Genomic DNA, 57,671 nt, shown 5'->3' with positions numbered 1-57,671 from the left:
AAAAATATTAATCTCGCAAGCCACAAGGCTAGGAATTGGACAATATCCAAACGATGATATTAACACCATTGATTTCTTGGTGAGACTCGTAAAACACGTTGGAAGTTATAGAACCAATTCTGCTGTTGTAACAACTCTAGATGTATTGAAAGATCTGCGTATTAAAACTGATTTTGGAAAACTTCAGCAAAAGTTTGAAATCGACCAGAGTAAAAACGTTAAGTCCGATTGTAGATATAGTTCATTCTATAACTTTGCTGTAAACAGCAAGAAAGTAATATTATCGGGTGAGCCAGGAGCTGGTAAGTCATGGTTTCTAACCAATCTAATAGATTACTTAGAACGTGAGGAAATAAGTGTTCTTCGTCATTATTGTTTCACAAGTACTGAAGACGAATTTATTGAGAGAAGAGTCAGCTCTAATACATTTTTTGGGAATCTAATAAGCGGGATAGAAAAAGTATATCCGGAGTTAACTAACGTAAAAAATCAGACTTTTGCGGCTAACCTTGATGAACTAAACCTGCTTTTGCAAAAAATAGAAGAGCCGCTAGTAATAATAGTAGATGGCTTAGACCATATTAATAGAGTTCTAGATTCGTCCATTAGCTTATCTAAAGAACAAACTCAAATTCTAGAAAATATATCTCAGGTTAGCATTCCCGATAACGTAATAATAATATTAGGTTCCCAGCCTGTTGAAGAGTTAAATTTTCTTAAAAAGGACTTCAGTTATATAGAGCACCAGTTGCCTGCTTGGGATATTCAGGATACTAAAGAGTTAGCAAAAAAACATAGAATTGCAAAATTAGATTGCAATAATGAAGATATCGTCGCATTAATTCATGAAAAAAGTGAGGGTAATCCACTTTATTTAACTTATATATTGTTAACACTAGAAAATAGCGAAGTAATAAGTGATGAGATCATACATTCTCTCCCCCCTTATGATTTCAACCTGAAAAAATACTACGAATACTTAACAAATAAAATTGAAAATAACACAACAGCGGAGATCTTATCTTGCCTAGATTTTTCTGTAACCAGAAAAGAGCTGCAAGAGATAATACCGGTGAAGCACCATTTCAATTCTAGTATGAAAGTATTGTCCCCCGTCATTTCTGAGAATACAGCTAGGGGGGGACTAAAGCTTTACCATGATAGTTTCAGACGATTTAACATGGAAAAGTTAGCTGATATCGAAGAAGCTTTAGATGCAAACTATGAATTCATCATAGACTGGCTAAATTGTGAATGCTTTTTTGAAAGCGACAAATCTTACCGTTATTTATTTAGCTACCTAATGCGAGCAAAGAAGTATGAGGATATTAGTAGATATGCATCTGACAACTTTCTACCAAATAGCTTATATTATGCTCACTCAGAATCATTAATTAGAAGAAACTACGAAAGCTTTCTAAGTGTCGCCAAAAAAACACAAAATTGGTCCCTATTTGTTTATGCTAGTGAACTGAATAGAGCGATAAATACAACTAGCTCGGAAGAACATTACAGTCAGTTTTTACAAAACTTCGAACTATACTTTGAAGCTATTTGCTTGATCTATGGAGTAGAAAAAGCAAATGCGCTTTTATATTTTAATGGTGAAAAAAACCATAGTAATGCAGTTACTGCGCAAGCATTTAGAATTTTAGAAAAGCACGGTTACTTTCCCAAGTGGGAGGATGTGAATGAGCTGTTTTCTAAAAATATAACTCAAGAAAATTTCAAATACTATATTAGCTTTTTGAACCAAAGAAATGGTGATTTTTTAGCGCTTCTAAACAAAGCAATACAGCATGATGATAAAACCTATCTTCGAATATTGTTAGAAGAGGTGCTCAGGCTGAAAGGCTGTAATTACTTAGTTGATCTAAATAACAAGCTCATGGTAACTGACAAAGAGTCAATAAGGGTGATCACCAATAACCTTTTTGAAAGAGAGAATTGTTCAACTCGGATACCAATAAAGGTAGAGTGTAACGTCACTCTAGAGCCCCTATCGCTACCACTCATCAACGAAAATATCGACAAAAATGAGCTGGCTGTGTTTTGTAATCAATTAGAAATGTATTCTGATAATGATCTCGAATGTCTACAAAGCTTCAAAAAAACTATTTCTTCTAATCACATCGTTCACTGCTGGATTAAGTTTTATATACGGAATCTAATTATAAACAAGACCTGCCATGAATTATCAATAGAAGAAAGTATAACTCATAGTTTCGAAGCATTAGCTGAAGATATGAGCTACTTTCCTGGCGCTAAGTATTCTCATTTTCTTATTGATAGCCGAGGCTTGATAGATAGAAGCTTTGAACAAGCATTTCAGCATATTAAATCACAAGTAGCATGGAAGAAGATATTTGATATCAGAAAGGAAATTGTATTTCCTATTCTCCCAACGATAGAGAAGCGATTTCTTAGTAAGAATAATATCAACTTGTTGATAGAGACTTATGATTGCTTTGATGAAGAAAACAGTGATTATTTTGAGCATGCAGATAATTCATTCAAAAAAGCAATTTATCGTGCAAAAGTAGAGGATATTGAAAATGCTAAGATAGAGCTGAAAAAGGCTATTCACTTAATAACTAGCTATACATCTCGAAAAGATAGAAATTTAGCAGAGTTCATCGACCCGATCCCCTCTCTGAATAACTTAAATCCTAGTTTTGCTAAAGAATATACTAAAAGACTCAAATACCTCACTGATGCTGTTATGAAGCATACCGAAGATGGTAAAGATACGAGATGGTTAACTATAGAATGGTTTGAAATGTTTATAAAAGTAGATTTTGAACTAGCTACTAAATATTTAATCAATGAAATGCTTACCAATGGATATTTTTGGAAATTAGACTTCATGTATGTTGATTTATTGCAACATAGCGACAACGTCAAACCCAGTATTTTAAATTTTCTTTATAGATTAACTCCAACAAACATTAAAGATGCATACCTCAATAGTTTTTTGGAGGTAATTGAACGTTTAGAAAAGAAGGATGATAAGTTAGCCAAAGCATCTATGATTAATCTATCAACAAGAGACTGGAATGACTCTTATGATACATTGAGCCAAAAAACCGTTCGCAAATATAACAATATTGCTAAAAAATTAAGGTTGAATTTACATTTAAATGAGGTTAAAGAGCAAAACACTGGAACTCCCCGCACATTTGGTAACGACAAGTTATCTATAAATCTAACTACCCAGCTTTGTAAAGAAGAAAGCTTAAGTAGCAAATCTACTCAGGATCTAGTTGATTATTTAGTTTCTCAAGAGATCTTAGGGATCGACAATCTCAATTACTTACATTTCTTCTTTAAAGAGGGAAATAATAGCGAATTGGCAAATGAAATACTTGTGCCACTTATCCGAAAAAGGTTCCCTAGAGGACAAGAGTACTATACGAACCTGCGGTGGTTAATTCAAGGAATTACCATCTCAGATAGAGATAAAGCTCTGTTATTGGTTAATAACTTTGTGTACTCAAAAGACGGGTGGTTTTCTAGTTTTGTCGACAAGGATTCATTACTCCAAGCTGTTATGATCGATAGAAGTACTGCGCAAAACTGTTTAGCATCGGCTTTATATGTGTTTTTTCAAAATAAAGACTATTCATCCAAGACAACGGCTAACTTAATTATTGCCTTCGAATATGTAGGGGTTGATGAACAGAGTATTTTATCAATGTATGAAAGAGGCTTTGATTTCATCAGCAGTAGGTTGCCAGACGAAAGTGATTTTGAATGGGAAAATTTAGATTATATTGAAATATCTGAGATGAATGATAATGAGAGGGCAATTACATTGCTCCTTAGTAAAGCAAACAACTTGGATTCATCAGTTCAACGAGAGATTATTTTTGCGTTAAATTACTTAATTAAAAATTACACTAACTTTTTAATTAAACCCCTTAATTGGTTTTTCAATAACTTTCATCTATTCCATCACTCAACAATTGCCGCAATCCTTGAGCTTATATCGATTGAAATTAAGCAGCATAAGCCGTTGTTGCTAAAGATAAAGCCATCTATTGAAAAACTCATAGGGGTGCAAAATTTGTACATACAAAATGAAGTTGAGAGTATTTTTTACGAGTTAAGTAATGAATAGAAATATCACAAGCTTAATCAGAAACTCAAAATTTATCAGTTACTTAGATTCTTTAGGGATTGATTCGAGCGAAGTAAATGACGCAATAATACAGGGTTTTAATGAAGATGAATTTGAGCACTTTGTTAATAGCTCCAATGGGATGCTTTCTCCGAACACTTATATCTATGATTTAGTTTTTAAGCATGTAAATGAATTTTTATATCAACAATATAGAGAACTAGTCATTTTTGAAGGTGAAGGAACAATAGATGTTAGAACAATGATTGCAACATCTAACTCTCTTGTTAGTAGACCCGACTTATTAAAGCCGTTTGATAAATCACCTGGGTTTAGTGCTCCTGATGAATTAAACGATTTTGTTGTCATTGCTAGATTTGAGCGTCAGTTTGAAGCTAGAGATTATGGCAGCAACACCAAAGGCAATCGCGCGGTGATATGTGAAGGTTGCCTGCCAATGAAAATTAACATAAACCCACTGAAAAGCTTTCCTTGTACTCAAGACATTTGGAAAGACGAATACTGTTATGGAACTCCTGCCATCCAAGGGTTTTGTATCAATGAAAATAGTTTAGAGGCAGCACACGTTATTTGGATGAATGGTGGGCTGCTGAGTTTATTAGGCCTAATTCTAGATCGTTATGACAATGGACTTAGGGCTCTAAATGACAATGGTGAAGCTGTTTTGATATACCGCTGTTGGAGAGAAAAGTTAATCGGGAAAGGACCTTCCTTTGTTGGCTTAGATTCCAATATTTCACGGTTAGAAGGTTGTGATTTGATACTAAGAAAAGACTTTTATGAAAAATTAAAGACCATCATTCCAGATATCGTTTTTTATACAGAAATTATTTAGTTGTAATCCTCCCTCGTATTAGAGGCGGATCATTCCAGAGTTTTGGGCTGATTGGGAGTGGAGGTCATGCTTACTTTTCCTAATTTAAAGGGATGCTCTAGAGCAAAAGCGCTAAACATTTTTTGTCCAAAAGTGAGTCACAACCAGTTTGAAACTTTATTACTACCCTACCGATCATCTAAAAGCTTTAATCGCACCATCTAGCCCCTCTTTTGATTCTTATGCCACTTTTAAACGGTCTCTTTAAACATTGATGTTTGCAGAACCTGAGTGATTTTAGTCAAACAAATCAGCCTCTATTCGATATAGATAAAAAAATGCCGCAGACTCTCATCTGCGGCATTCATTTTCAGTTTGAACTTTTAATTCGAGGGTTGTTGTTACTACCCTTTCACCCCACCAGCCGTTAAACCACCCACCAAGAACTTCTGAGCCAGCAAGAACACTATGGTAATTGGCAATGCTGACAGCACGGCGGCGGCGGCAAAATCGCCCCATAAGTAGTTTTGTGGGTATAAGTATTGCTGCATACCCACCGCCAGGGTGTAAGAATCGACATCACGAAGCAATAATGATGCGACGGGTACTTCGGTCACTGCGGCAATAAATGACAAGATAAACACCACCGCAAGAATTGGTACAGATAAAGGCAACAAGACTAAGCGGAATGCTTGCCAAGGGGTGGCGCCATCAAGGGCTGCCGCTTCTTCTAGTGAGTTATCAATTGATTCAAAATAGCCTTTAATCGTCCACACGTGCAGTGCAATACCGCCCATGTAAGCAAACACCACACCGCCGTGAGTGTTGAGACCTAAGAATGGAACGTAAGTCCCTAGGCGATCAAACAATGCGTACAATGCGACAAGAGCAAGAACCGCTGGGAACATTTGGAAAATCAGCATAGAGCGCAAGATAACGGTTTTGCCTTTAAACTTCATACGAGCAAACGCATAAGCACAGGTAGTCGAAAGCACCACAATACCAATTGCGGTTAAGCCCGCTACTTTTACTGAGTTCCAAAGCCATAGCAAGACTGGGAAAGGCGGTTTAGTGACTGTGCCATCAGCGTGTACCACATCAAAGCCTAGTGCCAGTTTCCAGTGTTCTAGTGAAGGATTACGCGGGATCAAATCCCCCGCTGCGTAGTTACCTTCACGGAAGGAAATCGCAATCACCATTAATAGTGGGAACATCATCAATGCTAAGAAAACCCACATTCCAATATGCGTTGCCCAAACACGGTACTTCAAAGATTTAGGTTGAACCATAGCCATGTTAAATCTCCTTATTCTGTTTCTAACTTAGTGAACTTCATATTCAGTAGCGATAAACCGCCCACTAATAAGAAGATTAAGGTTGCAATCGCACCTGCTAGGCCGAAGTCTTGACCTCCCGCACCTTCAAACGCAATACGGTAGGTGTAGCTCACTAATAAATCGGTATGACCGGCTGGAACACTCGTACCTATCATATCCGGTGCACCGTTGGTTAATAGTTGAATCAGTACAAAGTTGTTGAAGTTAAAGGCAAAGCTAGCAATTAATAACGGCACCATAGGTTTAACTAATAACGGCAGGGTAATTTTCATAAAGTTATCAATCGGGCCTGCGCCATCCATTGCGGATGCTTCATACAAATCATCAGGAATCGCTTTTAACATCCCCATCGCTAAGATCATCATGTATGGGTAACCTAACCAAGTATTGACAATAATGATCATGGTTTTAGCAAGGAACGGGTCGGTAAACCAAGCGGGGCTTAAGCCAAACAAGCCTTGCAATAGTTGGTTGATCTCACCGAAACTTTGGTTAAATAAACCTTTGAATATTAAGATAGAAATAAACGCTGGCACCGCATAAGGCAAAATCAATAGCACACGGTAAACGCCACGGCCTTTCAACGCTTCCCAAGAAACAATTTGCGCTAAAATTACGCCCATTGCCAATGTCAGAACCACGGTTGCTGCTGCAAATACCACAGTCCAAACAAAGATTTTAAAGAATGGCCCTTGAATACCTGGGTCACTGAAAATACGAGTGAAATTGTCAAAACCAATATTAACGATGAAGCCTGGAGTGATGTAGTCACCTATAAACTGACCATCTGCATCGACTGGCTGGTAATAACCAATTTCATAGTTTGGTTTTAACACCTGTGCAGTTTGGTTATTCACTAACGTTTCGCCGTCAGCATCTAAGCTATAGAGCGGTTTTACTTGAGCAAATTTACGCAAGCCCGACATCACTAACGCTTCACCATCAGGCGTTTGTACTTCAAGTTGGTTTAATACGTTACGGTTTTGGATCACCGCTTTTAATGGTGCTTTTTTGCCAGGAAGTTCTGTCGCAGGGGTTAATTTAAGATGCCCTTCTAGTTTTTCAACTGAACCATCAGACAACGAAAGCGGTTGAGACACGAGCCAGTGATCATCTTGTTTTAAAGCAATCGAATATACGTCATCATGTTGACGTAGCTCGAAGGTATAACTGTCACCACTTTGAAAGCTCTGCTCAAGTAATACGCCTTGAGTTCGTTGAAAGCTAAGCTGATTGGCGCCACTGTAGTTAGTGAATGCCAGGCCTATGGTATAAATCAATGGGAAAATAATGAACAAGATCATACCCGCGACACCAGGGTAGATATAACGATGAGCATAAGTACGCTTACGAGCAAATACGTATACACCCATTGAAGCAAGCACTAGGGTAAGTAAGGCAAAAGCAAACTCACCACGAGCGTACATCAGTACAATCGCATAGCCATTCAAAAGAGTAATCGCTGAAAGTACGAGCGTTTTCAGCCAAGGAAAAGGACGAGGCGCAGAATGTGGCGCTAGACTAGATGACATAATATTCGCTGACATATTAAATTCCGTTTCTGTATCGAATTGACTTTGCGCACTATGCCACAGAGTAAAATTCGAAAGCTTTTGAAACTGCATAAGTGAAACGCTTTAACGCACACTATTCATGGGCTGGAAATATAAAAACCCAAATTAAAGCAGACGGATAACTTACAAAATAAAGGGAGGAGAGACTCCCCCCCCCTCAATCCTCAAGTGAGGACCATTTGACCTTATTTGGTCATGCGCTCCGCAACGGTATTTAGCGCTTCTTCTACTGATTGACGACCATTAACTACATTGCCAATCGCCGCTTTCTCTGCGTACCAGAAGGCTGACATTTGAGAAATATTTGGCATGATTTCTCCTGTTTCTGCGTTCGCCATGGTTGCCGCAATGCGTGGATCTTTGGCTAACTCTTCTTGATAAGAGGTTAAAGCAACAGCGCCTAGTGGCGTATCATCATTCACTGCTTTCAAGCCATCACGAGTTAGCATGTAGTTTTCAATAAACTCTACTGCTAAATCTTTGTTTGGTGATGCAGAGCTAATGCCCGCCGTTAATACACCTACAAATGGTTTTGAAGGATTACCATTAAACATTGGCAGTTTCGCTACACCGTAGTTGATACCGGCTTTATCAATGTTTGCCCAAGACCAAGGACCATTGATAGTCATTGCCACTTCACCTTTGTTAAAACCAGATTCCGCAATCGTGTAATCGACATCCGGTGAAATCACTTTTTGATCCACTAGGCCTTTCACAAAGCTCATCGCATTTTGCGCACCTTTGTTATTTACACCGACATCTTTCGGGTTGTAAGCGCCATTTTCAAACTTAAACGCATAACCACCATCGGAAGCTAATACTGGCCAAGTAAAGAAAGGTTCAGACAAGTTCCACATGATCGCTTTTTTGCCATCTTTTTGTAACTGCTTGTCTAGTGCTGCAATATCTTCCCAATTTTTTGGCGGAGTCTTAATAAGGTCTTTGTTATAAATAAGAGATAGCGACTCTACCGCGACAGGATAACCGATGTACTTACCTTCATAAGACACCGCATCCCATGTGAAATCTGCAAATTTCGATTTAAAATCAGCCGATGGTTTTACTTCTGCAAGTAAGCCCGCTTGAGCATAGCCGCCAAAACGGTCGTGCGCCCAAAGAACAATATCAGGACCATCGCCAGTAGAAGCTAATTGAGGAAATTTCTCTTCTAGTTTATCTGGGTGGGATACTGTTACTTTAATACCAGTATCTTCTTCAAACTTTTTACCTACTTCAGCAAGGCCGTTATATCCTTTATCACCATTGATCCAAATGGTGAGTTGACCTTCTTCAATAGCAGCATGCGCGCTAACACCACTTAAGGCTAGACTACATAAAATGGCAGTATTGAGGACTTTTCTCATTTCCATGATCCTTTCTATTGTTCTTATTTAAGTGTTACGCCTAAACGCAACAATTGTAGGGCTCGTTACACAAGCAATACCCTTATTAGGTATGGAAAAATAATGCGATAATTCCTATCCCCCCACATCCTCCTAACTTCTACGCCCCCCAGCAACAAAATGACTTTTGTGACTTAGATTCACAATCTTTTTTATCTCAAGCGAAAAATGGACAATAAACGTGAGCGGGCGCACATCATACTCCTGTCTACACCGCCAATTTGAATCTCAATAAAAAAGTGTGATCTATGCACTCATCCCCCTGAGTCCACCAAAAATTAACGAGTCAGGGATGAGGTTTATTGATTATTTTTCGGTAAGATAAATGCCATAGTCGCCTTTTACATTCATTTAAAGCATGTAAATAACGTATTAATAAACAGGCATTTAAGTAGCAACCCTTTCATAACATTGACTATTTAAATGATAAAAATATTAGAACAGTAACCAGAAGGAAGGCCAGATGACGAGTGTGACTCTACGAAAAGTTTGTAAAGCGTATGGAGACAACCTCATTTCTAAAGATGTAGATTTGGAGATCCAAGATGGCGAGTTTGTGGTCTTTGTCGGTCCATCCGGTTGTGGTAAATCCACTCTACTACGTTGTATTGCCGGTTTAGAAGATATTACTTCTGGTGAGCTTTTCATCGGCGATACCAAAATGAATGATGTCCCCCCTTCTGAGCGTGGTGTCGGCATGGTATTCCAATCTTATGCTTTGTATCCGCATTTAAACTTATTCGACAATATGTCGTTTGGCTTGAAGCTAGCGAAAGAAGATAAAGCAAAAATAAAATCTCGCGTTGATCATGCCGCGGATATTCTACAACTTGGTCATCTGTTAGAGCGTAAGCCAAAAGCGTTATCTGGTGGTCAACGTCAGCGTGTCGCGATTGGTCGTACTTTAGTCGCGCAACCGGAAGTGTTCTTATTAGATGAACCGCTTTCCAACCTAGATGCCGCGCTGCGTGTACAAATGCGTATTGAACTGGCCAAGCTGCATAAGAAACTTGGCTGTACCATGATCTACGTAACGCACGATCAGGTAGAAGCGATGACGATGGCAGATAAGATCGTCGTACTCGACGGTGGTAGTGTTTCTCAAGTTGGTAAACCATTAGAGCTTTATCACTACCCTGAAAACCGTTTTGTAGCTGGTTTTATTGGCTCACCAAAAATGAACTTCATCAATGTTCAAGTCAAAGAAGTGGAAGCAGAACGCGTAAAAGTAGAACTGGCTAGCCAAGCCTCATTCTGGATCCAAGTGGATAGTTCAAGTGTACAAGCTGGCGCACGAATGTCATTAGGTGTTCGTCCAGAGCATTTATTGCCAAGTGGCGAAGGTGATGTGGTGATTCAAGGTAAAGTACAAGTGGTCGAAAAACTCGGTAATGAAACTCAAGTTTACTTAAGCCTTGATAATGTCGATGCTGATTTCATCTACCGTGAAAATGACACTTTGGATGTCGATTCTGGCGATACTTTCCAAATCGGTATTCCAGCCCACCGCTGCCACCTATTCCACAGCGACGGTCGCGCGTGTAAACGCTTATTTAAAGAACGTGGCGTATAAGCAACATTCAATAATTCCCTTTAATGTCATATACCCAAGTAACTTCAAGGTGCGAGTTTCAGCAAGATTAAAACAAGTTTTAGGCAAGGCAAATTGAATATGATCATAGTCATTCTATCTCTGTTCAATTTAACGCAGCATAAAGCTTGTTTTAACTTGCCCTTTGGGAGCTTCATCCAAGCCTTTACTCTGCGTCAGATTCGTTTGAAAGGTGCTTACATTCCTACGCGAATCTTCCTTGTTTAAAGACTTGGATGATAGCTCTGAATTCTGCACCTTGAAGTCACTTGGGTATAGAAGTGCCTTTTGCCCCAAGCTAATGTTTGTTTGGGGCTTTTTTCTACTGATGAAACTGTGCTACTGCGTAAACGATTCTATCAGATAAACCATATTACTGAATAAACCATGACACAAAAATAAACGCGCCGAAAAGAAAGGTCGTTATCAATGCCGCATTGCCACCTTTTACTGTATAAACATGCCCGGATTGAGGCAACATATAGCTTGGTTTTCTTACTTGAATGACCATTGCAAGTGGTCCCCAAATTGCTAAGAACACTAAAATCATGCCCGCATAATCCAGCATGCTCACAAATTGATCCGAGAATAAACTGGCTAATAATAGCGGTAGCATAAAGGTCAACGCATAGCTTAATCCTTTGTGCTTAGAAATTGCGTCGCGGTTTTGATCATATAGCGCCATCGACACGCCAAGGAAAGATGTGATCAATGCCAATGCAGAAAATACGGCAATCACCCCTTTTAAGATCGAAGAGTGACCACTAAAGGCTTCAATCAGCTCAGAGATATGGTTGAATTGGCTGATTTTATCTGTACCTAAGTTTCCAACAATCGCAAACAGCCACACTAAATAGCACATCAATGGGATAACTGAGCCCAGTAGAACCATATTACGAAGTTGCTTTGGTGTTGCTTCACGGTTGTATTCCACCAACGACGGGATCACGACCATAGAGGCAAAACTGGTAAAGATCACTGTGCTGTATTTAACGACATCAAATAGCGTAAAATTGGCAGATTGCGTCAAGTAATCTATGTTGATTTTAGTAAATAACGAAGCGATAACCACGCACAGCATCACCACCATTAAGATAAATAATACTCGATTGAGTTTATCAATATAGCTTTTCCCTGAGACTACAATTGCCCCCATGAACAAACTAAAAATAGAGTAACAAATAGGGTTAGATACATTAAAACCAAGCCCTAAAAAGAGCTTATGTAACAAATCACCAATGCCTAAGCTGTAAGCCACCATCATGCAAAGTAGCAGCAAATAGAAGAACAAGTTCATGGCATGCTTGCCTTTCACACCAAGACTTGCCAGAGCAACGCTACTTAAACCAGAAGCCCCTTCTGTTTTTGTGCACGCCTCTGTCAACAATAGTGCTGCGTAAGTCGTGCCAAGAAAGATCACCAACATAAGCACAAGGCTCAATACAAAACCAAATTGAGCTAATACCATCGGAATCGCTAACATTCCCGCGCCTAAAGCGGTTCCCGATAGAATCAAAGCACTACCAAATAATTTCATATTCACAATACTGACCTTTCAATGTTCTTTATCGTTATTTTTTTAAGGCGCAGATTCTAACAGAATATTCTGAAGGTAATTTAAAAAACCGCTAAAACTAGGAAGGTAGTAGCATTAAATCTGAAATACTCACAAATAGCAGTGATAAGCTCTAATCACGACATGAACTGAAAAAGGATATGGAGAATAAAAATCAATATGCGGGAGATAATAAAATACAAACACGGCCGATCATTCACCAGGGTAATAATGGCCGCGTGAGTTATTACATGAAGCGCTCGTGATTAAAAATCACTTAACACCACAACCTTTCAAAATCATGCTTGTGAGAAACTCAGACGCTTGTGCATAATCTTGCCGAGTGAGGTTTTTCTTTTGCATCACACGGCAAATTTGCCAACCAAAGTCGGCATAAGTTTGTGTTGCGGCCCAAATAGTAAACATTAAATGATGAGGAGAAACCGGATCCATTAAGCCTTTTTCAATCCAAGATTCAAACTTCGCAAGTATCATCTCCGATTGTTGTTGCAATTCATTTTCAATGTCTTTTGGCAGCGATTGCCCACCAGACATTACTTCATTGGCAAATACTTTAGAAGCATCCGCATGATCGCGAGAGATGATGAGTTTGGTTTTGATATATTCAGTCAAGGCTTCGGTAGGATCGTCAAGCTCTTGGATTGGTTTTGAAGATTGTAATAAAGGAACGGTGACACTTTCTAATACCGCACGGTACAGATTGTCTTTCGAATTATAGTAATAATAAATATTCGGCTTAGGAATATTGGCTTCCTTGGCAATATCTGCAACTTTAGTGGCGGCATAACCATATTTAGCAAAATGTTGGCTGGCAGCTTCAATGATGGCGTGTTGATTGCGTTCTCTCACTTTGGCCACGTTATATTCTCCTTACTGTTCGATAATGACGCACTGTAAGTGTTTTAACATAGCCAACAATAAATTCATCTACTTTTTGTATAATCTGTTGCTTAATAGGCAAAAATTGCCGTGTCACCCTCAAACATTGGACTCGCTATACCGCAACGTCATCACAGCTACAGCAAATCAAACCAATAGCTCACCACAACTATACAATCAACAATTAGTACAACGGTTATCGCAATTCTCATTTCCTTTACCATCTACCGCAAACATTCATAAAAATTGGAATATGGGCGAAATAAAGTGCCCTACAGTTCTAAACCAGTACTAAGATCGAAGGCTCAGATATAAAAAACCATTCCAATAAAACAGTCATTCCCAAATGAAAATTAGACCTATAATAAAGCGATTAAAAATAAAATAATACTGACGTGAATACAATATAAGATTGAATAATTTATAATAAATAATACGGCTATTTTATTATTTTATATTGATTGAAATAGAATAATTAAACTTCACAGTAAAACTTAGCACTCACTCGCCACTGACAATCGGCTCACATTACCATGACATGGCTTAGTAAAACAATAAGTTAAATCAAAAACAGAAATGTAAAACTAGAAACTGCTAGATAAGGTAAATAGGACAGGTAGGACTTGATAACCATTCTCGTAAGAAATGTTGAAATTAATGGCTGAGGTATCTAATAACGTTCATTTATAACAGTCAAGTAGTAAAAAATCCCAAGTGACTTAAATAAATAGTTAACCCGTTGCACACAAAACTAAGGTTAAAATTCAAATCACTTGGGGCGCACTTAAAGGAGACAAAAAAGTGCGTTAAAAACCAAGTATTCACAATCGCTTCTATTTATTCCCAAATATGAATAAAAGCGATAAATCTAGGCAAAGACTTGGTTACATCCAAAATATATTATTCACCACGAATATTGTGATTCGCGAGTTTCTCTATCGCTTTGATCAAAGCTGAGTGATCCCAATTTGAACCATCCATGTCCGCACAATCACCAAACAAACTTTGAGTGCTGGCAGTATTTGGTAAGGTGATTCCAAGTTGCTCTGCGCCACTCAATGCTAGGTTTAAATCTTTTTGATGAAGTGAAATTCTAAAGCCCGGATCAAACGTGCCTTTCACCATTCTTTCACCATGTACTTCCAATACTTTAGAGTTAGCAAAACCACCCATCAGAGCTTCACGAACTCGCGCTGGATCGGCGCCCGCTTTCGATGCAAACACTAAGGCTTCTGCAACAGCTTCTATATTAAGGGCAACAATGATTTGGTTTGCCACTTTACAGATTTGACCTGCGCCGTTATCACCCACTAACGTGATGTTTTTTCCCATCACTTCAAAAAGTGGTTTAGCTTGTTCAAACGCCGCTTCATCGCCACCGACCATAATGGTTAGCGTGGCATTGATTGCGCCAACTTCACCGCCAGAAACCGGTGCATCTAGATACTGTGCGCCAGACTCTTTAATTTGTTTCGCGAACTCTTGCGTTTCAATCGGCGCAATCGAGCTCATGTCGATCACAAGTTTCCCAGCCGATAATCCTTGAGCAATACCATTGTCACCAAATAGTGCATCGGCAACATCTGGTGTGTTTGGTACCATAGTAATAATGATGTCTGCCACTTGAGCCGCTTCTTTGCCGCTATGCACCACGGTTGCGCCGCCATCGACAAGCTCTTGCGGTGGTGCCACAAAGTGATCAGACACCACAATGTGATACCCAGCTTTTTGTAAATTGACTGCCATTGGTTTGCCCATGATGCCAGTACCAATAAATGCTATTTTTTGAGTCGTCATAATATCGTCCTTAAATTTTTATCTTTATTCTGTAGATTCTAACTCTCGTGTTCATTTGAATATTCAATCTCATTCAATATTCAAAGCCACTCAATATTCTTGATTAACTGCCTAGGTTAGTTAGCCAGCCTAAACCTTCTTTGGTCGTGGTCTTCGGCTTATATTCACAACCAACCCAACCGTCATAGCCAATCGCATCTAAATGCTTGAACAAAAATGGATAGTTAATTTCACCGGTACCCGGCTCATGGCGGCCTGGGTTATCAGCTAACTGCACATGCTGAATTTGACCAATGTGTTCGCTCAACGTGGGCGCTAAATCCCCTTCCATGATTTGCATGTGATAGATGTCATATTGAAAATTCAGGTTATCGCTGCCCACTTTTTCAATGATGTCTAACGCTTGCTTGGTGTTGGTTAAAAAGAACCCCGGAATATCACGCGTGTTGATCGCTTCTGCAATCAAACTGATGCCATTTTCTTGCAAAGCTTGCGCGGCAAAACGTAAGTTAGACACAAATGTATCTTCCGCTTGTTGCTGGCTGACACCATTTGGCACAATGCCGGCTAGGCAGTTCACTTGGCTGCAATTGAGCACTTTTGCATAATGAATCGCTTTGGTTACACCTTGCTGAAACTCTTCTACTCGCGCAGGATCAACCGCGATACCGCGATCACCCGCTAGCCAATCACCGGCAGGTAAGTTAAATAACACCTGTTGAAGCTGGTTTGAGTCGAGCACGCTTTTAATCGTCTCTGCTTCAAAATCATAAGGAAATAAATACTCTACCCCTTGAAATCCAGCACTTGCGGCTTGTTCAAATCGCTGTAGAAAATCCACTTCGGTAAATAACATGGATAGATTGGCGGCAAATTTAGGCATAATGCTCTCCTTTCTTATGCATCAGTATTTATTGATTGAACGTAATGGCGGTTGGCGCATCGCCAGCATCATTCGCTAAGCTTTCAAATTCATTCACGCCATCGATCTCAACACCCATTGCCACGTTAGTGACACGCTCTAAAATGAACTCCACTACCACGGGTACTTGGTGTTTTGCCATTAGCTCTTTCGCTTGGGCAAAGGCCGCTGCTGCATCTTCAGGTTTGCGTACGCGAATCGCTTTACAGCCTAGCCCTTCTACAACCGCCACATGATCCACACCATAACCTTCCATTTCTGGGGCGTTTTGGTTATCAAATGCAAGCTGAACACAGTAATCAATATCGAACTGACGCTGAGCTTGGCGGATCAAGCCTAAGTACGAGTTATTCACCACGACATGAATGTAAGGCAGTTTAAATTGCGCCCCTACCGCTAATTCTTCGATCATAAATTGGAAATCGTAATCACCCGAAATCGCCACAATAGGACGTACCGGATCGGCAGCACGAACACCCAACGCAGCAGAAATCGTCCAACCTAATGGGCCAGCTTGACCACAGTTAATCCAATGGCGAGGTTTATACACATGCAAGAACTGCGCAGCCGCAATTTGTGATAAACCAATGGTGCTGACGTAACAGGTGTCTTCACCAAATGCTTTGTTCATTTCTTCATAAACACGCATTGGTTTCATTGGGACTTCTTCAAAGTGAGTTTTACGCAACATGCTGGCTTTACGCTCAATACATTCACTCACCCAAGTACCGGTGTTTTTCAACTTGCCTGCGGCTTTCATTTCTTTAGCCACTTCAAGGAATAACGTCAATGCGGATTTCGCATCAGAAACAATGCCAAGGTCTGGGCAGAACACACGACCAATTTGCGTTGGTTCAATGTCCACATGCACAAACTTACGGCCTTGCGTATAAACATCAACTGAACCGGTATGGCGGTTTGCCCAGCGGTTACCAATGCCTAATACAAAATCAGACGCTAGCATGGTGGCATTACCATAACGATGAGATGTTTGTAGCCCAACCATTCCAGCCATTAGCTCGTGATCATCTGGAATCGTGCCCCAACCCATTAGCGTTGGAATAACAGGCACATTCAAAAGCTCCGCCAATTCTTGAAGCTCAGCACTTGCCCCTGCATTGATCACACCACCACCAGAAACAATCAGCGGTTTTTCAGACTCAGTTAGCATGGTTAAGGCTTTTTCAACTTGAGCGCGGGTCGCACTTGGTTGGTATGGCTCTAATGGTTCATAAGTATCAATATCGAACTCAATTTCCGCCAATTGCACATCGATCGGTAAATCAATCAGCACAGGCCCAGGGCGACCAGAGCGCATAATATGGAAGGCTTGCTGGAATACGCGTGGCACAAGTGCCGGCTCTAATACTGTGGTTGCCCACTTAGTGACCGGTTTTGCAATAGACTCAATATCCACCGCTTGGAAATCTTCTTTATGCAAACGAGCGCGTGGTGCTTGCCCCGTAATACATAAAATTGGAATCGAATCAGCAGAAGCAGAATACAAACCGGTGATCATGTCCGTACCCGCAGGGCCAGACGTACCAATACACACACCGATGTTTTTATCATTAGTGCGGGTATAACCTTCCGCCATATGTGACGCACCTTCAACGTGACGCGCTAACACATGATCGATCCCACCAATTTTTTTCATTGCCGCATAAAACGGGTTGATTGCAGCACCCGGTACACCAAAGGCGATATCCACACCTTCTTTTTTTAACACTTCCACTGCTGCTTCAATTGCTTTCATTTTCGCCATAATCCAATTCCTTTTAATATTGTATACAATGAAAAATACATAATTCATTCTAGACACTGAAATCGAAATTGTGCAAATAAAAAACAACATTTATTTTTATTTACTGATGAAAAGAGAGATAAAGCGCTATAAACAAGGAAGTTATAGCTCATCGGATCTGTTAGGTCATATATTGAACAACCACACAAAACGTTAAATAAACTTTGATTTTTTGTGAAAACGAGGATATACCTAATGGAAAGTTAAAACATTAATGTACACAATTTTGTATAAAAATAAGAAATACCCATAATGGCATCAAGTAAAGAACCCCAAAGTTCTCTATTTAAGAATGACATTTAATGCTCGTACATGTTCATAAAGGAGACGATTATGCACAGCACTGAGGACCGTGAAACAGGCATGAAAACCCATGCTATTACAGTGGTCGGCGAACTAAAAACCGAACAACAAAAACAGATTCTTTCTCCAACGGCATTGGATTATCTCGATGCACTTGTGACGAAATTCAGCGCCCCATTAAAAGAGGCGTTAGATTTGCGCCGCCAACGTCAAGCACAGTTTGATACTGGTGAGCTACCTGATTTTCGCGCAGATACGCAACACATACGTGATGACAAAACTTGGAAAGTGGCACCGATCCCGAAAGTACTGCAAGACCGCCGTGTTGAAATTACCGGCCCTGTAGAACGTAAGATGGTGATCAACGCATTAAATTCAGGTGCCAAAGTCTTCATGTGTTGTTTTGAAGATGCCTCGTCACCAACATGGGAAAACATGTTAGATGGGCAGATAAACCTGAAAGATGCCAACGCTGGCACGATCAGTTACTTTGACGAGAAAAAAGGCAAGCAATACGATTTAGTCGCAAGCCCGGCTCAACTATTAGCTCGTCCTCGTGGCTTACATTTGCCAGAGAAACACATTCAATTTCAAGGGCAACCTATTGCTGGTTGCTTAATGGATTTTGCATTGTATTTCTTCCATAACTACCAAGCTCGCGCTGAAAAAGGCGAAGGTGTGTATTACTACATTCCAAAGCTAGAAAGTATGGAAGAAGCACAATGGTGGGATGATGTATTCCGCTTTACTGAAGAATACTTCAACGTAGAAATCGGAACCATTCGCGCCACAATTTTAGTTGAGACGCTTCCTGCGGTATTCCAAATGGAAGAGATCCTTTATGTGATGCGCGATCATATTGTTGCGATGAACTGTGGCCGTTGGGATTACATTTTCAGCTACATCAAAACGCTGAAAAACCATAAAGATCGTATTTTACCTGATCGCCATAGTGTTGGTATGGATAAGCCATTCCTAAACGCTTATAGCCAATTATTGGTAAAAACTTGTCATGCACGCGGTGCACTCGCCATGGGTGGAATGTCGGCCTTTATTCCGAATTCTGATCCTGCGGTAATGGAACAAGTGCTAACCAAAGTGGAAGAAGATAAAAATCGTGAGTCGTCTAACGGACACGATGGAACTTGGGTCGCACACCCGAAACTGGTTGACGTAGCAATGGGTATTTTCGATGAAAAGCTCGGTGGCAAAGTCAACCAAGTTGAATTTGATAGCAGCTATGTTGGTGAAATCACCGCAGAACAATTATTAGCGCCATGCCAAGGCCCACGTAATGAAGAAGGCCTACGTAAAAATATACGTATCGCACTTTATTACATTGAGTCTTGGATCAGTGGCGTAGGTTGTGTGCCGATTTATGGTCTGATGGAAGATGCTGCAACCGCCGAGATATCTCGCGCAAGCATCTGGCAATGGATCAAACACGGCGTACAACTGGATGATGGCCAAGTAGTAACAGAGGAGTATTTCCGAGCTCTGTTGGCTGAAGAACTGAATACCATTAAACAAGAAGTTGGCGAGCAACGTTATGCTCAAGGACGATTTGAAGAAACGGCCAAGATGTTCGATACCTTATCGACCCAAGACGATTTTGCAGAGTTCTTGACTCTACCAAGCTATCCGCTTCTTTGTTAATAGCCAATAGTTTGCAACTGCTCTTTGTTTCAATCGAGCCAAAGTATTGGAACAAAGAGTTTTTGTAAGCTTTATTAATGAGGATCTTGACCATGAGTTTGACACTACAACAAGCATTAAACATTACAGACGGTGCATTTAATTCCGCACTCAGTTTAAAAAGTGCTCCACTCACTGTGGCGGTATTAGACAGTGGTGGCAAACTGATTTCCCTGCAGCGGCAAGACGGTTCCAGCATGATGCGGCCCGACATTGCCATTGCCAAAGCATGGGGAGCATTAGCGTTAGGATGCTCATCAAGAAAATTGGCACAAGATGCCGATGCAAGGCCGGCCTTCATTTCCGCCATTAGTGTATTAGCCCATGGCAACATGGTACCTGTACCCGGTGGCGTGCTTATCCAAAATGAAACAAGACAAGTTCTTGGTGCAGTTGGGATCAGCGGCGATTTGTCTGATTTAGATGAAAAGTGTGCACTAGAAGGCATTTTGCATGCAAAGTTGTATTCATCTGATACTTAGATAAACTAAGGTCTATAATGTACAATATAAGGGCGTGTTTAATCATTAATTTAATTAATATTAATTAACAAATGAGCATCAACACGCCCTCTCAATTATTTAGTAGATTAGACTATGACCAAATTAAATAAGTTGTCCAATACAAAGATTCAAGCGAAAGCCAATAATCAAACACAAGATGATGTGGTGTACTGCCACATTTTTGATGCCATTTTGGAGCAGCGCTTACCACCAAGCACCAAGCTAAACGAAGAGTCATTGAGTGAAATTTTTGGTGTGAGCCGCACCATTATTCGTCGTTCATTACTACGTTTATCGCTGGAACAAGTAGTTGATATAAAACCTAACCGTGGTGCAACCGTTTCTGCCCCTACCATTGAAGAAGCCACGCAAATCTTAAAGGCTCGTGAAATCGCAGAGCTTGCCGTTACCGAACTGGCTACAGACAACTGTAATCCACAACAAATGCAAGTATTGCGCAATCTGGTTACCAGTGAAAATGAAGCCATTGCCAATGGCGATGTAGGTAAAGGGATTCGCTTATCTGGTGAGTTTCACATTGAGCTCGCGAAAATGGCAAAAAATGCCCCACTTCTCCATTTTTTACGCAGTTTAGTATCGCAAACATCTTTATTGATCGCTCAATATGAGGGCAGTAATAACAGTAATTGCTCTCAAGACGAGCATACAAATTTACTTAATGCGATTGAGTCTGGCGACAAAGTAAAAGCGCTAGACTTAATGGGCCATCACTTAATGCACATTCGCGCTAACTTAAATTTAAACGACGATGCAACATCGAGCGATCTGCATGTTGTGTTTTCTAATGTTATTCGCTCACGCGCTTAAATATTAACCATCCGCCCAAAACAATAATGCCCTGATTCCAAAAGAACCAGGGCATTATTTTATAAGTTATCGTTACTGAAGCACTTCTAAACTATCCACTTCAATGGAAGTATTGTTCCAATCTTTTTCAACTTCACCGCGTAGAACAATGTGGTTTTCTGGTGTAATCGTTCTGCCATACCAAATATCATTATCAATCTCGACGGTGATTTCTCCTGTCGAATCTTGGAAAACATAATCTTCATCACCGAGTGACATGATCAATCTACCCGTTAAATTCACTTTAGTATTATCACTGGCATTTAATGCGCTGATCACATCTTTAATAATATGTTTTGAACGAGACGGACCTTTAAAACCGCCTTGAGCCTGCACTACAACGGTTTGACTGTCAGCAGAAATTAAATGCTCATTGGCTAAACTAGGCATTGAAAATACCCCTAACAAACACACTAATAAAATCTTTTTCACAACAATCTTCCCCATATTAAGCTCAGATTCAATGTATTAAATTCTTTCTGTAGGGAGCATATTGCCCTACGCCGTGTGAAGAGAATGTGAAATTTTTACTCTTTAACTCACATAATCAAACAAATCAGAAAATCCTGATTTTTTTGCATTAAAAAAGCCCGCATTAATTTGCAGGCTTCTACCAAAAAAATTCAAATATCACCTCAATGACATAGGCAATAATTCAATCGATTATTTAACCTCAATGCTATCCACATCAATCGTTAATACATCTCGATCTTTATCCACTTCACCACGAAGAATCAAACTGTCTGACGTGGTAACTGTACGTCCGTACCATTGGTCATTATCAATTTCGACTGTGATCTCACCAGTCGTATCCGTAAATAAATACTTTTCATGCCCTAATGCACTTTTCAGTTTCCCGGTAAGCACTACTTTGGTGTCATCATTCGCATTCTTCGCTTCAGCAACCGTTTTAATAAACATATTGGCATCACTTGGCCCTTGGAAACCGCCTTGAGATTGAGCCCCTGCCGCACTAGGTGAAATCACTTCCGCCATAACAAAAGTTGGTAAAGAGAGTAAAGCCCCAAGCGCTAAAATTTTCATTGATTTCTTCATTTGTTCACCCATTTTATTATGTTTAGATTCATTCAAGAAACAGTGTTCTTGTTAAGTTAAAGCCATCTTAAACAATCAAGTGTGAAAGGTTCGTGAAAAATAAAAAGTTAAGTCACTTTGATGATTCGCTTTCAAAATCAACTTGAGCATAAAAATACTGACCATCATTTTCTGTCGTAAATTGCCAATCCATTCGTTCACAAATTCTCTCAATAATCACTAAGCCGCAACCATACCCTGCGTTATGAAGTTCATTGCCATCGTGCTGATTTTTTACTTTCAATGTGGTGTTCGTTAATTCAACAATGATATCGCTGGTGCTGTAGCTAAAGGCATTTTTTATTAAATTGGCCATGACAATATCGATAAAGCTTGGCGGGGCATCGACAAAGCCTGTCTCATGTTCGATCAATTGATAGCTTGCGTCTTGTTTAGCAAAATGTTGCGCCATGCTATCTAACACCCAAACCGCATGTTCAGACAGATCTTCATGTCCAATGTGATGCTGCTCTATTTCTTCTTTTCCTAATAATAAAAAAGCTTCGGTTAAGGTCTGCATTTGATTACCGGCGTGCTCAATTCGAGCAACCGCTTTTTGAGCAATTCTTGGTTGATCGGGCACTTTCTTTAATAATTCCGTTGAGCCTTTCACCACCATAATGGGGGTTCTTAGTTCATGGGAAGCAAATTGGCTGAACTCTTGTTCGCGGATAAAAAAGGAGGCTATTTTTTCTTTACTTTCCAGTAAGGCTTGCTCAATGCTTTGAGTTTCTTTATACAATGTATCGATTTCAAAACTCGGTTTATCTGGAGCCATAAACCGTATTTTCTCTTCGATTTTCATCAGTGGGGCTGTCAACAAGCGTACGAAATACAATCCATAAGCCATGACGACAATCAAAAATACAGCGCCAACTAAGAACGTTATAAGGTGCAGTTGATCTTCGTAATCATCTAAATAGTCATCGGCGTCATCTTGATAGACAACATAAAGCCAACCTCTGCCGGATGGGTGCTTGCTAACAAGGAAGTGCTTATCTTCTTTACCAAGTTGTTCTTCAAAAAAGCCGGGGCGGGTATAAGGGGCGAGCCAATCTGGCCTTTCTTCTTCCGACCAATAGGTATCGAGTTCTTGTGGGTCTGGTTTATAGGCTTTGAAACCATAGATTCGGTAATTTTGAATGTATTCTTGTGTTTCCGTAGTGAGGCGGTGTTCAAGGCTAATCACTTCTAAGCGATCTTGAGCCAAGTAGATTAACCCCCAAAACAGAGCAAACATTACGCTGGTCAGCACAATAAAGATCAATCTAATTTTACGAGATAAACTGGGTGCGTTAGTCATCTTTTAATCGATACCCTTGGCCATGTAGTGTTTCTAATCGTGATGTTTCAAAACCCTTATCTAATGCACTTCTCAGACCATAAATATGGCTACGCAAAGAATCACTGGATGGGCTCTCATCTCCCCACACTTCAGAAATAACTGCGTCTTTACTCACAATGGCAGGGGCATTTTGCATTAATAGTTTGAAAATGGTGCGCTGTATTTTGCTGAGCTTTATCGGCTGATTAGCGCGACTGGCTTCATTGGTTTGGAGGTTCATGGTTAGATCTGCAAAATTTAACTGACCCACATCAATTCTAGGGCCACGGCTATGTAACGCACGAAGACGTAAGCACAGCTCTTCCATGGCGAAGGGTTTATTTAAAAAGTCATCCCCGCCGGAATTAAAGGCTTGAATTTTATCATCCAAGGTATCTTTTGCGGTTAAAAAGAGGATTGGTGTATTACAAAACAGTTCATCTCGTAATGTTTTTACTGCCGTAATCCCATCCATTTTAGGCATCATTATATCCATAATAATCACATCATAATGATTTTCTTGGATCAGTTTTATCGCACTTTCGCCGTGGTAAGCGCAGTCTGCCACTATGCCTTCAAGTTCAAGATAGTCCATGATCGTCTCGACCACACTGTGGGTATCATCAACAATTAATACTTTCATAACAATGCTCACCTTACCCTGACAATTTAACTTTATTTCTTCACGTTTACTTAACGCTTGCCTAGTTAAGATACCTGTAAATGATGTAATCACAACCAAACAATAATAATAAAAGAGGTATACCATGAAGAAAACTTTACTATGCGTATCGATTGCTGCCCTACTTTCAGCATGTGGTGGTGGAGGTGGTGGCGACGCTTCTACCGATAACGGTAATAACAATGGTGGTAATACTGTAACCACACCAACTCAATTAAACGGTGTTGCCACTTCAGTAACGAGCACAAAAATCACTATTGGTGGTTATAGCTTAGATGCACAAAATGCAAAAGTAACCTATAACGGTCAAGCAATGACGCTGCAAGATATCCAAAGCGGCATGCGCATTGAAGTCGATACCAACGGCCAAGGCCAAGCAGAAAGCATTGAACTAGACCCAAGCCTATTAGGTCCTATCACCGCGGTTAGCGATGATACGATTACGGTAAACGGCACAACACTTTCATCTTCAACCTCCTCTGTTCAAGGCTATGCGGCATCAAGCTATCAAGTTGGTGATTGGGTATTTGTAAATGGCTATATTACTGCTTCTGGCCAATGGCAAGTAGAAGGCGTGTTTGAAGTCGACCCAATGTTTGAAGCAGAAATTGAAGGTACAGCATCACAAGTGACCGCAACCAGTTTCTTTATTGGTAGCACAGAGATTGACTACTCTACGGCGCAATTAGAAGACGGTAATCCAGTTGATGGTGATTGGGTAGAAGTTGAAGGTAACTTGAATCAAGCCGGTGTTTTTGTTGCAACCGAAGTTGAAGTTGAAAATGACGATCAATTCGATGATGTTGAGTTAGAAGGCACAATAAGCTGGGTAAACCATGACCAAAGCTTAATTGAGTTAAATGGCCGCACCAAAATTGCCATTAATTCATCAACACGCTTTGAAGATGGCCAACAAAGTGATTTAGCCGAAGGCAAACAAGTCGATGTTGATTTAAACAGCACTGAAACTGGTTTAGTGGCACTTGAAGTGGAATTTGAAGGTAACTCTTCTAACTCGTCAAACAACACTAAGTTTGCTCTTGCAGGTACATCCACTTATGTAGATGCTACTCACTTCACCATAAATGGTCAGAGTTTCTTAGTTGATAGCCGCACTGAATTTGATGATCGTTTAACTATGAATACGATTAACAATGCAAATATCGAAGTAGAAGGTGTTGAATCGAAAGATGCTGCAGGGAATACCTCTTACTTAGTAAAAGAAATTGAAGCGGTTGATGCCAATGAAAATGAGATCGATTTAGAAGGCACAATTCAAAACAGCGATATTTGGGGATACCAAGCGACCGATGGTTCTTTAGATTCATTTACCAACGGCTCTCATGTTGATGTTGAATGTACTATAGTAACGCTTAACACTCAGGTGAGTAACTGCCGTATCGATGACTAATTGATACTTCATACTCTTACGAAAACGGCTGTCGATATTCTCGGCAGTCGTTTTTTATCGATTCAATAAACTATCCCCTAAAATAGTTGAAGTTTCAGTGAGACAGCAAGTATAAAGGGTATGTAGACATCGTATGAATAGTAGCGTTGGTCAATTTAATTATCAGCCCAACATAAAATGTTAAATATATATTCAACCGACTCTAGTATGAAAGTGTCAACCTTATTTAGAAGACAGGGAACATGTTATAAAAAAGCTACGTAAGTACGTGGCTTTTTCTACTGGAGGGGAAATATAACGTTTAAACTTGAGCCATCAATAACGCTTTATTACGCTCAATAACACTGATTGAAACTGCTAAAAACATCACATCTTTAACTAAAAAGAAGTTTGTGATTAAGATGCCATCAGACATTGACCAAGCATCAGGAGTCGTCACTAAAAAGCTTAATGTCACGACAAAAAAAAGCTGCACTCTGAATGTATTCAAAGTACAGCTCGTGGATTTAATAAATTGGAACCATTAAAAATTTACTAGATTTACACCCCTTTTGGAGGATTAAATGCTTCCGTTTCTAGTTGGTCTCCAACCCACTTTTCCACTTTCACTAAAGCTGAGTTTGCCGCACAACCGTTGGCTAAACGCGACGTTGGAATATCTAAGGTTAATACATTTGGCCCACCATTTCGGCAAATGCCTAATTTAGGATCAAAGTCTGGCCATGCACCTTCGTGAATACACACCGAACCTTGCTTAATGCCATCAGTGACACTTGCGCCAGCCAGCACTTGACCACGTTGATTAAATACTCGCACTACATCGCCAGTTTTGATACCTCTTTTTTGAGCATCATTTTCGTTGATAAGGATCGGCTCTTTATTAGCAATCGCATACTCTTTACGAATATCGGCGTAATTAAATTGGCTATGCAAACGATACGCAGAGTGCGCTGTCATCAACTGTAATTCACCTTCTTTCGCCGAACCGGTATATTCTGTTGGTTCAAGCCATGTCGGGTGTGCTGGGCAGTCTTTTAAACCGTAACTTTCTAGCGTTTTCGAGTAAATCTCGATTTTCCCACTTGGCGTACCTAGCGGGTTTAACACAGGATCTTTACGGAAATCGGCAAAGCGCACAAATTTCGCCGCTTCTTCATTCCACTTCATTTCTAGGTATTCATTCGCTTCCCAGAATTTGGTGAAGTTCGGCATTGGCACGCGAGCATTACGCCCACCTTTTTGTGCTTTCTTATAGAAATCACGCAACCAGTCCATTTCTTCACGGTCTTCGGTATACACGCGACGACCACCTTTAAACAGATGTTCAGAAAGCGAGGCAAAGACTTCAAAATCGCTCTTCGATTCCCCTTCCGCTTCAACCGCTTGCTTCATTGGTGAGATAAACTGATTACTGTAATCCCCCACCATGGTCATGTCATTACGTTCAAAACTGGTGGTGATCGGGAACACGATGTCTGCGTGTTTCGCCGCCGCTGTCCAGTAGATCTCATTAATGACAACAACATCTAACTTGTTCCACGCTTTCACCAAACGGTTTGTGTCTTGATGTTGGGTGAAGTTGGCACCACCCGATGTCCATAACATACGAACATGTGGGAAAGTACGAGTTTGACCATTATGTTGGTACTCTTTACCAGGGTTTTCCATTGCCTCAACAATACGGGCAACCGGGAATGCGTTAACCACACCACCCACGTTCAGGCCTGCTGTAAAGTTTTCATCAATGGTTGCCGTCATTGCAGGTAATACACCAGCATCACGCGCTGGGTTACCACCGTTTGAATAATGGTAAGAGAAACCAAAACCGCCACCCGGCAAACCAATTTGACCAAGCATTGCGGCCAAGGTGGTGATCATCCAGTGACGCTGCTCACCAAATTGTTGACGTTGAATTCCCCAACCTGCCATTAACATGGTGCGGTTTTTCGAAAATATATCCGCTAGTACTTCGATTTGTTTTGCCGGCACACCCGTGATGTTCTCAGCCCAAGCTGAATCTTTCACAATGCCGTCACTGTCACCTTGCAGATATTGATTAAATTGCTCAAAGCCTTGAGTGTACTTTTTCAAGAACGTCTCATCATGCTTCTTATTCTTAACCAAGGTATGTGCAATACCCATCGCAAGCGCGACATCCGTCATTGGGTTAGGCGCAATCCACTGTGCATTATCACCAAAAAAATTAATGGTTTCAGAGCGGATTGGATCGATTGCGATCACCGTCTTACCAGATTTTTTCAGCTGATGGAAAAACTCAAGCCCTTGGCTATCTGCCGCTGTCCAAGCTATTTCTAAGGTATTGATTGGGTTCATACCCCAAAGCACAACGACCTCACTGTTTTCCATTACAACAGGGTATGTGGTTTGTTGTTCATACACTTCGATCGAGCCGACCACATAAGGCATGATGACCTGTGCTGCACCCGTTGAGTAGTCACCTAAATAACCGACATAACCACCAGCTAGCGCCATATAACGTTGCAGTAAAGTACGCGCATCGTGCAATACGCCACTTGAGCGCCAACCGTAAGACCCAGCATAAATGGCTTCTGGACCATAAGTATTGCGGATTCGCATGTGTTGTTCATGAGCAAGTTCTAAAGCTTTCTCCCAAGATACGCGTACATATTCATCTTTACCGCGAACACCGGTTGGATTTTCAGGGTTTTCTAAAAAGCCTTTACGCACCATTGGGTATTTTACACGCGCCTTAGTATAAACTTGAGAAGGCCCGGTACTTTGAAGATGATTCACCACGCTTTGAGGCAAAGCATTGGTGGTTTCAACTAACTTTCCATCTTCAACTTTTGCTTTCAAGATCCCCATTCGACCCGCAGTGATCACATAACCACGATCGGAAATATTAGCGCTAGCAGAAGCAGGTAATGGAACGATACTACTAATGGCTAACGCCCCTGCAGAAGCACTCGCACCTTTTAAAAATCCACGACGGGAGATATTCATATTACTCATAATTCTTACTCCTGCCCTTTCATATCTTTTGCGTGATACTGGAAGAATTTAGTTAAGATTTCTAAATTCGCATCGGAAATATCAGTACGAGAACCCATGGTTTTCACCACTGATGGCCAAGCATTCACAGTAAAGTGGCTTGTTGGGATCTTAGCGTGACAGGTCGAGCAATACACATTGTCGAGATCTTTTGCGTATTTCCAAATCGGGTCACGAGAAGTTAATACTGGGCTCTCAATATCACCTTTTAGCGTCGCACTGCGCCATTCATTGCCATAGTGATCTTTTTCATATTCGCCGACGTTAAGTGCTTTTTGACCTTTATCCGTCAAATTAGCCAAAATGGCGCGCTTACCATTATCGAGGTATAAAATTTGTTCCGCACCTTTCATTTGGTAACCAGAAAGCGTCACCGAACGCTTAAGACCATCCGCTTTTTCTACCGTTAATGCTGTCGTAGGATTAATGGTGGCTAAATCCCCCATCTTAACCCTATCCAAGGTATAAACCTCTTTAACATCTGCTGGGGTTTTCTTCGCAATATCGATCAAGTGATCAAACTCAGATGTATCCAGCTTTTGTTGAGGTGCCATGTGGGCCACACCTTTGTGACAATCAATACACGTTTGACCATCTTTTTGTGCTGACAGGTGCATTTCACGTGCGCCTTTCGGCTGATCGAAAACTTCCATTGCATCAAAACTATGACAAGAGCGACAAGTCGCAGAATCATTGGCTTTTAACTGAGACCAAACCGTTTCTGCCATTTCCAAACGGTGGGCTTCGTATTTTTCCTCAGTGTCAATCTTACCGGTGACAAATTCATGATAAATATCTTTCGACGCACGAATCTTAGTCCATAAATAAGCAAACGTACTGTGGGTCGGAATATGACAATCAGCACATTCGGCACGAATACCTTTGTCATTACTGAAGTGCACAGAACCTTGGTACTCTTTAAAAGGTTTTTCCATAGTGTGGCAAGACACACAAAATTCTGTCGTTGAAGTGGCATGCAGCACGACTTGAGTTCCCCCAAACGTAATCCAGCCAATTACCACACCGATAATAGCGATGATGGCAATATATCTTTTTTTCATAGTTATTTTCCTTACGAAACCACAAGTCAGATTTACTTATATTTATTACTACTTAAGGATAGGTTCTGAATGCGAAAAATAACAAATATCTCAACAAAATTAATGACTAACTTATTAAGTTTTGATTTTTATGAACGGCAAACACAGTCATAACTACCTATTAAGAGGTATATTAGATGATATGTAAGGTAAAAACATTATTTAAGGTCAAGAAAGTATAAAAATATAAAATAAAACAAAGAAGTACAGGATAAAAGCCCACAGAACTATTAAGCAACCTTAGGTTGTCTCAATATCGAAGCCATGTAACCAACAACCAGTAAATTGATCACTAAAGCGCCAACGGTAATCACATCGACTTGTTTGATTAATTCATAGATTTCAAAAGGGATATAAATAGCACCACTGACCAGAGCAAACCATTCCGTCCAACGTTTGGCGCGCCATAAACCATACGATTCAACAAAACGAATTACGCTGTAAAGTAAGATACCGACAGTGATCAGGTTAACATTAGCTGGTGTTATGTCTCCGACCTTTTCGATCAGCATGTGAGGGTAATAACTAGCAGGATTCAAATGGCAATGGCGGATCAAATCGATCACAATTTTCTGAGCATCATGGCTGAATAAGGTATACAGACCTAGTCCAACAAGCACAGCTAGAACCCCTTTTGAGGCTTCTAACATAGCAACCACTCTTAAACCGACTTGTTGAGACATTGGTATTCCTTACAGGCGAAAAATAGATTCAGATGTTTGTTCGGTTCAGTCTCGCCATTTGATAAGCATTCACATACTCACCATTGCGAAATGCATAGTTTTGTAATTCACCTTCTATCTGAAAACCAAATTTCTTATAAAGCGCAATTGCTGAGTCATTATCGACATAAACCGTCAATTCAATACGTTTTATATTCAACCAGCTATCGCATAAATCAATCATAGTAGAAAGCAAAGCACCACCGACACCTTGCCCTTGAAAATCATCATGAACGCCCATTCCAAAATACGCAACATGGCGACGGCGAGGATTAACACATAACTCCACACCTAAATTACCAACCACTTTGCCATCAACTTCCGCGACATAAGTATAGACATTAGCAGGTACGTTTTGCAGGCGTTCTTGCCACATTTTTAGTGATGGATTAGGGAGTTGCAATGTACCAGAATAGGCATTCGGGCATTCATAAATCGCTTTTATGGCTTCAATGTCACGGGTTTCACTGTGACGAACAGACACATGCGGCATTCACAACTCCTTTCCTTTGATTTTTATCGATTTCTTTTCAAATCAATATCACAAATTAATCGCTATCCTGCAATCAATAAAACCGACTTCACAGACTTCTCACAAAACTGTATGTCAAAACAACGATTGCTTTAAGTCAGAACAAAAAAAAAGCGACATAGGATCATCCCCTATGTCGCTTCGTCTTACCCATTTGACAGGTCATTCACTGGTTATCTGTTTAGAATAACCAGATAAATGTCCGATTAAACGAATTTTTCAAATACTGAATCAACCGGTGTTTCTGAAAGGTGATTCGTGTAATTACTGATCACTTTTTGCGATAAACCCAAAACAATTTCAAGCAATTGACGCTGACCATAACCGGCATTGAAGAAACTCGTAATTTCTTCTTCTGAAAGCTGCCCACGCTTACGAACCATGCTTAAAGTTGTGTCGTGCAGAACTTGTAATTTTTCCGTTGGCATCGGCTCTTTATTACGTAATGCCGTATTTAGATCGGCATCAACTTTCATCGCTAACGCAATACCAGTATGCGCAGGTACACAGTAGTGGCACTCATGCTCCACATTAATGGTTTGCCATACTACGGTTAATTCTTCGGCATTAAATGATGACTTAGAAAATAATTCATGCAGTACTTGATAACCTTCAAGTAACCCAGGCGCTTCTGCCAATACGCCATGCAGATTCGGAATAAAGCCATTTGCTTTTAATGAACGTTCTAAACCTGGTTTGCTTGCTTCTGGTGCTGATTCGACATCATGAATTTTGAAATGACTCATATTGTTATCTCCAACTCTCTATAAAAATGCAGTTTGTGTTCTGCGTTGGAAATAATATAAGTGGATTTGAACGAACGTTCAAGATAAAATTGAACAAATGTTCAAAATAATTTAATACTCAATGCCATTGAAGCAGCAACTTCAAATAACAAAAGTATATCCAGAAGGTATTTATCATGGCGAAATCAACCAAATATGACCGTGACGTCGTCATACAAAAAGCAACTGCGCTTTATTGGGAAAAAGGCTTTCACGGTACGTCGATGCGAAACCTGCAAGATGTTATCGACATGCGCCCAGGCAGTATTTATGCCTGCTTTGGTAGTAAAGAAGGGTTGTTTAAAGAGTCGCTTCATCATTATGCCGACATGACGCTTGAGCTTTTAGCGCAATGCCGAAGTCAAAGTAACAGTCCATTACAAACCTTAAAAAACTTCATTAAAGCTGCGGTGATGGATACCCAATCGTCTGCACCAAGCAATATGTGCATGTTAGTCAAAACCATTTCTGAACTCACAGAAGATAACTTAGATCTACTGCAACAAGCTAAGCAACTACTCGGTAAAATTGAACGTGCATTTACTGATATATTGCAAGATGCACAAACAAAAGGTGAAGTGGCAAAAAACCAAGATTGCCAGCCACTCGCTCGTTATCTGCAAATACAAATAATGGGTTTAAGAACCTATTTACGTGCCAATCCAGACAATATAAATGTCGATTCTTTAATCAACGACATCTTCACCTATGGCCCTTTTCAACCATCAGAAAATTAAGCATAAATATAAAACGACCTTCGTCATCAAATCCTTTGTTCGCTTAGTCTTTCAATGAACCAATCCACAGGAGTCTCCATGTCTGTACTCAGTAATATTCCGTTTTCATTACTTGAACTTGCTCCAATGCGTCAAGATTCAACCGTTGGCGAGACGCTACAAAAAACCTTGAAATACGCACAGCATGCCGACCAATTAGGCTACAACCGCTTTTGGCTTGCCGAGCATCACAACATGGCGGGAATTGTGTGCGCTGCCACCTCGGTTTTGATTGGTTATATTGCAGGTGGCACGGAAAGAATTCGCGTTGGCTCTGGCGGTATTATGTTGCCCAACCACCCGCCATTGGTGGTAGCTGAGCAATTTGGCACTTTAGAGAGTCTATACCCCGGTCGAATTGACTTAGGATTAGGGCGTGCACCTGGCAGCGATCAAATCACCAGCCGAGCGCTTAATCGTGATGAAAAGCGCGCCGATGAATTTCCAATTGAAGTGGAAGAACTGCAAACCTTACTTGGGCCATATAACGGATTCAGCCAAGTTCGAGCCATGCCCGGCGAAAACACCAACGTACCGATTTGGTTATTAGGTTCAAGTTTGTTCAGCGCTCGCCTAGCGGCTGAAAAAGGTTTGCCTTACGCGTTTGCAGGTCACTTTGCACCAAGATTTTTGCACGATGCAATTGAACTGTACCGAAGTGAATTTCAACCCTCTCAAGTATTGGATAAACCTTATGTGATGCTAGGTTTGCCTTTGGTTGCGGCAGAAACCGATGAAGAAGCCCAATACCTTTCAACCACATCAAAACAACGCGCATTGTCGTTAATTCGTGGTAAAGAATTGTGGCTCCAACCACCAGTTAAAAGCATGGATGGCCTATGGAACGAACAAGAAAAAGACTACGTCGATAATTTCTTAGCTTTATCTATCACTGGTGGCCCTGCCACGATTAAACACCGTTTAGAAATGATGGTAAAACAGTTGGGTGTGGATGAGTTTATCTTCACCAATGATTTATATGATCATGATAAGCGTTGTAAAGCGATTGAGATTTTGGCTGACATTAAGAATTAACAACACAGAAAAACTCACTCTTCTATCCCATACCTGCGCGTTAACATTTTATCTAAAATGTAACACTCACTTCGGCAAAGGCTCTCTTTTTTAAAATGAGAGCCTTTTTATTTCCCAAGAAATCAACAACCGTACTCGTATCATTTTTGATTTATCACAATATTCATCATCAAAAAATCATTGATTTAAAGACCAAAATATAAGTTCCCACAACCATTAGTGATATTTTTATAATCTAATATTGCGTTTTTAATAGGTGCGTAAATGGAATGTTAGTCGTATTGTAATTACGAATTCACATTTTGTTACATTGAGGAAAAGCGATGAAAGTTCTAGTTCAATATACACAAACAGGCATGTATAAAGACCATTCTTGGGGCAATCCTACTATGCGCTCAAAAGGTCAATTACACGCAGTTGAACCGGCTTTTGCCGCCACATTAATCAAGAACCAACAAGCTTGCTTGCATAAAAATGAAGATGGTGAAATCGTCATTCATCGATAAAAATCAGTGAGACACCCATGATAGAAAGCGCTGCCATTAATCACTTAATGACAGCGCTTTTGTTATCAATACAAGGCGTAATGTAAAACTATGACTTAATTAAGCGAGAGATATAAAGCAGCAAGACTGCCCCAACGGTTGCAGTGACTATCGAGCCAATAAATCCACCAGACGATAGCCCTAATAAACTGAACGTAAAGCCCCCGACCAATGAACCAACAATACCAATAACGATATTACCGATAATCCCAAAGCCTGAGCCTTTCATTATCTGACCAGCTAACCAACCCGCTATCGCACCAATAATTAGGAATGTAATAATCGACATTAATATTTCTCCTTTGGTTTAATATACTTACCCTTACAGCCTAGCTAAGTTTTGAGAAAATATATAAATTTTTGTCAATATTCCGTCAAACCTGCCTATGCAGAATACTCAGGTAAACTAAGAATATCACGCCACCAAATGCTTATTAAAATGATCAATGGTTCTATCCCACGCTAGATCTGCGTCTTTTTCAGAATATCGGCCGGTTGAGTCATTATGGAAGCCATGTTGTGTGTCTTTATAAATGTTCGCGACATAATCCACTTTGGCGGCCTTTAAATCGGCTTCGTAATCAGGCCATGTCGCGTTGACTCTCTGATCTTCACTGGCAAATTGCAGTACCAATGGCGCTTTAATATTTTTACGAATCGATTTTTCAGCTGGCGTACCATAAAAAGGCACACCGGCATTTAAGTCGCTGCCTAAAGTTGCAGCTAACATATTGACCACATAGCCACCAAAGCAAAAACCCACTGCGCCTAAGTTACCATTACTACGTTCACTGGTTTTCAAATAATGAGCAGCGGCGATGAAATCTTCTTCCACTTTAGCTTTGTCTAATGAGCTTTGCATGGTGCGCCCTTGATCATCATTACCAGGGTAACCACCAAGGCTATACAAGGCATCTGGAGCAAATGCAATAAAACCTGCTTTTGCCAATCGGCGAGCCACATCTTCAACATAAGGGTTCAAACCACGGTTTTCATGGATCACCAATACAACGGGTAACTTACCTGATTTATTGGTTGGTTCAACGTAATATCCACGCCCTTCTCCATACCCTTTTGGTGATGGAAAGGTTCGATAACTACCAATAATCTCAGGATCATTAAAAGACACTTGTTCAGCTTGGGCATAATTTGGTAGTAATGCGGCGGTTAAGGTCGTCATGGTAAAACCGAGTGCGACTAAACCACCTAAGCGGGAAAAAAACTCTCGTCTATCAATCACGCCATGAGCATATTCATCATACCAATCGAATGCTTCTTGAGGGATTTTTCGTTGTTCTGCCATTTTTATGTCCTTCCTTGGTAGTTATTAATGAGGTTCAATTAACTATAGAAGCTTATACTGTATACGCTGCAACATTTACATTAATTTAATTTTCAAAAACAAGCTCTATCACTGATATACCCAATACTTTAATTTAAGTTCCATTTTGTATGATTATATAGAGCATACTTGCAACAAAGGCCACAGAATTTTATTCCATGGCCTTTGTATTGAAACAACTGAAACTCTATCGCTTTTGTCGTTACTTGTTATATGCGTACAGGCTAGCGATTACTTAATCACTTCTTGTTTTCCTTTTTCGCTACCTGGTAAATCATCCTCTTTAAAAATCACAAACGCTCGTCGATTTAGGGCATTACCTTCAATGCTTTTATCTTGAGTGAGAAGATCGAGTTCCCCTCTCGGCGATTCTTCCCATAAGAAATTATTTTCATCTAACTTGGTTTTTAAATATTCAATCACCGACTGTGCACGACGCTCAGACAACGCTTGGTTGTATTCATTTGAACCAAGGTAGTCAGTGTTGCCAGTAATCAGCAACCGCCCTTTCAAGTCTTTTAGTTTGCTAGCAAATTCATCTAATGATTCGATATCTTTTGGCTTCAAATTGGATTTATCAAAGTCAAAATGTGACGTCATTGCAATAATCACTTTACGCTTCGGCTCTGGAGGCAAACAAGCTGGGTTATCTTTTTCAATTTGTTTTTCTTCAAAAATAATGAAAGCGCGACGGTTTTGCGCATAGGCCGATAAGGTTTTACCTTTCACTGCAGGCCGAGTTTCACCAAAATGCTTTACTTCCCAATCGTAATTGGTCGCGTCCATTTTCTGTTGCATGTAAGTTTGTACTGCTTGGGCACGACGTTGAGATAAAGCATCATTATACGCATTACTGCCTTGCTCATCGGTGTGACCCACAATTGAAATTTGACCATGCTTATCTTTAATTTTAGCTATGAAATCATCAATAGATTGCTGATCCGTTGCGGTCAATGCTGATTTATCAAAATCAAAATGTTCCACCACCGCCACTTGAATATTCGGCCTTGGTGAAAGGCATTCTCGAATATAGAATTTACTGACTAATGGATCTTGAAATTTATCCACATTTTCATTGCTCACATAAGTATCGGTAGAGCAACCCGTCACGAGTAACAATACCGCCATTGCGGTTAACGTGGCTGCACTTGTGATTGCTTTTGAGTTAATTTTTATCATTACAATTTACCTATTACATTCACAAAGAAGCCTTTCGCGTCATAATCGTCTTCATACACTAGGTCATCGGTAAATTTCGAGAAGTTATAACCGACACCAATTTTAAAGTTATCACCTAAGTGTTTATTTAAAGACAATACCGTTCCTTGCTCAACTTGGTCATAATAACTGTCAACTTTCCAGTGATACTCACCGGTCACATCCCAGTCTTTCATCACTTTGTAACTCGCACTAAGGCCTGTTAAGTAAATCTTATTCTTCACCAAGAAGTCACTGCCCGATTCACGTTCGTAGTTTTCATGCTTATGTTTGTAAGCAAACTTCGCACCGATATCAATATGAGCATTCCAAGCATAAATAGCTTCAGTTTCAACGATATGGCTTTCTTCATCGTTATAGTCAACATCACGATCGGTTGCATCATAATCAACTAAGTAGGTATAACGAGCTAACAAGTTCAGATCATCGTTATAAATTGGGCGATATGCCATTCCCAAGCCACTTTCAATAAATCGCTCTACGGTTTCATCAATGGTTTGATCGGTGGAGATCGAGTAGTTAAATTTTCCGTATAATGTGTATTCTTCCGATAAGTTTTGATTGTATCGGTTCGTCGTTACCCACTGAACCACTCGGGTATCACTGACATCCACACGGTATTCAACTTTGTTACTTAAATAGAATTTATCAAAATCAAACTTTGAATAAACACTGGCGGCTTTACGTTCAACACTCGGTTCATCTCGGTAATCAATATCACCTTGCTGATAGCTGATCCCAGCTTCAATATCATCCGTCATATCAAAATCAAAGCCAAACGAATCGATTTGACCTTTGCCGTTATTCTCATCAACAAACTGGTTTTCTTGATAGAAATCTACCGAAGATGTGATGTTAACTTTTTGGCCAACCGTGAAGGTATTTTGGTCTTCATAGTCGTCCATCTCGTAAGTCAAATACGTATTGTAATCAGAACTAATGTCGTAATTCACCGAAGCAAGCGCGGCATCGCCTCGATCACCTGTGGTGTATTCTCCGCCTACGGTCAAATCTTCAAATAATAGGACTTCTGCACCGACAGACACGCTGTCATTATCATCATAGCCATTTTCTGCTTTTACGGTTTTTTGGCCTTTCACATAAACGTTAGTGTCTTCATCAACGATGTATTCAACTTTACCGCCGACTAAAGTACCGTCACCTTGATCTCCACTATCGCTATTGTTTAATTCTGAAATCTGTTTACCCGCTAGTGTGACGGCAATATGCTCAGTCACCATCACTTCTGTTTCGACATCAATTTCATCGGTGTCGGTCACTAACGTACCGTCCGTTTCAGATTCTTCAGAAGAAGAGAAACGCGTAGCAAAACTTAACCAATCATTGAATTGTAGGCTTAACTTACTGCCGTAATTCTCTTGTTCAAGATCGTCAAATTGAGTCGCCGATGAATAGCCCGCATCTTTGGTGCTATACCAAGCGCTAATATCATTACCCACGGCGCCAAACATGCTTGGTGCAATATCATATAGGCTTGCCGAACCTTTAATTTGTAAAGAGTCCCCTTGGCGGCGCTCATCGGCAGAACTGATCTCGGTGAAGGTTAAACCACCATCCACCGAAACAAAGTTACTGTTGGCTTGCTGACCATCACTGGTACTAAATTCTGCTTTTAAATACGTACCTTCAGTGGCACGTAAAGTGATATCGCCAGAGGTCACATCGTAATCTTGGTTATCACGGTTTTCTTTTACATAAGTGGCCCCAACGCCAACGTAGTCGTTAAGCCAACCTTTCGTACGAAGGCCATAAGAACCATCACCAATGGCTTCTGAACCTTGAGGGATATATTCATAATCGACCGATAGGTAATTTTCTAAACTGCCACCTGGGGAGTTTTCAATGACTTCACTGGCGTTACTTGCGACGATATCGGTTAACGGTCTCTTTAAAATAATTCGACCTTGGTATTCATCGATCTCATAGTCACGGCCTGATTCTAAGGTAATTTCCTGCTTGGTTAAGTTACTGGTGGTATCAATAACTTTAATCGAAACTTTGTCACTACCCGGTGATACTTCACCATGACGCAAGAAGTACAATGAGCCACCCGTACCTAGGAACTCATCATGGGAATACAACGTGCCTGCTTCTGCTGCGAATCCAACAATATTTAATCGGTCTTCACCATAAGAAGTCGTGCTGCGGGTACGGTAATCACCTTTTAAACCATACAAGCTACGGTTGTAATCTGAGTTTTCCGTCCCGGTGATCCCAGTGTTGTAGTTACCCCATAACAACTGTGATTTATCGTATTGAACATCAAGGTAAACTTTACCTTGTGTGTTAGCGACTTTGGTAATGTTTGCACCATCACCATAAGTGCCGTAATACATTTCATCATCCCCTTCGACTAAATCGAAGATAGAATCGGAATCTGAAGCAAAGGGATGATCGAACATATCTTTAATGGCACTGTCTTTGGTGTCCACTTGAGCGGTAATTCGCAGCTTGTCACCAAATTTACCCTGACCAAAATAGGCTAAACGACCACGGTTATACACATCGCCTTGGTATTGTTCATCCACAGATAATGCATCGGTATTACCTTTTACAAAGTTACGACCAACATACATATCAGCCATACCTGTTTGCGACCAGTAAGTATCTGGAATGCGCACATACAAGCTGTATTTGCGTTCTGTGCCGTCTTCAAATTTCACGGTTGCAGGGAATAGATAAGCATCCGCTGGCAAGAATTGTTCCGCATATAATTCGCCATTTTCAACATCGAATTCATCTTCACCAATGGTCACTGAATCCACATCGTATAAGCCTGTGCCCATAAATTTAGCAATACCGGCATAGGTTGGAATGTTGTGACGCATCAATTTTGCTCGGCCGTATGTACGATCTTCACTTTCATTCTTATCTATATCGACTTGTTTGTTTGGACGAACAAGATCAATGGCACCAATGTTCGTGACATCCATATTGCCGTCTTTATCCCAAGCTTTAAGGCGATAAATCAGCTGACGACCCGAAACAAATACGTAATTTGAATCGGTTTTCCCATTCCATTCAATGTCGGTACTGTTGCTGAGTTTGTCACCCTTTACTATCGCTAACGGCTTGGTTAAATGATTATCTTCCGATTGATAAATCTCAAGCTGCCAGTTATTCACGTAGTAACTGAAATTAGTTGCAACGGTGAATCGAACGCTGTCTAACAAGGCGTCATCTTGTACTTCTGCTTCATCAGCAACATCCACATTCAATACTGGATCAAAGCGCGTAATATCACGAGCAGCCCAAATTGCGCCTTCTTTTAAATAGATACGAGAATTATCTTGCTGACCATGAGCATCCACCTGAATATTGGTCGAGGTCGATTCCAATTCTTCTCGCTCGTCAGTATCGACTCTATCGTCCGCCGATACTGTGAAGGAGGCCGCCACCAGTAACGACAATAACGTGCGTCGTGGGAACAAGCTATGCTGCGTATTTTTATTCATTTGGAGACGAAGTTTCATTAAAGACATGTTACTTCCCTCCTTTTTGATCTGCGTTTTGAACGCTAAAGTTAAACTTAGCTAACGCGTTAGGAGAGATTCTTAACACCTTCGGGTTCTCACTAATCACTTTCATGCCAGTTGGCAGAGAGTCTGTATCTAATTTGACTAAGAAGTTTTTGCCTTTCTTATCCACAACCCATTGGTCGGGAACGTGATAACGGCCATATTGATCGGTTTCAATCACAATACCTTCTACGGTAATTAAACGAACACCTGGAATACCTTCTTCATAAAAACCTTTGTTTTCGATGGTAATTTCCCAAACATAGTGATCGCCAGAGCGGAACAACTTACGGGTCACATCAAGGTTTTCAGATGAAAGGCCTTCTTCTTTATCACCAGAATCTTTGCTGATGACTTTGCCATCTGCCGTTAAGGTAATGTTGGTTCCGTTATCCGATACAACATGCAGATCAAACGGTGTCTTGGTTTTTGTTTTAAACTCAAGTACCGCTTTGTTGCCATGAGGCAGAGTGCGGTTACGCGAAATACCCATTAACGAATCGATTGTCACGCCATGATTGATCGGCGCTGTACCACTCTTATCAGCCACACTTTTCTCGTTATCCTTTAACATCAAAATAGTTGAATGAGCAATGTAGTCCGATTTCGATATATCGGCTTTTACTTCAATATCATCTGCTGTCGCGTCCGCTTGATAACCATCGCCATTATCATCTTGGAAAACTTTCCCGATGATCGAAGCTGTATCAAAAAGTTTATCTGGTGTTACTTTCACAGTGGCACTGGCTAAATTTGATTTCAGCTGGTTGTTTACCGTGGCAAAAGCAGTGTTCACGTAGTCACCAAATGTTGCGCCAATATTCACGCGCAACAAGTAGCGGATACGAACACTGTCACCCGACAACAAATCAATGCCAGGGTATTGCAAGACACGCGTTGCCGTAGGTTCTGCTGTCATGGTGATGTCATCAGTGGTATCAAATTCACCATCCGCACCCGGTAAGGTGATTTCTGATGATTCTTCAACGTACTGGAAGCCACCTGGCATGCGGTCTTGTACAACAACTGGTCCAAAATCGGCTTCCGTGTCGTTCGAGACTGTCACTTCGTATTCAACCACATCACCAACTTGCGCTTCGTCTTTAAACGCCGTTTTGGTTACGGTAAGTTCACCGGTATTGTCAGGAATACGCTCAATATGAACGGTATTATCTGCCGTGAACTTCGTACCGGTTTCCAAAGTCGCCACAAAGGTGTTGGTAATGTCATCATTCAAGCCTTTGTTTAATGTGCCAACAATCGTAAATTCAAATCGATTTCGGCTTTGGCTCTTTAAGTTCACAACAACATCTAAGTCTTTATCGGTATCATTGAAAACCGAGTTATCGATGATATTGCCTTGCTCGTCGTACTCGGTTCCGCGTATATCCCAGCTAGTGAATACTGGGTTGCCGCTTGAAGCAACCAATTCACTAATGGCATCGGTTAAATCCACATTCGACGCATTAGCCAGGCTTGGGTTTTCTGCCGTCAAGGTGTAAGTCACCGTGTCATCTTCACTTTCGTAATTTGATTTATCCGATGTTTTCGTTACCTTCAATTCAGGCTCAACAGGCGGCAGTTGAAGTACGCTCACTTCCCCCACTTGTCCATCAATGGCTTTTTGGGCGGAATCGTACGAACTGGCACTACTCGTCAAGGTTTTGGCCTTACTGCTTACCGACTTCGATAAACCGTCAGTCACATCAATGTAATAGCCCAATAAATCAATGTTACTGGTTAAATCTTCATTGGTTGTGGCAGTAATGGTGTAATCAACATACCCACCTTGATCGATATCCACGGAAGTAAAGATGTCTTTGTCATTTTCAACCGTTCCGGTTGTGGTATATCTTCCGTGTGCTTTCGCAGTGATATCCCAATGAGTGAAAGAAGGTGATTCCGTGCCATCAATAAGCTCACCAAGTGATTGAGCAATGGACGCTTCCACATAGACATTTTTCACTAGGCCGCTGCCACTGTTTTTCACGATGTAGTGATACACAACAGGCTCACCCGGTACGTAATTTTTGGCATCGGTGGTCAGTTCAGCATCAATAATTGAAGGCGCACTGTTTACCACGTTACTTGAGTAAGGTTTTGTTTCACCATTATTGGTGACATAAGCGGTATTGATGATTTCGCCCACGGCTTCACCATTCACGTCTCCACGAGCTTCAAACACTACAGACTTACCCGGTGGAATATCGACTTGATATTCGGTGTCACTTTTTTGAATTACTTGCGCGAAATCAGGTTGGGACTTAACCGTAAAGCTGGTGGTTCTCGGTTTAAACGCCGTACCACGCGTACCATCAACATAATCGGTTTGAATCGAATTCATGTCATCGGTCACGATCATGTCGTTGATAATCGCTTTCGAATTATTAGTTACTGTAACGAGGAATCCCAATGATTGATCCGGCTCGTAGCGAAGTTCTTCCGAAACTTTATGCGCGACATAAGTGGACGCTTCAGGCTTCACCACTATGGTTTCCGACTTCAGTGTTGGACTACCTTCTGGCGTTAAAGTCGCCGTGTTTTCAATATCGCTAACAGCATTAGGCTGCACTTTTGCCGTAATAGTAAAGGTAGCGGATGACTCTGGCGCTAAATCAAACGTCGCATCAAGATCTTCATTTGAGCCACCCGTGAAATCGGTCGCTGTACTGCGATTATCCGTTTGAGTTACTTTAGTGACCCAAGAAGCAAATGCTTTTTCAGAGTTCCCTAAGTTGTTGTCCACCATGATCTCGCCAATCGCATCTTGTAGGCGAACGTTATTCGCAAAGCTCTCTGAGGTGTTCTCCACTTTTAATTGGAAGTGAATATACTGATCAGGCTCATACGTTGGGTCGTCAATTTTATTACCTAACGCATTCACTGCCGCTTTGGTAATTTTTACCGTTGCAGCACTTGGCACAGACATTGCTGTTTTTGTTTGAGTGTCACCGTTATACGTTACGCTCGCTTCATTGGTCACGGTGCCAACATCGTTGTTGTTTAACTTCGCTTGGAAGGTCACCACTACTTGTTCATTCGGCGCTAAATCCAACGTCATGTCTAAGTCTTGATTTTCTACCGCGGGTACTTTTGTTAAAACAGCACTCTGACCAGTTACTTTGCTCGGGATCGCACTGACCACAAAGCTTGAGCTATCAAACGCTGGACCTTGCGTATCACCGGACACATCCGTCTCAATCGTTGAGACCGGATCGGTAATTGCCACATCTTTCGCCCAGCCACCGCCGGTATTTTGAACCGTAACGGTGTAAGTCAGCACTTCGCCATCGCTACCAATGCTGTATTGAGGTTTATCAACCGTTTTCGTTATACCAATATTGGCTGTTTTAGGCATATAAGTCGCTTGCAGCACCGATGCTGGATCTAAGTCTGCCGACTCGGAGCTTACCGCGACCGTGTTGGTAATATCACCAACTGCCAGAGGAACCACTTTGCCGCTAAAGCTCACTTTTACACTTTCACCAGGGTGAATGTTGTAGATACCTGCAAAGCCAGTGGTGTCATCAATTGGTGTGCCCACTTGTTTGGTATTGGCCCCCAAGGTTGGTGTGCTCACCGTCCATTTCCCATCAATAGCCGAACCCGGTTTTGCTTGGTTCGCGAGATCCGTTTTGATGCTGTCTACTGCATCTTTAATATTGGTGTTCACCGCGTAGCCACCATCAGGGCTGTTGGTTACTTCAACATCAAAGTTTATGGTGTTATCAGGATCGCCATCCACAATAGAATATTCAGCCGGATCACGAGTGGCAGTTTTGGTCACGGTTAGCTTGCCCGGTTTTGGCGTGATATAGCCTTGTGCTAACTTCGCCGTTCTAGTGGCGGTGCTGCCATCGCTTTTCATAAAACTGTAGGTCATATCATTGGTGAATTTACCAATCGCATCATTTCTGACTTTACCGGTAATGGTTACTCTAACGACAGTAGCTGCGTTCCCTTCTGGGTTCGCTTCTCTCGAAGCTAAAGTAATCACCGCATTGTTAATATCTTGATTATTTAAGCCATTTAAGGCATCGATATTCGTCACAGCCGAGTTGGCATCTTGGACCACTTCCGCTGAAATGGTCCAACTGTCTAGAGCTTGTTGATCTGTACCATCGGCCGTTTTTACTTTAAAACTTGAAATCGCATCATCAATATTGATATTGACATCCGTTTTACCGACATTGGCAAAATCAAGATGATACGTTACATCACCGCCAGGAACATAAGTCGGATCTGGTGTCGATTTTTGTGCGACGATTGCGGTGTATTCACCTTCTAATACAATTGTGTCATTCACATCTTTATTGTCTACGCTTGCTGTATTACTAATGGTACCTTGCGCATTAGGCGCAACCGAACCCTTAACATGAAACACAATCTCTTCACCGGCTTTTAAATCCACAGTGGCATTTAAAGAAACATTGCCATCGTAATTACCAGAAATTGAGTAATCACTGCTGTTCGTTGGTGCTTTAAACACTTCAACGCTGTAATGATTAAACGCGGTTTGCCCACCACTGGTTTTGATATTATTAATCGCATCAATTACTTTGATGTCGTTTGCGGTACCAGCGCCTGCAGCATTCTTTACCGTGACGTCATATTCAACTTGCCCTAATAACTCATATTTACAGCCTGTTGAATCCGTACAGCCTGGATCGGCAGAAGTAGAAAACAACGTCTTAGACCCGCTCACTTGAGCCGCTGTCGGTGGAATCGTTGGAGTAGAACTTGAAGTCTCGTCCGCTTTAAAGGTATTCGCGTCAATCACCCCTAAGGCATCATCACGAATGGTGCCTTTGATCGTGAAGGTCAAGGTATCTTGAGGCGCGATATCAACTTGCATATTTAAGTCGCTATCGGTCGCGGTATAACCCGGCACGTAAGTTTCACCAGCAAGTGGCGAGCCTGTCGTATTGGTAATTTCAGTGTGGCTAAAGGCGCTTTGACGACCTCCCCCAATGACTTCAACTTGTACCGCAGAAAGATCATCAACTAAGTTAACATCGTTAGCCCAACCATCACTGTCATTGTGCACAACAACTTTGTATTCCACTTCCTGACCCGGTAAATAAGGATCACCATTGCTGTAAGAGTTTCCGCCAATCGACGTGATCGTTTTCTCAACCGTGACATTCTTGGTTAATGGATTCAGTGCCGCCGATTTATTACTGCCGTTGTAAGTCGCGGTGTTCGTAAAGCTGCCTAGTGTGTTGTCGGCAATATTGCCTTTCACTAAGAAGTTAATCCAACCCTGCGGAGCAATAGAAACATCACTGTCAATATCCGTACCACTAAAGCTGTTTGGCAGCGTAATGGTGGTGCCAGCACCGTCATTATCTTGTGACGCTTTCATGGTAATCACTGGCGCGGCTTTGAATGGCGTGTCGGTTGGATCGCTGCCATCGGTATTCGCATCTTCAGCAATTTTCGCCAAAATAGAAGACACCTGATCTGTCAAGTGTTTGCCGTATTCTGTCCCATTAGAGGTATTTTTTAGGCTAATCACATAATCAACTTGGTTATCTTCATCCGAGCTGTTTTGAGAGTACGTGGTTTTAGCTGTCGTCGTGCTGACCGTGCCATCATCATTTAATGATACGCCCGGTGTGTACGCTTTTTTATCAAACGTCACACTCGGTGAAATCATATTGGCAACGTCTGCTTTCGCTTCAAAAGTACCATTTTCAAAACTCGCCACGTTCAAGATCGAACCAACAGCCTTCTCATCCACATGCGCTTTGATCACATATTGCACATAAGAAGTGCCTTCAGGGGCGATAGAATTTGCCGCAAGGGTAAAGTTGGTCTTGATGTTTTGGTTATCAGCAACCGTACCTGCATCCGAAATAGGTGAACTGTCTGAGGTTGCGGTTATTTGCCAATGATCGAAAGCAGGCCCAGTTTTACCGTTAAAGTAATCGGTCGTGATGTCGGCAATATCATCCTCAATGGATATATCAGCAATATTGACATCATTTAAGTTTTCCGCACGAACCGTGTATTCAATCCAGCCGCCCGGCATATAGCGAGTTTTATTCGAAAGCTCATTTCCTGGAGTATTATCATTCACCCCTTTTTCGTACATGTGTGTAATTTCTTTGGTGAAGTTATAACGCTGAGCATCAGGTTTGGTTTTAGTACTAACCGTATCCCCATCCACTTTTAACGCATTCACAATTTCGCCATTCGCTTCATCCACAACCGTCGCTTTTACGGTATAAGTCAGCGTACTTCCCATCGGCAGATCAACCGTGGTGTTAAGATCTTCACCATTGCTGTAGTCACCGGCATTAACATAATCGACATTATCACCCTCAGTTTGAGTGGTGATCGTCCAATCCGGTGTAAATGCAGCCACATTTCCACCGGTTGTGGTATCGACCATGATCTTACTAATTTCATCCAAAACTGGAATATCGCGAGCGTTACCTTTACCGATATTTTGAATGGTTAAGTAGTAGGTTAAAACGCCACCAGGGGAGTAATTGACTTGTTTTGTCGTTTTATCAAAGGTTAATTGATATGGGTAAGGCTGAACGATAACGTTATGGTTATCATCATTAATATTATCGATGTCGTTAAAGTTGATCGTACCTGTCGCATCAGGGCGGACTTGACCGGTGATGGTAAAGACGACTTTATCGCCCGGACCAACATCTACCGTAGTATTAATATCTTTATTGCCTGCGACAGTACCATCTTGTTTACCATCGGTCGTACCGCCATCATGCGTATCCGTGGCTTGTGACTGGACCGTAAACTCGTTTTTACCCGTTTTTACGTTATAAAATGGATTACCGGTTGAGCCGTCTAGCAATTCAACTTGTAAGTCATTAATCGCTTCATTAATTGCTACATTATTGTAATAGCCTGTCTTTGACGTCACGGTTACCGTGTACACCAAAGTGTCGCCCGGAGAGTAGTTGTTTTCATTCACTTCATGCGCAATATAGCCATGAGAATCGGCGCGAATCGATTCATCACGTGCCATGCGTGTATCTTCGGTCGCTTCACCTTTATTTTTTATAATATAAGCATCATTGGTGATTTTGCTGATGGCACTATCAAGCACTTTAGCGCGAATTGTGATTTGGCGTTCATCCGCTCCAGAACCATCGGTACCATCATCGGCGGCAAGGCTTAAACGAGTCGTGATAGGATCTTGGCTGTAAGAGCCAAAACCATTGCCATCATCATAATCAACCGACCAGCTTTCAAACGGACTTTGGTCTTCAAAATCCGTAAAGTGGCCATCTTTCTTATTGGCTAAAGTATCTTTGATTTCTTCGATAGGATCGGAGAACGTCAGGTTATTTGCGTCTTTATCGCCATTATTTTTTAAGTAAATGGTATAAACATGATCTTCACCCGGCACATAATGAGTGTTTGATGACTTCACGATAGACACATTCAGCTTTTCAATCGCGCCATCTTTCGCTACTTCTGCTGAAGATTTATGTTCCGTATCGCTTTGCGGATCATATACCGTCGCGGTGTTAGAGACTTCCGTCGGACTGTAGTCTTGTTTAACAATGCCGGTAATGTGGTAAATCACATACCCGTACTTTTCACCATTTTTGTTATCGCCACGAGCTGGTGCAATATCAACGGTCGTGTCGATATCTTGGTTGTTGGCAAAACTGCCTGTAGTTGTGCCACCTAAACCATCCTTCTCAGCCGTGATGCTCCAACTATCGAAGAAATTCAAAGCCCCGATGGCATCGGTTACATGAGCATTATTCGCATACCCATCGCCAATATTACGAACTTCAACATTAAACGTGAGTTTTTCCCCAGGAACAAAATTAGGTTCATCTGCAGTTTTAATGATGACCAATTTAGGCACTTTAGGATTCGTTGTTACTGTACTTGAATGACTAAATCCTGAGCTATAACTCGACTGATCCGCAGAAACCGTCGCGGTGTTAGAGAATTGTCCCCAAACAATCGGCGAGTCGGCATAGGAATTTGATGTTCGATCGATATCAGCGGTGATGGTATAAACTATCTCAACGCCAGCTGGAATTTGCGCGGCTTTATTACCATTTGAACCAATGTGAATATCACCAGCGGTGCGAGTACCACTGCCATCAAACCCAGTAGGGTATTCACCAGGATCGGCGAAGATTTTCAAGAAAATATCTTTGGTATCAATCGCCTTAACCGTCGATTCTATCTTCCATGATTTTAGAGCAGCAGCATTGGTGCCCGTTGAGCCTAGCAATTCACCTTGGATCTTAGAGATTTCATCATCAATTTTAACGTTCGAAGCAAAACCATTACCAGTTGGGTTCGTCACGGTAATTGTGTAGGCAACTTGGCTATCACCACGAGAATAATTGCTCCAATCTGAGCCATTAACTTTCTTTGTGATACCTACATTGTAAGAATAAGGAATAGAGCCTGAATCGGCGTAAACCGTATCATCGACAACAACTTGGTTGCGGATTTCAGCATTGGCAGTCGGATACGTTGTCGTATCGATGCTGTAGACAATATAGCTGTGCGGGGGCAAATCAGCTTTAACATTAAGATCCGTTGGAGAATTAATACTAACTGGAATGCCAGTATCAGCCGCACGGTTAAGTGAACCATCTTCGTTATACGCTTTAGCGGTAATGGTCCAAGCATAATAAGCAGGCACTTGCTTACCATATACATTGGTCGTCGTAACCTTGCTGAGCTCATCCACTACAGGAATATCTAACGCAAACCCATCGCCACTATTAGTAACGGTGATGTTATAAGACAGCCCATGACCCGCTGAATAGTAATGCGAGCTCACTTCTTTCTTCGCATAAATATTAGCCGCTGGCATGTCGATACCAGTGCCACCTTCTGAAACATTGTCTCCACAATTTGCACCATTATCTAAAATGGTGCCGACACTGGTCTTCGCGACTTTGGCTGTTAAGGTGTAAACAACTTTCCCGCTTGGCGATAAATCAGGAACAACATTAATATCGCCTTTGGTCCATGTACCATAAGCAAATGCCCCTGCATCGGTACCCTCTCCAGTCTTAGATTTAACGTCGAGCTTCCATTCAGAAAACGCGTTACCGGTTGTACCATCCGATTGTTCTGTCTGAATACAAGACATGCTGTCAAGTACTTGAATATTATTAGCAAAATACTTGTTATTGCTATTTTCTGCCGTGATGGTGTACTTCACTTCTTCACCCGGCACATATTCGTCATCATTCACCACTTTAGTGCGGCTAATATTTGACGAATCGGTATTCAGGACTTTCTCGGAGGTTAAAGTATTCGCGTTCGCTGTTTTAACAGATTGTGCATTATTATCTAAAACCGTTGCCGTAATTGCCGGAATCGTGTCAATCGAAACGGGGCTAACATTAACAGTAATGGTGTATTCAATACTTTGGTTTGGATAAATAGAAACCTTGTCATCTAGATCGACATTTTGTGTATCGTTATCAGATAATTCAGATGTCGAGTCAGCACCGATATTTTCAACATGGTTCGTCCACGTTATATATGGCGTGCCAGATAAGTCGGTGGAATCTTCTGCCTTTTGCATATCATTAGCCAGTAATGACTGCATTTTAGAAATAGGTAATTGAACTTGATAATCATGTGCAATACTGCCGCCAGTATTCGATACTTGAACGCTATAACTAAACGTATCGCCAACTAAATAATTGCCCGATTTATTGAGTACGTTAGTGAGCGTAATGGCGGGTGTCGCTGGTGGCACGGTTAGTGAAGCTTGTTGAGTTTGGTTTCGCGCAGGGATCACAGCAACAGCTGCGGTTGTGATGTCCCCTACAATATTATTGGCAACGGTGGCATTGACTTGATAAGTGACACTATCTCCTACCGCAATGGTGACTCCACTGGCTTTTAAATCACCTGTCGTATCAAAAGTGCCAGCATTGGTTCCAGAAGCACTGCCACTTGCGCTGATATTCACGGCGCTAAATGGTGTCACTTTTTGACCTGTAGTATCTGCCACTTTTAATGACGCAAAAGGCGCATCAACTTTTAAGCCTTTAATCGCATAGTCACCGTCATTTTTAACTGTGACGTTATAAGCAACATTCTTAGATACTGTATATTGCTGGGGTGCAGCAGTCACACTGACGCTATACACATAAGGGGCCGGAGTAAGAGTGACAGACGTGGTGCTATCAGACGTTACAGGTAGGCTATTACCTGCACTATCTTTTAACCCTACGTTCACCGCAATAGGATTCACAACATCATCACCAACGGTCGCATCTAAGGTATAGGTAATGTATCCATTGGCCGAAAGATGGGCATTTGTAGCCGTAAAACCACTACTAGAAATATCAATCGTTCCCGGTTTAGATCGGAAATTCTGCTTAGAAGACGAACCTACATCGTTTAATGAACCTTGATCTGCGACCGTTGCATTCACCGTGAAATCATCAACAGCATTATTTTGATCTGTATTACGTATTGTTAATTCATAGCTAATGGGTTCACCAGCTTCATAATACGTGCTATCCGATACTGATTTAAGTTGTACACTTAATTCAGCGTGGGCAGAAAGAGAAAATACAGCAAGAAATAAAGAGCATAAGACGTAATAAATACGTTTATTTAATTGTAATATAGCCATTACTTTTGTTATCCAACCTTATATAGCCACTATATCCACACTCGAGTAATTTAGGTGTGTTTTGATATATTTGCAGCATTTCGACATTAACAAGCAAAATAAATAAATGCCTATTAATACCGGCATACATTTGCAATTTAAATAATGCGCAATTATTCATTTGTTTTTATTATGATTTGTGCATTAAATTTATTTGGCTACGTTTTATCGTACAAAGTTGAATGAAAAGTCAGAATCAAGTTAAAAGATTCCTATAATAAATTACTTATAAATCATACAGAATTAATCATTTTAAATATTCATATTGTGAATATTTAAAATCGTCATATTGTCTTATAAATAAAAAAGGCACCCGAAGGTGCCCATTTAATAACGTATATTTTATTCAGATTTGAAGATTATTTTAAATCTTTGCGCCTTGGCTTACCCAATCAATCACTAATGTACGTTCTTCATCCGTCATTTTGGTTAAATTACCTAACGGCATCACTTTCGTTTGTACTTGAGATTGAATGCGCGGTGCATTGGTTTGAATTTCTTCCGCGGTATCCAACATCACACCGGCTGGCGCCGTGGCAAACATGTTGCTTGTTGGGCTTGCAGAGTGACATTCAACACAACGGTCATTGATCACTTTTTGTACTTGAGCAAAGACCGACGGTACTGTTGCATCGCTTGTAGATTGAGTCGCATCACTTTCATTAGTACTGATTTTCGTTGTACTTTCCGTCTTATCAACACTTGCTGCAGGCGTTTGCTGAGCTGGCGTTTGCTGAGCAACAGGCGCCGCTGGTTGAGACATACTCGGCATTTTATTCGAAGTCACAAAAGCCAAACAAATCATGCCTAGTACTGCGACTGGAACCGCCCATGCAAATTTTTGACTGCCATGGCGTGTATTGAAGTAATGGCGAACCAAAATACTAAATACAGAAAGCGCAGCAAGAATTAACCAATTGTATTCCGAACCATACGTGCTTGGGAAGTGATTACTGATCATAATGAACAGCACTGGTAACGTTAAGTAGTTATTGTGGCGAGAACGCAACAAGCCTTTCGCTGGCAGTGATGGATCAGGTTCTGTGCCGTCTTCAATTGCTTTTACCAAGTTACGTTGCGCAGGCATGATAATGAAGAATACGTTCCCCACCATAATAGTACCAATGATCGCCCCTACGTGAATATAAGCACCACGGCCGCTGAACACTTGGCTTAAACCGTAAGCCGCGCCAATCAAGCAGACAAACAAAACCACACCCAGTAGTAACGGTTTTTTGCCTAGCGGTGAATCACAAAGTAAGGTGTAAATAACCCAACCACCAATCAGTGAGCCGATACCGATACCAATCGCTGCACCAACACTGAGCCCTGAACCAGGTGCGATCAAGTAAATATTAGCATTTAGGTAATAAACCACACCTAATAGCAAGACACCGGTAATCCAAGTGAAGTACGCTTCCCACTTAAACCAATGCAGATGCTCTGGCATTTTTGGTGGAGCCAGTTTGTATTTTTCAAGATGGTAGATACCACCACCGTGAATTGCCCATAAATCACCTGAAAGACCAGTTTTAGGGTCAACACGATTTAAGTTATTTTCTAACCATACAAAATAGAAAGAGGCACCAATCCAAGCCACGCCCACGATCATGTGTACCCAGCGAATTGAGAGGTTGAGCCATTCCGTAATATGCGGATCCATAATTTTTCTCCTTAACTTTTCCTTGTCTAGCACATCGCGTTAGATGATATTGGCTAGACGGCGCTAGATGCAGTTCATCCTAAAATTGATTAATCAACCTTAGGAAGATTATCTAGTGACAAGATTACTTTTGTGAGTTCATCAAAGTACACTTCATCACAGTTATTGCCTTCGCCTGCTCGATCAACAATTAAAAACTGATCGTCCGGTTGCAGTGCAAGCACTGGATGATGCCAAACCCCTTTGTGATAATTAACACCTTGACGACCATTACTTAAAAAAGCTCGCAACGCTTGTGGTTGTAAGTCTTCCCCTTTCTCTGCCACCACGATTAAATACGGGCGGCCAAGAAGAGGGACAAATGCTTGAGAACCAAGTGGATGGCGCTCCATCATTTGAATGTGTAATGGGTACGTTAAAGGGGTTGCCTGAAAAATACTGATGATGGGTGCACCACCGTTGTCTGCCACATCTACATCCGCCATACGGTGATAGCGACGAGTCGAACCGTTGTTGATCATAAAGTAATCACTCGCTTCTTTATCGATCACATCGCCAAATGGCTGAAAAGCCTCTTTGGTTAATGGTTCCACTTTTAGTGTAATCGTGGTGTCTACAGTCATGTTATCCCTTCCGTTCTTTTTTACTCGGTATGCCTGTGAAGCGGCCTTTATTCGTAACGCTTCAACTATTATAGATATACAGAGCACTAAGTAAGGTTTCTTTTGAAACCATCAGTGGTTAAAGACAGTCCTCATTCCCTTTTATGATTTACATGTCTTACGGTTATTTTTACCAAGACGAAGAATGTCATTATTCCTCATTACTGCCATTGGTATTCCATGTTTTTATCGATACTACATACTTTGAAGGCGAAATAGAGCGATCTTATTGATCTGTGCAATCGCGGTTGCAAACTCAGTATCACTATCATTGTCGATTCTTTCAGCAAACGATGCCAAGATTTGGTGACGATTCGCCCCTTTCACCGCCATGATAAAAGGGAACTGAAAACGAGCTTTGTATCGCTCATTAAAATCGGTAAATTGTGCAAATTCTTCAGCGCTGCATTGGCTAATACCTGCACCGGCTTGCTCGGAAGTTGACGCCGCCGTTAACTCACCATTTACCGCAGCTTTCCCGGCTAAATCTGGGTGAGCATTAATAAGGTCAAGTTGTTCTTTAGGTGTGGCATCCAACATCACTTTCGACATTGCCGCGTGAAGCGTTTCAATTGAATCTGAACGTTCATTTAAGCCTAAATCAAAAGTACGTTCCGCTACCCAAGGGCTGTGCTCATAGATGTCGGCGAACGTTTCAACAAATTCCGCTTTCGTCATTTGGCTTGGTTTACAGGTTTGAAATTGGGTCACGGTTCCTTCCTTCTTTTACTTAATTATCATTGATGTATTGATTGCTTTAAGTGATTCAATCAACCATCTCGCCATTTCAAAAAAGAGTCATTCTCTGAAATGACGATATTTATTTGACTAAATCTGGTTATTTCGCTAAATCGGGATGCGGATGACATTCATGCCAATGCTTCGCAATATCGACACGGCGACATACCCACACTTTGTCATGCTGCTGCACATATTCCATGAAACGCTTCAAACCTTGAATACGCCCCGGACGGCCGATCAAACGACAATGCAAGCCAACCGACATCATTTTCGGGCTTTCTGCCCCTTCTTCGTACAACGTATCGAACGCGTCTTTCAGATATTGGAAAAATTGCTCGCCAGTATTAAAGCCTTGATTGGTCGCAAAACGCATGTCGTTCGCATCCAATGTATATGGGATCACAAGCTGCGGTTTTGGCCCTTCAGTATGCCAATATGGTAGATCGTCATCATAAGCATCGGAGTCATACAAGAAGCCTCCTTCTTCTGCGACAAGCTTACGAGTATTGATACCATTACGGCCGGTATACCAACCATAAGGGCGCTCACCAGTGATTTCTTTAATCACATTAATCGCTTTTTGCATGTGTTCACGTTCAGTATCAATGTCGATTTTGTGATAATCCAACCAACGGTAACCATGACTGCAAATCTCATGCCCCGCGTCTGCCATGGCTTTGATCACATCAGGGTGACGTTCTGCTGCCATGCCAACAGCAAAAGCAGTCAACGGGTAATTGAATTTCTCGAAAAGTTTTAAAATACGCCACACACCTGCGCGGCTGCCGTATTCATAAATAGATTCCATGCTGATATGACGAGCATTAGGAAAAGGTTGTGCGCCAATGATTTCAGACAGGAAAGCTTCTGACTCATCATCACCGTGTAGTGTGCAGCGCTCTCCACCTTCTTCATAGTTCAATACAAATGATACCGCGACTCTCGCGTCATTTGGCCATTGTGCGTGAGGCGGTTGGTTTCCATAACCGATTAAATTGCGTGGATATTCGCTAACCATGAACATCTCCTTAATAGTCTCATTTGAGCGCTTACAAGCTTTATACCCTTTATTACTTGAAGTGGCTGTTTTGTTGGCAACCTTCACGCAACTTCAATTCTTTTGGGTATCATTCTTTCGAGCTTGGAGCAGCAGCTTCAATTACTTGGAATCAACATCGACAAGTACAAAATGCATACCGTCCTAAAAGCAAGTAACTCCATACCTTTGTTTTATTAATTGTATACAATAAGTAAAACATGGCAAATGAATTTGTTCACAACTTGTTAACTGGCGCAATATTTTATCCGTACTACTATTATATACCTGACTTAATAGTCAACTAATGTGAAATTTTTTTACTCTCTCATATCAAGATAAACACAGGTAAATATAAATTTATATCAATGCGTTACAATAAAACTAATAATTATGCCCATTGAACACAATTTGATCCAACATCAATTTTTTAACTACTCGCCTTTACGGAACACAATGTTGTGTACATAATTAAATCAAGATGATCACATTTCTTTCACAAATAAGCAGAGCATATTATGGGAAAACTAACAACACACGTTTTAGATACGGCCAGTGGAGTGCCAGGCTGCGATATTCAAGTGGAGCTGTTTCGAGTCACTGACCAAGGTAGCCAATTGATCAAAACTGTCACCACAAATTTTGATGGCCGCACCGATGCCCCTTTATTAGAAGGCGCCGATTTTGAAACTGGTAAATATGAATTAATTTTTCATACCGCAAATTACTTTATTGCCAGTGGTGTCAAACTTGACGACGTACCTTTTTTAGATGATATATCGATTCGTTTTGGTATTAACGATCAAGACAGTCACTATCATGTCCCACTACTTTGTTCACCATATAGCTTCTCAACTTATCGCGGCAGCTAGTCGCCCATAACACCTGATCCTGAGTGAAGTCTGTTAGCTGTCGGCTTCGCTCTCTGTACCCGAAAATACACTTGTATGGAGAACATAATGTCCTCCAAGGCCTCTTCATACCTAAAAAACCGAAGACGTCTTCTATCTAAGCTCAATAAACAGCAAGTAGATACACAATCACAAGGAATAGCACAGTGAATGACTCAAACAGCAATACCTTAGAGACAACACCGGAAAGCGCACCAGGCTTACTTGAACGCTGGTTTAAACTTAAAGAGCACGGCACAACCGTAAAGTCTGAGATCATTGGTGGTATCACCACTTTTGCCACAATGGCTTACATCATTTTTGTTAACCCTTCGATCATGGCTACATCTGGTATGGATGCAGGTGCTCTGTTTGTGGCAACTTGTGTGGGCGCAGCGATTGGTACTTTATTAATGGCGTTTTATGCCAACTGGCCAGTTGGTTTAGCGCCGGGCATGGGCTTGAACGCATTCTTTGCCTTTACCGTTGTTGGCGAAATGGGCTACACATGGCAAGTCGCGTTAGGCGCCGTCTTCATTTCCAGTGTTTTATTTGCGGCCATGAGTTATAGCAGCTTACGTGAATGGATTTTAGACAGCATTCCACACAGTTTACGCTATTCCATGACAGCTGGGGTCGGCTTATTTTTAGGGCTTATCGGCTTAAAAACGGCCGGTATTGTCGTTGAAAGCCCAGCTACCCTAGTCTCTCTAGGTGACTTTACTCAACCAAGCGCCGTTCTTGCCGCATGTTGTTTCTTGATCATCAGTGTATTAAGCGAACGTAAAGTATTTGGTGCGGTGTTGATCGGTATTTTTATCGTAACGGTTGTAGGCTGGAGCTTAGGCATCGTGGAATACAACGGTATTTTTGCTGCGCCGCCAAGCATTGCCCCAACTTTCATGGCAATGGATATTAGTGGTGCATTAGAAGTTTCGATGATTAGCGTTATTTTAGCCTTCTTATTCGTCAATATGTTCGATACCGCAGGCACCTTAGTGGGTGTTGCCGAACGTGCTAATTTGATTGATAAAGAAACGGGTAAAATTAAAGAACTTCGCAAAGCATTAAAGGCGGACAGTGTGGCAAGTGTCGCCGGTGCTTGTGTTGGCTGTCCACCCGTCACCAGTTATGTAGAAAGTGCCGCAGGTGTTGAAGCTGGCGCTCGTACTGGTTTGTCTTCGGTCGTTGTTGGGTTATTGTTCATTGCTGCCATTTTTGTGTCCCCTCTAGCAAGCATGATCCCAGGTTACGCAACTGCTGGTGCTCTAATTTACGTAGCATTTGTGATGATGAACAGCATGCAGCATATTAAGTGGAATGACTTCACTGACGCCGCGCCAGCCGCAATCACCGCTCTGATGATGCCACTTACCTTCTCTATCGCCAATGGTATTGCTTTAGGTTTTATCACTTATACGGTACTAAAAGTCGCAACCGGTAAGAGTAAAGAAGTATCGCTTTGTATGTACGTCTTAACCGCAATCTTCGTAGCTAAGCTTGTGTTTATGAATGGTCATTAATCGTTCAACTGTTCGATGATTTGCCCACGGCAAACATTGAATCACCAAACTTCTACTGGCTTTCACCCACTATTGAAAGTCGGTAGAGTGACTGGCTAACGCAGCTTGGGGGCATAAATGTGTTTCCCCATCCGTCACCCCGCACATGAGCCTA

General features: G+C 41.2%; 38 protein-coding genes and 1 pseudogene (1 of these 39 running past the window's edge). 12 read left to right on the top strand and 27 right to left on the bottom strand.

Annotation, left to right across the window (positions count from 1 at the left end; genetic code table 11):
• Together A1QC_RS00190 and A1QC_RS00185 are read left to right on the top strand one after the other, a co-directional pair.
• Positions 1 to 4,120, top strand: the 3' portion of a protein-coding gene (locus tag A1QC_RS00190) for an ATP-binding protein (RefSeq protein ID WP_017024865.1). Its footprint begins 617 nt before the window's first position; the window shows 4,120 of its 4,737 coding nt (coding positions 618-4,737); its start codon lies off the left edge, out of view; its stop codon occupies positions 4,118 to 4,120.
• Positions 4,113 to 4,976, top strand: coding sequence for a hypothetical protein (locus tag A1QC_RS00185; RefSeq protein ID WP_017024864.1), 864 nt, complete (start codon positions 4,113 to 4,115; stop codon positions 4,974 to 4,976). The genes A1QC_RS00190 and A1QC_RS00185 overlap by 8 nt, the downstream gene beginning before the upstream one ends.
• 383 nt (positions 4,977 to 5,359) lie before the next feature.
• On the opposite strand, the gene malG is transcribed toward A1QC_RS00185, so the two are convergent.
• The 3 genes from malG to malE form a co-directional block, all read right to left on the bottom strand.
• A complete protein-coding gene (gene malG, locus A1QC_RS00180; RefSeq protein ID WP_017024863.1) occupies positions 5,360 to 6,250 on the bottom strand; it encodes a maltose ABC transporter permease MalG in 891 nt (296 codons plus the stop codon).
• Between the two features lie 11 nt (positions 6,251 to 6,261).
• On the bottom strand, positions 6,262 to 7,839 hold the full coding sequence (gene malF / locus A1QC_RS00175) for a maltose ABC transporter permease MalF (protein ID WP_026025789.1): 1,578 nt from the start codon (positions 7,837 to 7,839) through the stop codon (positions 6,262 to 6,264).
• Between the two features lie 212 nt (positions 7,840 to 8,051).
• Positions 8,052 to 9,230 carry a maltose/maltodextrin ABC transporter substrate-binding protein MalE gene (malE, locus tag A1QC_RS00170; RefSeq protein WP_017024861.1) on the bottom strand — a complete coding sequence of 393 codons (1,179 nt, stop codon included), beginning with the start codon at positions 9,228 to 9,230 and terminating at the stop codon, positions 8,052 to 8,054.
• A gap of 502 nt (positions 9,231 to 9,732) precedes the next feature.
• Between malE and malK the strand changes: the two genes are divergently transcribed.
• Positions 9,733 to 10,842 carry a maltose/maltodextrin ABC transporter ATP-binding protein MalK gene (gene malK / locus A1QC_RS00165; RefSeq protein ID WP_017024860.1) on the top strand — a complete coding sequence of 370 codons (1,110 nt, stop codon included), beginning with the start codon at positions 9,733 to 9,735 and terminating at the stop codon, positions 10,840 to 10,842.
• Between the two features lie 391 nt (positions 10,843 to 11,233).
• Here malK and A1QC_RS00160 read toward each other — a convergent pair whose 3' ends face one another.
• The 5 genes from A1QC_RS00160 to gcl form a co-directional block, all read right to left on the bottom strand.
• The gene (locus tag A1QC_RS00160) at positions 11,234 to 12,397 is read right to left on the bottom strand and encodes an amino acid permease (RefSeq protein WP_017024859.1); all 1,164 of its coding nucleotides are present in this window, start codon (positions 12,395 to 12,397) and stop codon (positions 11,234 to 11,236) included.
• 291 nt (positions 12,398 to 12,688) lie between these two features.
• Positions 12,689 to 13,294, bottom strand: a complete 606-nt coding sequence (locus A1QC_RS00155; RefSeq protein ID WP_017024858.1) for a TetR/AcrR family transcriptional regulator — start codon at positions 13,292 to 13,294, stop codon at positions 12,689 to 12,691.
• 921 nt (positions 13,295 to 14,215) lie between these two features.
• Positions 14,216 to 15,112: a 2-hydroxy-3-oxopropionate reductase gene (locus A1QC_RS00150; RefSeq protein ID WP_017024857.1), complete on the bottom strand. Its 897-nt coding sequence runs from the start codon at positions 15,110 to 15,112 to the stop codon at positions 14,216 to 14,218.
• 103 nt (positions 15,113 to 15,215) lie between these two features.
• On the bottom strand, positions 15,216 to 15,995 hold the full coding sequence (gene hyi, locus A1QC_RS00145; RefSeq protein WP_017024856.1) for a hydroxypyruvate isomerase: 780 nt from the start codon (positions 15,993 to 15,995) through the stop codon (positions 15,216 to 15,218).
• A 28-nt stretch (positions 15,996 to 16,023) separates the two neighbouring features.
• Positions 16,024 to 17,799 (bottom strand): glyoxylate carboligase, encoded by a 1,776-nt coding sequence (gene gcl / locus A1QC_RS00140; protein ID WP_017024855.1) that lies wholly within the window; start codon positions 17,797 to 17,799, stop codon positions 16,024 to 16,026.
• 402 nt (positions 17,800 to 18,201) lie between these two features.
• Between gcl and aceB the strand changes: the two genes are divergently transcribed.
• From aceB to A1QC_RS00125, 3 genes are all read left to right on the top strand, one after another.
• On the top strand, positions 18,202 to 19,797 hold the full coding sequence (gene aceB, locus A1QC_RS00135) for a malate synthase A (protein ID WP_431305829.1): 1,596 nt from the start codon (positions 18,202 to 18,204) through the stop codon (positions 19,795 to 19,797).
• 92 nt (positions 19,798 to 19,889) lie between these two features.
• Positions 19,890 to 20,318, top strand: coding sequence for a GlcG/HbpS family heme-binding protein (locus A1QC_RS00130; protein ID WP_017024853.1), 429 nt, complete (start codon positions 19,890 to 19,892; stop codon positions 20,316 to 20,318).
• A 114-nt stretch (positions 20,319 to 20,432) separates the two neighbouring features.
• Complete coding sequence (locus A1QC_RS00125; protein ID WP_017024852.1) at positions 20,433 to 21,167, top strand: GntR family transcriptional regulator; 735 nt, start codon at positions 20,433 to 20,435, stop codon at positions 21,165 to 21,167.
• 72 nt (positions 21,168 to 21,239) lie between these two features.
• Here the strand turns inward: A1QC_RS00125 and A1QC_RS00120 are convergent, their stop codons facing one another.
• The 4 genes from A1QC_RS00120 to A1QC_RS00105 all read right to left on the bottom strand — a co-directional run bounded on the left by A1QC_RS00120 (position 21,240) and on the right by A1QC_RS00105 (position 24,268).
• Positions 21,240 to 21,638 (bottom strand): YgiW/YdeI family stress tolerance OB fold protein, encoded by a 399-nt coding sequence (locus A1QC_RS00120; protein WP_158006019.1) that lies wholly within the window; start codon positions 21,636 to 21,638, stop codon positions 21,240 to 21,242.
• A gap of 231 nt (positions 21,639 to 21,869) precedes the next feature.
• The gene (locus A1QC_RS00115) at positions 21,870 to 22,262 is read right to left on the bottom strand and encodes a YgiW/YdeI family stress tolerance OB fold protein (protein ID WP_039836335.1); all 393 of its coding nucleotides are present in this window, start codon (positions 22,260 to 22,262) and stop codon (positions 21,870 to 21,872) included.
• A gap of 112 nt (positions 22,263 to 22,374) precedes the next feature.
• Positions 22,375 to 23,604: a sensor histidine kinase gene (locus A1QC_RS00110; protein ID WP_017024849.1), complete on the bottom strand. Its 1,230-nt coding sequence runs from the start codon at positions 23,602 to 23,604 to the stop codon at positions 22,375 to 22,377.
• Positions 23,597 to 24,268 (bottom strand): response regulator transcription factor, encoded by a 672-nt coding sequence (locus A1QC_RS00105; protein ID WP_026025787.1) that lies wholly within the window; start codon positions 24,266 to 24,268, stop codon positions 23,597 to 23,599. The genes A1QC_RS00110 and A1QC_RS00105 overlap by 8 nt, the downstream gene beginning before the upstream one ends.
• Positions 24,269 to 24,392: 124 nt before the next feature.
• Here A1QC_RS00105 and A1QC_RS00100 point away from each other — a divergent pair, with 124 nt between their 5' ends.
• Positions 24,393 to 25,718, top strand: coding sequence for a DUF5666 domain-containing protein (locus tag A1QC_RS00100; protein ID WP_017024847.1), 1,326 nt, complete (start codon positions 24,393 to 24,395; stop codon positions 25,716 to 25,718).
• A 301-nt stretch (positions 25,719 to 26,019) separates the two neighbouring features.
• Here A1QC_RS00100 and A1QC_RS15310 read toward each other — a convergent pair.
• The 6 genes and pseudogenes from A1QC_RS15310 to A1QC_RS00075 form a co-directional block, all read right to left on the bottom strand.
• Positions 26,020 to 26,184 (bottom strand): annotated as a pseudogene (locus A1QC_RS15310) (DUF417 family protein); the annotation flags it as partial.
• Positions 26,185 to 26,258: 74 nt separating this feature from the next.
• Positions 26,259 to 28,712, bottom strand: a complete 2,454-nt coding sequence (locus A1QC_RS00095) for a molybdopterin guanine dinucleotide-containing S/N-oxide reductase (protein ID WP_017024845.1) — start codon at positions 28,710 to 28,712, stop codon at positions 26,259 to 26,261.
• Between the two features lie 5 nt (positions 28,713 to 28,717).
• Positions 28,718 to 29,812, bottom strand: coding sequence for a NapC/NirT family cytochrome c (locus A1QC_RS00090; RefSeq protein ID WP_017024844.1), 1,095 nt, complete (start codon positions 29,810 to 29,812; stop codon positions 28,718 to 28,720).
• 269 nt (positions 29,813 to 30,081) lie between these two features.
• A complete protein-coding gene (locus A1QC_RS00085; protein WP_017024843.1) occupies positions 30,082 to 30,534 on the bottom strand; it encodes a DUF2127 domain-containing protein in 453 nt (150 codons plus the stop codon).
• Between the two features lie 28 nt (positions 30,535 to 30,562).
• Positions 30,563 to 31,066, bottom strand: coding sequence for a GNAT family N-acetyltransferase (locus A1QC_RS00080; protein ID WP_017024842.1), 504 nt, complete (start codon positions 31,064 to 31,066; stop codon positions 30,563 to 30,565).
• A gap of 245 nt (positions 31,067 to 31,311) precedes the next feature.
• Positions 31,312 to 31,851: a carboxymuconolactone decarboxylase family protein gene (locus A1QC_RS00075; protein WP_017024841.1), complete on the bottom strand. Its 540-nt coding sequence runs from the start codon at positions 31,849 to 31,851 to the stop codon at positions 31,312 to 31,314.
• Positions 31,852 to 32,027: 176 nt separating this feature from the next.
• Between A1QC_RS00075 and A1QC_RS00070 the strand changes: the two genes are divergently transcribed.
• The 3 genes from A1QC_RS00070 (at position 32,028) to A1QC_RS00060 (ending at position 34,207) form a co-directional block, all read left to right on the top strand.
• Positions 32,028 to 32,627: a TetR/AcrR family transcriptional regulator gene (locus A1QC_RS00070; protein ID WP_017024840.1), complete on the top strand. Its 600-nt coding sequence runs from the start codon at positions 32,028 to 32,030 to the stop codon at positions 32,625 to 32,627.
• A gap of 78 nt (positions 32,628 to 32,705) precedes the next feature.
• On the top strand, positions 32,706 to 33,701 hold the full coding sequence (locus A1QC_RS00065; RefSeq protein WP_017024839.1) for an LLM class flavin-dependent oxidoreductase: 996 nt from the start codon (positions 32,706 to 32,708) through the stop codon (positions 33,699 to 33,701).
• Between the two features lie 323 nt (positions 33,702 to 34,024).
• A complete protein-coding gene (locus tag A1QC_RS00060; protein ID WP_017024838.1) occupies positions 34,025 to 34,207 on the top strand; it encodes a hypothetical protein in 183 nt (60 codons plus the stop codon).
• A gap of 88 nt (positions 34,208 to 34,295) precedes the next feature.
• Here A1QC_RS00060 and A1QC_RS00055 read toward each other — a convergent pair whose 3' ends face one another.
• The 9 genes from A1QC_RS00055 to puuE all read right to left on the bottom strand — a co-directional run bounded on the left by A1QC_RS00055 (position 34,296) and on the right by puuE (position 55,086).
• Positions 34,296 to 34,535, bottom strand: a complete 240-nt coding sequence (locus A1QC_RS00055; protein ID WP_017024837.1) for a GlsB/YeaQ/YmgE family stress response membrane protein — start codon at positions 34,533 to 34,535, stop codon at positions 34,296 to 34,298.
• 126 nt (positions 34,536 to 34,661) lie between these two features.
• Positions 34,662 to 35,549 (bottom strand): dienelactone hydrolase family protein, encoded by an 888-nt coding sequence (locus tag A1QC_RS00050; RefSeq protein WP_017024836.1) that lies wholly within the window; start codon positions 35,547 to 35,549, stop codon positions 34,662 to 34,664.
• Between the two features lie 270 nt (positions 35,550 to 35,819).
• Entirely contained in the window at positions 35,820 to 36,767 is a 948-nt protein-coding gene (locus A1QC_RS00045) for an OmpA family protein (protein ID WP_017024835.1), read from the bottom strand.
• Positions 36,767 to 40,309, bottom strand: coding sequence for a hypothetical protein (locus tag A1QC_RS00040; protein WP_017024834.1), 3,543 nt, complete (start codon positions 40,307 to 40,309; stop codon positions 36,767 to 36,769). Before A1QC_RS00040 ends, A1QC_RS00045 begins: the two co-directional genes overlap by 1 nt.
• A 1-nt stretch (position 40,310) precedes the next feature.
• Positions 40,311 to 50,963, bottom strand: a complete 10,653-nt coding sequence (locus A1QC_RS00035; RefSeq protein ID WP_017024833.1) for a DUF11 domain-containing protein — start codon at positions 50,961 to 50,963, stop codon at positions 40,311 to 40,313.
• Positions 50,964 to 51,366: 403 nt separating this feature from the next.
• Positions 51,367 to 52,665 carry a urate hydroxylase PuuD gene (locus A1QC_RS00030; RefSeq protein WP_017024832.1) on the bottom strand — a complete coding sequence of 433 codons (1,299 nt, stop codon included), beginning with the start codon at positions 52,663 to 52,665 and terminating at the stop codon, positions 51,367 to 51,369.
• 89 nt (positions 52,666 to 52,754) lie between these two features.
• Positions 52,755 to 53,288, bottom strand: coding sequence for an ureidoglycolate lyase (locus A1QC_RS00025; RefSeq protein ID WP_017024831.1), 534 nt, complete (start codon positions 53,286 to 53,288; stop codon positions 52,755 to 52,757).
• Between the two features lie 234 nt (positions 53,289 to 53,522).
• Positions 53,523 to 54,038: a 2-oxo-4-hydroxy-4-carboxy-5-ureidoimidazoline decarboxylase gene (gene uraD, locus A1QC_RS00020; RefSeq protein ID WP_017024830.1), complete on the bottom strand. Its 516-nt coding sequence runs from the start codon at positions 54,036 to 54,038 to the stop codon at positions 53,523 to 53,525.
• Positions 54,039 to 54,165: 127 nt separating this feature from the next.
• A complete protein-coding gene (puuE, locus tag A1QC_RS00015) occupies positions 54,166 to 55,086 on the bottom strand; it encodes an allantoinase PuuE (RefSeq protein ID WP_017024829.1) in 921 nt (306 codons plus the stop codon).
• 536 nt (positions 55,087 to 55,622) lie between these two features.
• Between puuE and uraH the strand changes: the two genes are divergently transcribed.
• Positions 55,623 to 55,976, top strand: coding sequence for a hydroxyisourate hydrolase (gene uraH, locus A1QC_RS00010; RefSeq protein WP_017024828.1), 354 nt, complete (start codon positions 55,623 to 55,625; stop codon positions 55,974 to 55,976).
• Positions 55,977 to 56,161: 185 nt separating this feature from the next.
• Positions 56,162 to 57,517, top strand: coding sequence for an NCS2 family permease (locus A1QC_RS00005; protein ID WP_017024827.1), 1,356 nt, complete (start codon positions 56,162 to 56,164; stop codon positions 57,515 to 57,517).
• Positions 57,518 to 57,671 lie beyond the last annotated feature (154 nt).

This window comes from Vibrio rumoiensis 1S-45, from assembly GCF_000286955.2.
Taxonomy (GTDB): domain Bacteria; phylum Pseudomonadota; class Gammaproteobacteria; order Enterobacterales; family Vibrionaceae; genus Vibrio; species Vibrio rumoiensis_A.
Note: the sequence above shows the minus strand (reverse complement) of the source record. Positions and strands in the feature narration are given on the sequence as shown.

Bases quoted from the DNA above. Each gene is read 5' to 3' on its own strand.
- A1QC_RS00090 (WP_017024844.1), bottom strand. From the start codon at position 29,812: ATGAAAAAAAGATATATTGCCATCATCGCTATTATCGGTGTGGTAATT.
- A1QC_RS00105 (WP_026025787.1), bottom strand. From the start codon at position 24,268: ATGAAAGTATTAATTGTTGATGATACCCACAGTGTGGTCGAGACGATC.
- malE (WP_017024861.1), bottom strand. From the start codon at position 9,230: ATGAGAAAAGTCCTCAATACTGCCATTTTATGTAGTCTAGCCTTAAGT.
- A1QC_RS00115 (WP_039836335.1), bottom strand. From the start codon at position 22,262: ATGAAGAAATCAATGAAAATTTTAGCGCTTGGGGCTTTACTCTCTTTA.
- gcl (WP_017024855.1), bottom strand. From the start codon at position 17,799: ATGGCGAAAATGAAAGCAATTGAAGCAGCAGTGGAAGTGTTAAAAAAA.
- A1QC_RS00050 (WP_017024836.1), bottom strand. From the start codon at position 35,549: ATGGCAGAACAACGAAAAATCCCTCAAGAAGCATTCGATTGGTATGAT.
- A1QC_RS00045 (WP_017024835.1), bottom strand. From the start codon at position 36,767: ATGATAAAAATTAACTCAAAAGCAATCACAAGTGCAGCCACGTTAACC.
- malF (WP_026025789.1), bottom strand. From the start codon at position 7,839: ATGTCAGCGAATATTATGTCATCTAGTCTAGCGCCACATTCTGCGCCT.
- A1QC_RS00030 (WP_017024832.1), bottom strand. From the start codon at position 52,665: ATGGATCCGCATATTACGGAATGGCTCAACCTCTCAATTCGCTGGGTA.
- A1QC_RS00055 (WP_017024837.1), bottom strand. From the start codon at position 34,535: ATGTCGATTATTACATTCCTAATTATTGGTGCGATAGCGGGTTGGTTA.
- malG (WP_017024863.1), bottom strand. From the start codon at position 6,250: ATGGCTATGGTTCAACCTAAATCTTTGAAGTACCGTGTTTGGGCAACG.
- A1QC_RS00150 (WP_017024857.1), bottom strand. From the start codon at position 15,112: ATGACGACTCAAAAAATAGCATTTATTGGTACTGGCATCATGGGCAAA.
- uraH (WP_017024828.1), top strand. From the start codon at position 55,623: ATGGGAAAACTAACAACACACGTTTTAGATACGGCCAGTGGAGTGCCA.
- A1QC_RS00095 (WP_017024845.1), bottom strand. From the start codon at position 28,712: ATGAGTAATATGAATATCTCCCGTCGTGGATTTTTAAAAGGTGCGAGT.
- aceB (WP_431305829.1), top strand. From the start codon at position 18,202: ATGAAAACCCATGCTATTACAGTGGTCGGCGAACTAAAAACCGAACAA.
- A1QC_RS00185 (WP_017024864.1), top strand. From the start codon at position 4,113: ATGAATAGAAATATCACAAGCTTAATCAGAAACTCAAAATTTATCAGT.
- A1QC_RS00035 (WP_017024833.1), bottom strand. From the start codon at position 50,963: ATGGCTATATTACAATTAAATAAACGTATTTATTACGTCTTATGCTCT.
- A1QC_RS00100 (WP_017024847.1), top strand. From the start codon at position 24,393: ATGAAGAAAACTTTACTATGCGTATCGATTGCTGCCCTACTTTCAGCA.
- A1QC_RS00130 (WP_017024853.1), top strand. From the start codon at position 19,890: ATGAGTTTGACACTACAACAAGCATTAAACATTACAGACGGTGCATTT.
- A1QC_RS00060 (WP_017024838.1), top strand. From the start codon at position 34,025: ATGAAAGTTCTAGTTCAATATACACAAACAGGCATGTATAAAGACCAT.
- puuE (WP_017024829.1), bottom strand. From the start codon at position 55,086: ATGGTTAGCGAATATCCACGCAATTTAATCGGTTATGGAAACCAACCG.
- A1QC_RS00080 (WP_017024842.1), bottom strand. From the start codon at position 31,066: ATGCCGCATGTGTCTGTTCGTCACAGTGAAACCCGTGACATTGAAGCC.
- A1QC_RS00160 (WP_017024859.1), bottom strand. From the start codon at position 12,397: ATGAAATTATTTGGTAGTGCTTTGATTCTATCGGGAACCGCTTTAGGC.
- A1QC_RS00025 (WP_017024831.1), bottom strand. From the start codon at position 53,288: ATGACTGTAGACACCACGATTACACTAAAAGTGGAACCATTAACCAAA.
- malK (WP_017024860.1), top strand. From the start codon at position 9,733: ATGACGAGTGTGACTCTACGAAAAGTTTGTAAAGCGTATGGAGACAAC.
- A1QC_RS00065 (WP_017024839.1), top strand. From the start codon at position 32,706: ATGTCTGTACTCAGTAATATTCCGTTTTCATTACTTGAACTTGCTCCA.
- A1QC_RS00040 (WP_017024834.1), bottom strand. From the start codon at position 40,309: ATGTCTTTAATGAAACTTCGTCTCCAAATGAATAAAAATACGCAGCAT.
- A1QC_RS00070 (WP_017024840.1), top strand. From the start codon at position 32,028: ATGGCGAAATCAACCAAATATGACCGTGACGTCGTCATACAAAAAGCA.
- A1QC_RS00125 (WP_017024852.1), top strand. From the start codon at position 20,433: ATGACCAAATTAAATAAGTTGTCCAATACAAAGATTCAAGCGAAAGCC.
- A1QC_RS00110 (WP_017024849.1), bottom strand. From the start codon at position 23,604: ATGACTAACGCACCCAGTTTATCTCGTAAAATTAGATTGATCTTTATT.
- hyi (WP_017024856.1), bottom strand. From the start codon at position 15,995: ATGCCTAAATTTGCCGCCAATCTATCCATGTTATTTACCGAAGTGGAT.
- A1QC_RS00075 (WP_017024841.1), bottom strand. From the start codon at position 31,851: ATGAGTCATTTCAAAATTCATGATGTCGAATCAGCACCAGAAGCAAGC.
- A1QC_RS00085 (WP_017024843.1), bottom strand. From the start codon at position 30,534: ATGTCTCAACAAGTCGGTTTAAGAGTGGTTGCTATGTTAGAAGCCTCA.